This is a genomic window from Haliscomenobacter sp., assembly GCF_040403615.1.
In the GTDB taxonomy this organism is placed as follows: Bacteria; Bacteroidota; Bacteroidia; order Chitinophagales; family Saprospiraceae; genus Haliscomenobacter.
Window position 1 is genome coordinate 1 of sequence record NZ_JBBAKG010000016.1, and the last position, 45,267, is coordinate 45,267.

Annotated in this window: 41 protein-coding genes; 21 read left to right on the forward strand and 20 right to left on the reverse strand. The window is 45.1% G+C overall.

Annotated features, from left to right (window positions below; translation table 11 throughout):
* Nucleotides 1-356: 356 nt before the first annotated feature.
* The 4 genes from ABW391_RS07280 to ABW391_RS07295 form a co-directional block, all read right to left on the reverse strand.
* Complete coding sequence (locus ABW391_RS07280; protein WP_353481184.1) at nucleotides 357-911, reverse strand: hypothetical protein; 555 nt, start codon at nucleotides 909-911, stop codon at nucleotides 357-359.
* Nucleotides 912-7,691 (reverse strand): DUF6443 domain-containing protein, encoded by a 6,780-nt coding sequence (locus ABW391_RS07285; protein WP_353481185.1) that lies wholly within the window; start codon nucleotides 7,689-7,691, stop codon nucleotides 912-914.
* A 90-nt stretch (nucleotides 7,692-7,781) separates the two neighbouring features.
* Nucleotides 7,782-9,014, reverse strand: coding sequence for a T9SS type A sorting domain-containing protein (locus tag ABW391_RS07290; protein ID WP_353481186.1), 1,233 nt, complete (start codon nucleotides 9,012-9,014; stop codon nucleotides 7,782-7,784).
* Nucleotides 9,015-9,076: 62 nt separating this feature from the next.
* A complete protein-coding gene (locus tag ABW391_RS07295) occupies nucleotides 9,077-9,898 on the reverse strand; it encodes a tail fiber domain-containing protein (protein ID WP_353481187.1) in 822 nt (273 codons plus the stop codon).
* Between the two features lie 195 nt (nucleotides 9,899-10,093).
* Between ABW391_RS07295 and ABW391_RS07300 the strand changes: the two genes are divergently transcribed.
* The 3 genes from ABW391_RS07300 to ABW391_RS07310 all read left to right on the forward strand — a co-directional run bounded on the left by ABW391_RS07300 (nucleotide 10,094) and on the right by ABW391_RS07310 (nucleotide 12,118).
* Nucleotides 10,094-10,363: a helix-turn-helix transcriptional regulator gene (locus ABW391_RS07300; RefSeq protein WP_353481188.1), complete on the forward strand. Its 270-nt coding sequence runs from the start codon at nucleotides 10,094-10,096 to the stop codon at nucleotides 10,361-10,363.
* 317 nt (nucleotides 10,364-10,680) lie between these two features.
* Entirely contained in the window at nucleotides 10,681-10,839 is a 159-nt protein-coding gene (locus ABW391_RS07305; RefSeq protein WP_353481189.1) for a hypothetical protein, read from the forward strand.
* A gap of 136 nt (nucleotides 10,840-10,975) precedes the next feature.
* Nucleotides 10,976-12,118, forward strand: coding sequence for an ATP-binding protein (locus ABW391_RS07310; protein ID WP_353481190.1), 1,143 nt, complete (start codon nucleotides 10,976-10,978; stop codon nucleotides 12,116-12,118).
* A gap of 292 nt (nucleotides 12,119-12,410) precedes the next feature.
* Here the strand turns inward: ABW391_RS07310 and rbp are convergent, their stop codons facing one another.
* The gene (rbp, locus tag ABW391_RS07315) at nucleotides 12,411-12,833 is read right to left on the reverse strand and encodes an RNA-binding regulator (protein WP_353481191.1); all 423 of its coding nucleotides are present in this window, start codon (nucleotides 12,831-12,833) and stop codon (nucleotides 12,411-12,413) included.
* A 449-nt stretch (nucleotides 12,834-13,282) separates the two neighbouring features.
* On the opposite strand from rbp, the gene ABW391_RS07320 reads away from it, so the two are divergent.
* Both ABW391_RS07320 and ABW391_RS07325 read left to right on the forward strand, forming a co-directional pair.
* A complete protein-coding gene (locus ABW391_RS07320; RefSeq protein WP_353481192.1) occupies nucleotides 13,283-13,552 on the forward strand; it encodes a DUF4258 domain-containing protein in 270 nt (89 codons plus the stop codon).
* On the forward strand, nucleotides 13,542-13,742 hold the full coding sequence (locus tag ABW391_RS07325; RefSeq protein WP_353481193.1) for a DUF2283 domain-containing protein: 201 nt from the start codon (nucleotides 13,542-13,544) through the stop codon (nucleotides 13,740-13,742). The genes ABW391_RS07320 and ABW391_RS07325 overlap by 11 nt, the downstream gene beginning before the upstream one ends.
* 181 nt (nucleotides 13,743-13,923) lie before the next feature.
* Here the strand turns inward: ABW391_RS07325 and ABW391_RS07330 are convergent, their stop codons facing one another.
* From ABW391_RS07330 to ABW391_RS07340, 3 genes are read right to left on the reverse strand one after another with little or no spacing between them, the layout of a single operon-like run.
* Complete coding sequence (locus tag ABW391_RS07330; protein WP_353481194.1) at nucleotides 13,924-14,463, reverse strand: GDYXXLXY domain-containing protein; 540 nt, start codon at nucleotides 14,461-14,463, stop codon at nucleotides 13,924-13,926.
* Nucleotides 14,460-15,755, reverse strand: a complete 1,296-nt coding sequence (locus ABW391_RS07335; RefSeq protein WP_353481195.1) for a DUF2157 domain-containing protein — start codon at nucleotides 15,753-15,755, stop codon at nucleotides 14,460-14,462. Before ABW391_RS07335 ends, ABW391_RS07330 begins: the two co-directional genes overlap by 4 nt.
* A gap of 33 nt (nucleotides 15,756-15,788) precedes the next feature.
* On the reverse strand, nucleotides 15,789-17,132 hold the full coding sequence (locus ABW391_RS07340) for a type III secretion system chaperone family protein (protein WP_353481196.1): 1,344 nt from the start codon (nucleotides 17,130-17,132) through the stop codon (nucleotides 15,789-15,791).
* Between the two features lie 131 nt (nucleotides 17,133-17,263).
* On the opposite strand from ABW391_RS07340, the gene ABW391_RS07345 reads away from it, so the two are divergent.
* The 6 genes from ABW391_RS07345 to ABW391_RS07370 all read left to right on the forward strand — a co-directional run bounded on the left by ABW391_RS07345 (nucleotide 17,264) and on the right by ABW391_RS07370 (nucleotide 24,341).
* Entirely contained in the window at nucleotides 17,264-18,253 is a 990-nt protein-coding gene (locus ABW391_RS07345) for a GSCFA domain-containing protein (RefSeq protein WP_353481197.1), read from the forward strand.
* 5 nt (nucleotides 18,254-18,258) lie between these two features.
* The gene (locus ABW391_RS07350; protein ID WP_353481198.1) at nucleotides 18,259-19,695 is read left to right on the forward strand and encodes a T9SS type A sorting domain-containing protein; all 1,437 of its coding nucleotides are present in this window, start codon (nucleotides 18,259-18,261) and stop codon (nucleotides 19,693-19,695) included.
* Between the two features lie 168 nt (nucleotides 19,696-19,863).
* Nucleotides 19,864-20,337: a hypothetical protein gene (locus tag ABW391_RS07355; protein WP_353481199.1), complete on the forward strand. Its 474-nt coding sequence runs from the start codon at nucleotides 19,864-19,866 to the stop codon at nucleotides 20,335-20,337.
* 179 nt (nucleotides 20,338-20,516) lie between these two features.
* Nucleotides 20,517-21,761 (forward strand): NAD(P)/FAD-dependent oxidoreductase, encoded by a 1,245-nt coding sequence (locus ABW391_RS07360; protein ID WP_353481200.1) that lies wholly within the window; start codon nucleotides 20,517-20,519, stop codon nucleotides 21,759-21,761.
* Nucleotides 21,762-22,105: 344 nt separating this feature from the next.
* Complete coding sequence (locus ABW391_RS07365; RefSeq protein ID WP_353481201.1) at nucleotides 22,106-23,098, forward strand: succinylglutamate desuccinylase/aspartoacylase family protein; 993 nt, start codon at nucleotides 22,106-22,108, stop codon at nucleotides 23,096-23,098.
* Nucleotides 23,099-23,159: 61 nt separating this feature from the next.
* Nucleotides 23,160-24,341: a glycosyltransferase family 87 protein gene (locus ABW391_RS07370; RefSeq protein WP_353481202.1), complete on the forward strand. Its 1,182-nt coding sequence runs from the start codon at nucleotides 23,160-23,162 to the stop codon at nucleotides 24,339-24,341.
* A 6-nt stretch (nucleotides 24,342-24,347) separates the two neighbouring features.
* Here ABW391_RS07370 and ABW391_RS07375 read toward each other — a convergent pair whose 3' ends face one another.
* Complete coding sequence (locus ABW391_RS07375) at nucleotides 24,348-24,842, reverse strand: Lrp/AsnC family transcriptional regulator (RefSeq protein WP_353481203.1); 495 nt, start codon at nucleotides 24,840-24,842, stop codon at nucleotides 24,348-24,350.
* A gap of 241 nt (nucleotides 24,843-25,083) precedes the next feature.
* On the opposite strand from ABW391_RS07375, the gene ABW391_RS07380 reads away from it, so the two are divergent.
* Entirely contained in the window at nucleotides 25,084-25,428 is a 345-nt protein-coding gene (locus ABW391_RS07380) for a rhodanese-like domain-containing protein (RefSeq protein WP_353481204.1), read from the forward strand.
* A gap of 129 nt (nucleotides 25,429-25,557) precedes the next feature.
* On the forward strand, nucleotides 25,558-26,553 hold the full coding sequence (locus tag ABW391_RS07385; protein ID WP_353481205.1) for a S1C family serine protease: 996 nt from the start codon (nucleotides 25,558-25,560) through the stop codon (nucleotides 26,551-26,553).
* A gap of 139 nt (nucleotides 26,554-26,692) precedes the next feature.
* Here ABW391_RS07385 and ABW391_RS07390 read toward each other — a convergent pair whose 3' ends face one another.
* From ABW391_RS07390 to ABW391_RS07400, 3 genes are all read right to left on the reverse strand, one after another.
* On the reverse strand, nucleotides 26,693-27,277 hold the full coding sequence (locus ABW391_RS07390; protein WP_353481206.1) for a Crp/Fnr family transcriptional regulator: 585 nt from the start codon (nucleotides 27,275-27,277) through the stop codon (nucleotides 26,693-26,695).
* 130 nt (nucleotides 27,278-27,407) lie between these two features.
* Complete coding sequence (locus ABW391_RS07395) at nucleotides 27,408-27,923, reverse strand: YeeE/YedE family protein (RefSeq protein WP_353481207.1); 516 nt, start codon at nucleotides 27,921-27,923, stop codon at nucleotides 27,408-27,410.
* Between the two features lie 11 nt (nucleotides 27,924-27,934).
* Entirely contained in the window at nucleotides 27,935-28,564 is a 630-nt protein-coding gene (locus ABW391_RS07400; RefSeq protein ID WP_353481208.1) for a YeeE/YedE family protein, read from the reverse strand.
* A 393-nt stretch (nucleotides 28,565-28,957) separates the two neighbouring features.
* On the opposite strand from ABW391_RS07400, the gene ABW391_RS07405 reads away from it, so the two are divergent.
* The 4 genes from ABW391_RS07405 to ABW391_RS07420 all read left to right on the forward strand — a co-directional run bounded on the left by ABW391_RS07405 (nucleotide 28,958) and on the right by ABW391_RS07420 (nucleotide 31,352).
* Nucleotides 28,958-29,713 (forward strand): ParA family protein, encoded by a 756-nt coding sequence (locus tag ABW391_RS07405; RefSeq protein ID WP_353481209.1) that lies wholly within the window; start codon nucleotides 28,958-28,960, stop codon nucleotides 29,711-29,713.
* Nucleotides 29,710-30,213 (forward strand): hypothetical protein, encoded by a 504-nt coding sequence (locus ABW391_RS07410; RefSeq protein ID WP_353481210.1) that lies wholly within the window; start codon nucleotides 29,710-29,712, stop codon nucleotides 30,211-30,213. The genes ABW391_RS07405 and ABW391_RS07410 overlap by 4 nt, the downstream gene beginning before the upstream one ends.
* A gap of 81 nt (nucleotides 30,214-30,294) precedes the next feature.
* On the forward strand, nucleotides 30,295-30,729 hold the full coding sequence (locus ABW391_RS07415) for a hypothetical protein (RefSeq protein WP_353481211.1): 435 nt from the start codon (nucleotides 30,295-30,297) through the stop codon (nucleotides 30,727-30,729).
* Between the two features lie 5 nt (nucleotides 30,730-30,734).
* Nucleotides 30,735-31,352: an SCO family protein gene (locus ABW391_RS07420; protein ID WP_353481212.1), complete on the forward strand. Its 618-nt coding sequence runs from the start codon at nucleotides 30,735-30,737 to the stop codon at nucleotides 31,350-31,352.
* Nucleotides 31,353-31,422: 70 nt separating this feature from the next.
* Here ABW391_RS07420 and ABW391_RS07425 read toward each other — a convergent pair whose 3' ends face one another.
* A complete protein-coding gene (locus tag ABW391_RS07425; protein ID WP_353481213.1) occupies nucleotides 31,423-32,112 on the reverse strand; it encodes a porin family protein in 690 nt (229 codons plus the stop codon).
* A 315-nt stretch (nucleotides 32,113-32,427) separates the two neighbouring features.
* On the opposite strand from ABW391_RS07425, the gene ABW391_RS07430 reads away from it, so the two are divergent.
* Both ABW391_RS07430 and moaC read left to right on the forward strand, forming a co-directional pair.
* Nucleotides 32,428-33,135, forward strand: coding sequence for a DUF4197 domain-containing protein (locus ABW391_RS07430; RefSeq protein ID WP_353481214.1), 708 nt, complete (start codon nucleotides 32,428-32,430; stop codon nucleotides 33,133-33,135).
* 221 nt (nucleotides 33,136-33,356) lie between these two features.
* Nucleotides 33,357-33,836 (forward strand): cyclic pyranopterin monophosphate synthase MoaC, encoded by a 480-nt coding sequence (moaC, locus tag ABW391_RS07435; protein ID WP_353481215.1) that lies wholly within the window; start codon nucleotides 33,357-33,359, stop codon nucleotides 33,834-33,836.
* 2 nt (nucleotides 33,837-33,838) lie between these two features.
* On the opposite strand, the gene ABW391_RS07440 is transcribed toward moaC, so the two are convergent.
* Entirely contained in the window at nucleotides 33,839-34,972 is a 1,134-nt protein-coding gene (locus ABW391_RS07440) for a lactonase family protein (protein WP_353481216.1), read from the reverse strand.
* A gap of 62 nt (nucleotides 34,973-35,034) precedes the next feature.
* On the opposite strand from ABW391_RS07440, the gene ABW391_RS07445 reads away from it, so the two are divergent.
* Complete coding sequence (locus ABW391_RS07445; protein WP_353481217.1) at nucleotides 35,035-36,018, forward strand: Gfo/Idh/MocA family protein; 984 nt, start codon at nucleotides 35,035-35,037, stop codon at nucleotides 36,016-36,018.
* A gap of 330 nt (nucleotides 36,019-36,348) precedes the next feature.
* On the opposite strand, the gene ABW391_RS07450 is transcribed toward ABW391_RS07445, so the two are convergent.
* The 6 genes from ABW391_RS07450 to ABW391_RS07475 all read right to left on the reverse strand — a co-directional run bounded on the left by ABW391_RS07450 (nucleotide 36,349) and on the right by ABW391_RS07475 (nucleotide 43,806).
* Nucleotides 36,349-36,936: a c-type cytochrome gene (locus tag ABW391_RS07450; RefSeq protein ID WP_353481218.1), complete on the reverse strand. Its 588-nt coding sequence runs from the start codon at nucleotides 36,934-36,936 to the stop codon at nucleotides 36,349-36,351.
* Nucleotides 36,937-37,038: 102 nt separating this feature from the next.
* On the reverse strand, nucleotides 37,039-37,263 hold the full coding sequence (locus tag ABW391_RS07455) for a hypothetical protein (RefSeq protein ID WP_353481219.1): 225 nt from the start codon (nucleotides 37,261-37,263) through the stop codon (nucleotides 37,039-37,041).
* A 57-nt stretch (nucleotides 37,264-37,320) separates the two neighbouring features.
* A complete protein-coding gene (locus tag ABW391_RS07460) occupies nucleotides 37,321-37,527 on the reverse strand; it encodes a hypothetical protein (protein ID WP_353481220.1) in 207 nt (68 codons plus the stop codon).
* 176 nt (nucleotides 37,528-37,703) lie between these two features.
* A complete protein-coding gene (locus ABW391_RS07465; protein WP_353481221.1) occupies nucleotides 37,704-39,041 on the reverse strand; it encodes an MFS transporter in 1,338 nt (445 codons plus the stop codon).
* A 36-nt stretch (nucleotides 39,042-39,077) separates the two neighbouring features.
* Nucleotides 39,078-40,508, reverse strand: a complete 1,431-nt coding sequence (locus ABW391_RS07470; protein WP_353481222.1) for a SusD/RagB family nutrient-binding outer membrane lipoprotein — start codon at nucleotides 40,506-40,508, stop codon at nucleotides 39,078-39,080.
* A gap of 10 nt (nucleotides 40,509-40,518) precedes the next feature.
* Nucleotides 40,519-43,806, reverse strand: a complete 3,288-nt coding sequence (locus ABW391_RS07475) for a SusC/RagA family TonB-linked outer membrane protein (RefSeq protein ID WP_353481223.1) — start codon at nucleotides 43,804-43,806, stop codon at nucleotides 40,519-40,521.
* 840 nt (nucleotides 43,807-44,646) lie between these two features.
* Between ABW391_RS07475 and ABW391_RS07480 the strand changes: the two genes are divergently transcribed.
* Nucleotides 44,647-44,859, forward strand: coding sequence for a hypothetical protein (locus tag ABW391_RS07480; protein WP_353481224.1), 213 nt, complete (start codon nucleotides 44,647-44,649; stop codon nucleotides 44,857-44,859).
* The last annotated feature ends 408 nt before the right edge of the window (nucleotides 44,860-45,267 follow it).

A 45,267-nucleotide genomic window follows, 5' to 3' on the forward strand; every position in this document is an offset into this window, starting at 1 on the left:
CCCAAAACTAACCTATTTTTATAACTTACAATGTCTTAGCCTGACGGCTATGGTCAGAGACGCGGGAATAATGGGTTCAAGTCAGAGACATTGAACCAGCAAACCATGATGAAGAGGAAGACTTGAGCTAGCGGGTGATGGTTATTTTTTTGTGCTCGTCGCTTAAATTGCTCGTTGTCCATTTATTACGAACGTCAGAGACGTGCCGATAATGGTACGGGTCGTGAAGGCCCGTACCAGCGGTGATGCAATATTTTTGGTTGGTTTCGGAAGACTTGAACTAGCGGGGACTTGGACTAGCAGAGACATTGAACCAGCAGTGTCCGCTGGCGTGGAAGACTTACGCCAGCGGGTAATTATCTGAAAGAATCAAATATGCCTTCAATTAAAGTTATTGCATTGATACATAAAACCTTATCTAATGGCGAAACCTTGGAAAGCGCGTTCCTGCCAATGAACAACGAAAAAACCAATCTGCCACGATCAAAAATAAAATAAGCATTATTGCTAGGGTATGTGCCATCAATCGTACATGCTAGAGTATAATTTCCCGTTTCTATTTTTTTTATAAGCTTAAATATATTTATTGCTCTATATCCCTCAACTTTGATGGGGGGAATATTTACGAATATATCGTTTTCTATTTTTTCAATATTAATGCGACCTTGAATGATTTCTGATCTCATGAGTTTTGAATTATTCGATCCTTCCTGTATTTCAATCCACACTATACAAGTAGAAATAGAGGTATCTGCAACTATTTTTGAGAAAGTTTTTTGATACCTTGACCAAAATAGATCCACATACTTTGTATCTGATTCCACTAAATAGCAAGTGTTGCTTTTTAGAGATTGCGCACACATTGAAAGTGTAAAGAAAAGAAACACAACAACATTTAAGCAGTTATTCATTTAGTAACTATTTTTTAAATTTTGATAATGGCTTTTACCTTTAAGATAGTAATCATAGCCCTTTCTAATTGTCGGAGCGTCGTATTTTTCAACGACCCTTTCTGTTACAGTTTTACCATCAATAAACTTCATCGTTTCATTAATTCTCATTAAGTTACTGTATTGTGTTCTCAAAGGAATGCTTTTTCCAGTCGGATCTATCTCTGCTCTAACGATATTTTCAATATGAGATGCAGCGACTTCTTCACGATTATGTTTATCGTTAGCTATTTTGTTTAGCTTATCATTATACGCTATCATTGCTCCAGGCTTCGATAATTCTTCTAAAGAAGGAACTGCTGGCAGAGAGCGATCTGTTTTCCCTTGATCGAATCTCCATGAATGTCCTACCTCATGAGCAATGACTATTTCATTCCTGACCTCACCATCCATTTCAGTCTGATTTACATTAATATTTATATTGGTTCCTCTATTATCACCATTGAGGTAAGATTCAGCGTCCTTTAGTCCAGTATTACTATTATTTTCTCCTGTTCTAATAGCATTAATTGTATGAACGTGTTTTGATTTTTTTAGATCTTTCCAAATGGCGCTGAAAGTTTCCGAATTTTTCTTCAAAAATTGAATTTCTTTCTTTAAAATTCTTTTTTCCTCACCTGTAACGTCTCCAAATTCAATTTTCCTTCCATCGGGATCAACAAACAAAATGGGACTATCTGCACCATAATTGTAGGAAGATAAAGAATAATACTGTTCTGCGCTAGGATCCACCGCACTCCATCTTCCAATTGCGGCATCATACCACCGCGCCCCATAATCCATCCACCCCAGCCCAAAATCATCATTCAATTCCTTGCCATTGTACGTGTACTTGTTATCCTCTGCCGGATCATTCACCCAAGTCCCTTCCATGGCAAGGCCAAAAGGATAGTAGTGGTTCTCCTGAATAATCTCGGGAGTTCCATCCGCATTTTGATCCGTAAAACTGACTCTGGCATTGCCCAAATGATCCGTCATGGTGTATTCATAACGTGTAGTGGAGCCCGTAAAGTACAGGCGGCCTTCTGAATTGTAGATGGCTTGCATCACGGTATTTTGGTACTCGATGCCCATGACGTAGTCTTGGGTGTAGTTGGCGCTTTGGCCTGTTTCGGTTTTGCCGAGGAAGGCGGCGCCTTGTTTGGTTTCAAACCCGGGGTTGAGCAGTACCGCCGTGCCTGCTGTGAAGGTCACATTGCTGCCATTGTCCACGCGGCCAGTGGAAGTAATGGTGCCACTGGCGTTGTAGGTGCCGGAGGGGATGGGCAGGTTATTGATGGTTCTATCCCCATTGGGGTAGATGACCTGTTTTTTGAGTTTGTTGCCCGCAGCGTCATAGGTGATGTCGAGTTGGGAGCCATTGTCAAACAGGATGCGGCGCGGCAGGTTGAGGGGGTTGTAAGTGATGGTGATTTTTTTGTGTTCATCGCGGGTCAGGTTTCCGGCGTTGTCGTAAGTGTAGCCTTGGGCGGTGCCAGGCGTGGGCGTTGCGAAGCCTTTGCTTCCATCGGAGTTGTCGCGCAGTGTACTGAGTTGACCTTTATTGTTGTAGGTATAGTTCATGTTGTCGATCTGGTTGAAAGTACCATCGCCTTTGCGGCCAGTACGGGTTTGGGTCAGGATGTTGCCATCGCGATCGTAGCTGAGGGCATTGGCGTAGTTGCCGCTAGCGGTGTAGCTGCCGCCGCTGGTTTTTTCGGCATAAATGCCTTCTTTGAGGCGGTTGAGGTTGTCGTAGAGGAAACCATAGGTTTTGACGTTGCTGCTGCCTTGTACGTTCCATTTCATCATCGTGATGTTGCCCGCGTAGTTGGCGTTTTGGCCGCTGGCGTAGCGGCTATCCAGCGTGGCGTCGCCCTCTTTGTACACCAGTTCAAAGCCAAAAAGGTCAGTTCCCAGGCTGGCGGGGTCATTGAGTTTGTTCACCCAGCCTTGGATGTTGTAGGTATAGTCCAGGGTTTGGAGGTAGCCGCCGCCGCTGGCCTGATGCAGTTTTTTGCTTTTGAGCAGGTTGCGTTCGTCGTATTCCTGAAGGGAGAGTACTTTGGGTGCTACGCCGTTGACACTTTCGCTGGTTTTGGTCAGGCGGCCGGAGTGGTCGTATTCAAGGGTGGTTTCGATGGTGGTAGTAGTAGAACCTACGGTATGTTCACGTTTGGATTTGAGCGTCCAGCCGGGGAAGTTGATTTGTTGGTAGGTTTTGTCTTTGCCCCCCAGGTGATTGTCGCTGCGGGTTTGAACCACCCGCATTTTTTTGTCGTAGTAGGTGAAACTCAACAGGTATTGTGAGGGTGCTGCACCTGTAGCGGGCAATTGGCCTACTTTGACGGCGGTACTTTTGCCGCGCACCCGGTAGGTGGGCAGGTTGTAGCCCGAGGGCGGAGTACTGTAAGCTTCGTCGGTGCTGGAGAGCGTACCGTCGCGATTGAGGTCGTACTGGTCGTAGTAGTTTACGGTGTATACCTCAATTAAGCCGTCGGTAGGGAAGGCCGTGGTGGTGCTGTAGTAGTGTGGGCCACTGGTGCTGGGGCTCTCGTAGAGGCCATTGCCAGTGGCGGGCAGGCTACTGCCATTGTATTTGCCCGTGATCAGGGGGCGATTGAGGATGTCGTATTTGGTAAAGAGTTTAATGCCATTGCCATCTATACTGAGTACTGGGCGATCCAGGCGGTCGTAGTAGAGGTATTGCACATTGCTGCCGGGCACTTGTTTGGAAGTAAGCAGACTCGTATTGTTAGGGTCGTAGGTGTATTTGTACAGGCGTTCCCCTTCGGTGCTGCTGGCTACTGTCCAGCCAGTATTGCTCTCCAGGAGTGCGCTGGCATTGGGGGGCAGTACAGTCTGGACGCCGCCGTGGTCGTAATATACGGTATAGGTTTTTTCGCCGCCGTTGACGGTGAGCAAAGTACGACCAATTTTGTCGGTATAGGTAATGCTGGTTTTGCCATCGGGGTCGGTTGCGGTTGTTTTCATGAGGCTATTGGCCGTGTAGTAGCCGCTGGTTTTGAAGTTGCGTACTTCGTTGCTGGTGTTGGTGCCATAGGTCATACTGCCTGGCTTGCTGCGGAAGGAAGTACCCGCGAGGTATTGTTGTTTGGGGCGGCTGAGGGGCGAGTTTTCCAACACGGTCTCCGTGTAGGCAGACCCTTCGGCAATGGCGGTATAAAAACTTTGTTGTTCACTGATGGCATTTGGCCGAATCGCGCGAGCATTGGTCTCCGCGATGGTATAGGGCAGGTATTTTTTTACTTCGCGTCCAAATTGATCATACTCCATGAAGCTGACGATGTCCTTTTGGGTGGGTGACTGATTCAGATCAATTTGTTGGATGGGGCGACCCAGGCCGTCAAAAAACTTGTAAGAATCGATCAGGTTGGCACCCGATAAGCCGGAAATGCCTGCGGTGGTGGTGATCCCGGCGGTTTGGATCAAGCGGGTTTTGATTACATTATCGGGGATATAGATATTATTTGCTGGATCAATTAATCGATAAACATAATCCGTACTGCTTACATAGTCGCCATTGAAGTCTTTTACACGCAGCAGGCGCAGCAGGGCATCGTACTCAAAATTGGCCGTGAGGTTGCTTTCCTCACTGATGGCTTTGACGAGGCAGGAGTTGCGGTCATAGCTGGCAGTAGTCATGAGGGCATCCTGGGGGTAAAGGCGCAATTCATCGAATAAGGCACCAGAAGTATTGACCGTCACAGCGGCGTTGCTGGCTGTACAATCCAGCAGGCGTTCGACGTAGGCCCAGCCGTCGCCTTCGGTTTGGTCGGTAGTGGTCGTGAGCACAGTACCGCCGGAGAGTGTTACACTTACGCCTCCGGGTGATTTGCTGTAATAACTGAGGATGTATTTGCCGATGGGGAGTCCCGTTTTGGTAAAACTTCCAGACCCGGTGCCGAAACATCCCGCGCCAGCTTTTGCTGGGCTGGCACCATTGTATTGGATGTTGTTGGTACCCGTGATGCTCCAGTTGCCCTGGGTGGCTTCGGTGGTTTCAAAGCTGGTGTAGGCTACTTCGTTTTGAGCGGCATTGAGTACTTTGGCGGCCATGCGGGTATGGTAATTGCTCCAGAGGGCGCTTACTGGTTGGTCGTACTCGCGTTGTAGTTGGAGGAGGTTGCCATATTTGTCGTAAGACTGAACGGTGAGTTGCAGTTCATCCGCCTGGCTGGAGTTGTATTTGTCATAAAAACGGTAGGGCAAGACCAGTCCGCCGGGGAATTCATCCACGGAGTACTCCACCTTTACTTTTTTGGTGAGTACATTGTCTACTTGTTCTTCTACTTCCACGGGTACACCAAACATACCTTTGGTCACCAGGGCGGATTGCAAGGGTGTGGCATCTTCAGTGAAGCGCACAATGCTGGTGTATGTTTTGCCATCGCTGTTTTGTACGGTAGTGACTGTTGGCTGGGTCACTTTAAGGTTACCGTGAGTATAATTAGTCGTTGTGCTTACCTCACCATTGAGGATACCCGCTCCGTCGTAGAAAAATTGTTTGTCGGTTTTGGAAGCAAGAAATTTCCATTTTTGCTGGATGGTGTAATAGCTGCGGCAGAGTCTAGCGCCATAGCCCCTTTGAGCAACACAGTTGGTTCCTATTTGCAGAGTGGTTAGCCAAGAAAAGCCACCTCCTGCATTTTGACAAAGGGTAAATGCATTGTCTTGATCTAGCTTTTGTTCTACTTTGTAGCCATTGCAGCTGGTGAAATTGCGCGTTTCGCCGATATCATAGCTATAGGAAAAGCTCGTTTCGCTTAGCTTTTTACTCTGATCGTCGTAAGTAATACTTTTTGACAAACTGCCTTGACCATTGTTGCCATGTACAAAGTATGATACCGTTTTTCCCGCCATGATCTCTTCCACACGATCATAACCAACATGGCCAAGCTCTTCGCTTCCCAGCGAAGTATTATTTGCGGCAGTAACGGTTATGTATCGGCAAATATAGTCATGGTTCTCAGGATAGGAAATACAACTACCACCTATATATTCACATGGGATTAGAATTTCAGGAAGATGTCGATTAGAAGAAAAACTCAGGTAATCCAATCGCGTTAGAAGCTTACCACTGGAGTTGTTCGGATCATTGGGCAAGCTTCCTTCCTTGATGTAACGGTAATACTTTTGATTGATTAAAACACCATTGTAATTGTAATTTTTGATTTCTTTAATCCGTAAGCCCCCTACATATCGATCGATGCCGCTACCATCATCGCTGGCCACCAGATGAGTTTGATAGTAGTACTCTGTATAACCTTTGGTTGGGTAAGTAACTTTGGTTAAGATACCTGCCTTTACTTTGGTCGTATCAGTATTGCGGTTGGCGTTTTGGCCAGGATAGGTTACCGTGTTATACGTGAATGAAGGTATGAGCCCCTGGAGGTTTGGATTGCTGTTGTAATAACCCCAGAAGTCAATTTGACTGGAAGTAGGACTTGGTAGCTCTAAAGTATTGTATTCGAACAGGTAAGGTTGTTCACAGGTAGCAGTACCTGCTGCACACTGCTGAAGGCTTAACAACTTTAATCGATTATTTGAGGTTGCGGAACTCGTGGCAGGGTAAGTAAACTTCCACTCCATAATTCCGGTTGCCCCATTTTCGCCTTTTTTTATAATGAGTTTATCCAATCGCTTGCCACCATTTGCATAATGCGAAACATCAACTGAGGATTGAAAATCTACCGTTTCAATAGTGGTTGTGCCTGTGGTATTGGGATCTCGAAGTTTGTAAGAGATTCGACTCAAAAACTTGCGATTCAGAATATACGTTTGATTGGTGAACCCACCTTTTTGCACATTGGGGGTAGTGTTGTTTTCCCCACAAGGTGTTAAAGGGGGGCCGCAGCAGGTCCCAGGAGTACCATTTTGATTAATGTATTCAGTTGACAACCAATAGGTCATTGATTGATTTGAAGCCAAATTGATCGGTGGGCTGTATGCCGCAGTCATGGTTTCGTATTCGTATTCCATGACCTCCGTTCCATTAGCTGAAGTGACTTTGCTGAGGTACCAGCTACTATTAAAGATATACCTTGCTTTATTGCATTGACCTGTTTCAGAGCATTCAATGAAGGCATCTGTTACTTCTGTAGCGGTAAATTCATAAATATTCCCCAACATGTCTTTGATGGTGAAAGAGGTAATGTCTTCTGGGCCATAAACAGGCTGAATCACCACGTCTTTCTTTTCTACCTGATAGATGTTCTTGCGCGCATCGATATAAAACCGACCGGAATACCCGCCAAAATTGAAGTAGTACACGTCGGGTTCTGTTTCAATATTACGTCCAGCTACACTGTACAAATAATCATTCTCTACAAATTGATCAGTATACCCAGCTGTTGTTTCAGGTTTAATTTGGTCGGCTTTGGAGTAATAATTGGAGTTCAAATCGGGCATGCCGTTCATGGAGCGAGTGATTACTCCACCATTTGCCAGAGTCCATCCTAGACCCACCCAGGTTGGTAGATTGGCCACTTTGTTGCCAGAACCGTCATAAGAGAGCGTTATGGATTCTTTCAATTCTTTGCCTTGAATGCTGTACAAGGGGATCGATACATTCAGGGCACCAGTATAGGTGTTTACGTTCCCTTCCCCAAATTTGCCCAGACTGGAAGCTTCAGGGGTATTGGGCAAGGTGATGGAAGGAAGTACAATGGGCGGAGAAGTCTGGCTAAAAAGCCCGGTTGGAGTGGTCCAAAAGACCAACAACATCCCCTTAATGATCAATTTACAATATTTTGAGCATCTATTGCGAGCAAACATAAATCCTTGATTTTGATTTTTAAGTAAAAACCCTACACCCTTTTCGACGTCCAATTATTCTGAAAAAATGAGTTTTTCGATTAGTAGTTTATTGCCAATACGCAGGGCACATACATACATCCCCGCCTGATAATTTGAAGTTCCACCAAGGTTAATTCCATACTTACCTGGTGCCATAATGCCCAGATCGGCTTTGTGAACCAAGATGCCCAAGGCATTGAATACCTGCACCTCCACTTTTTCAGAAGTTGACAACCAATAGCTGATTCTTCGATCGTTGCTTTTTTGGGCGGGGTTCGGAAATACCTTCATCCCATAGTTTTGATGGTCCTCTTTGCCCAATTCAGCTAGTTCAATGGCATTGAGTTTCTTTGACTTCAAGGCATATTTCCACACGCCAAATTTGAGTGTACCTCCGAACAGCACCTTGTCATGTACGGCGATGGATTTCATTCCTTCAAATGGCAATTCCTGGTCAATTTTTTGAGTGTCTTTGACTACACCTTTAATGTTGCCCCCACTGTAAAGTGTTGAATCTGCTACTACCAAGGCTTGGATGTTGGATAGCCCGGTAGTCTGCTTGGTACTCTTCCCCCAAAAACTCAGGCGTTCGGTTTCAATGATCTGATCTCCGCTGGTGCCGAGGTATACAACCTTACCGTCGGTAGCCAGGCTAGCTACATCGTGAGGGGTACCTACATCGACCAGGAGCCAAGTTTTGCCGTCGTCGGCACTCAAGTATATACTTTTACTCGTTCCAGCAATGATGTTGCCATCCTTGACCAGCATAGCGTAGATGTTTCTGGATACCCCTATCGGACGGGGCAACGGGGCTTGTTCCCAACTTTCTCCGTCATCACTCGATATAAATATGCCTTTGTTTGTTCCAGCGTAAAGGTTTTTGCCTTTTTGGGCCAGCGACAAGATGATGTCCGTACTTAATCCTTTTGCTTGGCGTTCCCACTTGAGGTCATCTTGCAGTGAGCGATAGATACCATTTCCCGTTCCGATGAAAAAATATTGGCCGAAAGCCACCATGCATCTTGGCGTTAAACTAGCGATGCCCCTGTCGCTTCGTTCCCAAGAATCACCCAAATTATTGGTTCTATAGACTCCTTGTCCATGTATGCCTGAATACAAATGCTTTTTTTGGGAAGACAAAAAAAGCACAGTTCCTTGGGGAGATTCAGTGGGCTGCCAGACCAGTTCTTGGCCATGCGCTTGCAAAACAGAAACGATCAATAGAACCAAAAGCGATCCCTTTATGAAGTGGATTGGGAATTTCATATTTTGAATTTATACAGCAAAAATTCTGGTTGAACATTTGATCTCTGTCCGTGTATCCTTATTTACTTCTTTTTCAGAAGCTCAATTTCCTTTTGTAAGTCGTCGATTTGTTTTTGTTGGGTCTTAACTGCCTCAATTAAAATGGGAATCAATGCGGTGTAATTGACTGCCAAATATCCATCTTCGGAGGTGGACACAATCGAGGGCAATACTTTTTGTACGTCTTGCGCCGAAAGTCCGTATTGGTCTGTTACCGTTGTTGATGCTTTGTCGATGTTCTTTTTTGCATCGACTAAGGCTTTTTTCTCTTTTTCGTCAGTTGGGTTCAGTTTATCCAAATCCGTTCTGAGTTTTGAATTCACAATGGGGGTAAAGTCATAACGGATGCCATTCAGCTGATTCAGGATGCTTAAACTGTTGTCAATTTTAATGATGTTTTTTTTCAGTCTGATGTCCGAAAAAGTAGATACGTTTTGAGTTAAAGTTCCTCTTATCAATAGATTACCATTTACATCGAGTTTCATTCCAATGTTGGCTCCAGTAGAACTCGTTGAAAAATAGATGCCATTGCTGCCATGCAGGTGCAAAGCATCCGAATCATCACTAGCAGAGCCAGTAATGTTGGCACGTGCTTCGCCTAAAAAAGCATATTCGCCAGATCCTGAATTGCCAAAATCGCCAAAAGAAATTCTCGATTTGGTGCGATAAGCATCACTACTGTTAAGCCCTAAAGCTTCTGTGCTCACCAGCCCCGAGGGGTCATTTCCAACTCTTTCGAGGCCTAAAATGACCTTCCCTGTTGTGGTTACTTTAACCTGTGCAAATGCCTTTTGGCATACCCCAAAAGAAACAATGAAACCAATCAGGAACAGCATCTTTTTCATAGTAAATTATTTTGTTGATGTGTTTTTGAGCTGTGATTTGTTTTTATGACACTGCAATTTTCCGAAAACTTAACATTAAATTAGCGTCTGAAACTTCACATCGATGAGAAGTTTTAGCTACTTTCGTGTAAACTTTTAGGCGAGGTTTTTGAGTCGTTTAAAGAACCCACATTGTTAATTCCCAAAACCGAATCAATGATCACTGTAATTACCCCCAAAAGAGTAGCACTCAACATACGTGCGTGGCGTGAACATTTAGGATTCAAGCAGCATGTTGTTGCAGATGAGATTGGCGTTTCTCGAAAATGGTATGTTGATTTAGAAAATGTAAAAGTGAAATTTAGGGTGGATCAAGTTTTAGTCATTGCTCAATTTTTTGAAATACCACCCACTGAATTTTTTAAAGCCGAAACTGATTTCAACAAACAAAAAATTGCACCTCCTGAATTAGAATATAATTTATAATATATTGTTGAATTGAAGATTATCCAGGTTTTTGGCAAACTTCTTCAAAAAATGGATATGTAGGAACTGGTGTGCAAACCAATTTGTAATTTTCACCTTCTGAAACTTTCTGCTGGCGCAAGTTTTGCGCACAAGCGGGGTGTGAAGATACTTACGCCAGATGGGATTTTTCTCCCAGAATGACCTTGTTTGGGCGTATCGGTATAGCCGTTAAAATCCCAGGGGGTGCCGTACCAATGTGGAATGATCCTGGTCAATAAAGCTTCAGTAAATAAAGCTCCAGTCTGGTAGCCAATTCTCCTACCGGATTTGCTATCTTGAATGGGCTACAACCCGGTACCAACTGGCTCTGGAACCTGAGCCTGGATCGACAAATTTCGCGCAATTTGCAGTTGCGGTTCAGCTACGAGGGGCGCAAAACTGGCGACGCCAAGGCCGTACATGTTGGTAGGGTGCAGGTTGGAGCGGTATTTTGAACCAGCAAACCATGATGGCGAGGAAGACTTGCGCCAGCGGGGTAATTTGTTGATACTAAGTCTAATTTTTTCGATTCAAATCAGAAAAATCAGTCGTTTTTTTTGATTTGAATCGAAATTAGTTAATTTTAACCCTATGTTAATCGAACGTTTACAAGGCAAAAACATCGGCAATTGGATGGACAAAGGCAAAGCCCTAGTGGTTATTGGCCCTAGGCAGGTTGGCAAAACCACTCTTGTTCGCCAAATATCGCAGAGCTTGGGTCGGAAAACCCTTTGGCTGACCGGCGACGACCCCCAAACCCGGGCCATGTTGGACAATGTTTCGCTGGGGCGAATGCAAACCATTATTGGGCAAAACGAAGTTTTGGTGGTAGACGAGGCGCAGCGTTTTACCAATGCCGGATTGATGCTCAAATTGATTACCGACCATATTCCCAATATTCAATTGTTTGTCACAGGTTCTTCGTCGCTCGACATTGCTTCTCAGACCAAAGAAAACCTGACCGGACGAAAAATCGAGTTTCACCTTTACCCGATTTCCTTTGCTGAAATGTGCGCTCACCATGGCTATCTGCGCGAACGCTCTTTGCTAGAACATCGCCTGTTGTATGGCTATTATCCGGAGGTGGTAGCGCAGGACCCACCACAAGCACAAAAAATACTCGCTGATTTAAGCGACGGTCTGATGTATAAAGACCTGCTCACGCTCGATCAAATCAAAAAGCCCTCTTTGTTGGTCAAATTACTACAAGCACTTGCACTACAGCTTGGCAGTGAAGTGAGGTACTATGAATTAGCACAAACCATTGGTGCCGACCCAGTTACAGTGGAGCGCTATATTGACCTGCTGGAACAGTCCTTTGTTGTGTTTCGCCTACCTTCTTTTAGCCGGAATGCCAGAAATGAACTAAAAAAAGGAAAAAAAATTTATTTCTACGACAACGGTATTCGAAATGCCATTTTGAAAAATTTTGCTCCGCTCGAACTCCGAAATGACATAGGCGCACTCTGGGAAAATTTTCTGATTGCAGAGCGCACCAAACGTAATGCCTATTCTGACCACGCTTGTAACTCCTTTTTTTGGCGGACAACTACCCAACAGGAAGTTGATTATGTAGAAGAAGCCAACGGTATGCTGTATGCTTTTGAATTCAAATGGAATCCGAACAAAAGTGGCTCTTTCCCCAAATCTTTCTCTGAACTGTACCCAAACAGCCAGATAGCTTTTGTCGATCGCGACAATTTTGAGCAATTTGTAAATCCTATGGGGCGATAAAAAAACCGCCCGACCAAGTCTTCCCATTAATACCCCAAGCGCAACGCTGGAACAACGTCTTCCAGACATTGAACCAGCAAACCATGATGGAGAAGAAGACTTGAGCCAGCGGGGTCTATTTCCTCAATCCGTGTATTTGACTTAAGCCAGCGGGATCTGTAAACGCAGAGATAATAGGTACAGGCCGTGAGACCCGTACCAGCGGTAAGCGCAATGTTTTTCGTTGATTTTGAAAGACTTAGCCTAGTGGGGGAAGAAGACTTGAGCCCGCGGGGCGGAATAGAGTTCCTTTTTAATAGCCGCCACCGCCGCCACGATTACCGCCGCCACCGTAGCCGCCACCGCCACCACGATTACCACCGCCGCCACCGTAGCCGCCACCGCCACCACGATTACCACCGCCACCACCGTAGCCGCCACCGCCACCACGATTACCACCGCCACCACCGTAGCCGCCGCCGCCACCACGATTTTCGCGGTCTTCAGCTTTTTTAGCTACAATTGTACGACCATCTAGATCACTATTGTCTAGACCCTCAATGGCATTGAGCGCTTCGTCGTCATTTGGCATTTCTACAAAGCCAAATCCTTTTGAACGCCCTGTTGATTGGTCCATAATGATTTTTGCAGAATCAACAGTTCCGTATTGCTCGAACGCTTCCCGTAAATCGTCGTCTTGCGTGTCGAAGCTTAATTTTGCAACAAAAATATTCATAATTAAAGATTTAAAAGTTAACACCTCAAATAAGAGTTGTGAAGAAAATTTGTACCAAGTGCACTATAGTCGTGCGCTAAATAGGGGTTAAAGCCATGCATCTTTCTGAATTCAGCTTCAACTTGATGTCTATTTCGCACGAAGGTAACGCTATTTTTATATTGCAATTGCTGGCGGCCAGGAAACGACAAGAGCGGCACCCAACAATAGTTGAATGCTGCTCTTGTACACTGTATCCATATCGGCTTACACCATCTCGCGAGAATACTTCTTTCCCCACTAGTCCAACCCTTCCCAATATCTTCGCTAAGTCGAATTTCGACACTTAAAATCTAATGAAGCGACAAAAAATGTTTTTTTATTTTTTAAATAAAACTAATTCACTATTTTGGGGGAGATTGTAAATAAATTTCGTAGGGAATTATGTAAAATTTGTAAATTACAAGGGTATGCCGAAAGTAGTTATTTCAGGTCATGCAAGAGAGCAAATGGAAGAACGGGGAATAACAGAAGAAATTGTTTTCTCGATTATTGAAAAACCCCAACAAACAATTGCTCAAGGAGAAAATAAACTCATTTATCAATCGATTTGGTATTTTGAGAATGAAGGTAAAGAATTTCTAGTGAGGGTATTCGTTAATATTGTAAAAATACCTAATCTGGTTATTACGGTTTACCTAACCAGCAAGGTGGAAAAATATTGGCGAAATGAAAATTAAATTTGATCAAGAGGTCGACATCCTTGTTCTTCGCTTTTCAGAAGAAAAAATCTTGGAAAGCGATGAAGTAAAGCCCGGGGTTATTCTGGATTTTGACAGTGAAGGTAATATTGTCAAAATCGAGATTTTGGATGCATCCAAACGAATGGCAGCACCTTTTAAATTGGAATATGAAGTGGCTAGCGCTTAAATGAATGATTTTGTGTAATGCAAATATCCTTCCTTTCACAGCATTGCAGTTGTTAAACGCTGAATTCACCCGCTAGCCCAAGTCTCTCCAAACCCACCAAAAACATTGCACTACCGCTGGAACAAGTCTGAAGACGTTGAACCAGCAGTCCGCTGCCGTGCAAGACTTGCGCCAGCGGAGTTTACTTTGCCAATTCCCGCAGGGACTTCCCTTTCACAAACACATCACTCAATACCGCATTGCCTTGGTATACATGCACGAGGGCATAACCAGCATTTGCCCTCCGGTAGATTCTTTCCGCTTTGGGTGCTTTGTTTTCTTCCATGAAGAATTTGCTGAAAGGGTAATAAATGGTGAGCTCATTTTCCCAGACATAGCTCACTTTGGCTTTGATAAAAGGAGTATCCTCGGCGGGTGCAGTATGGCTCAATCCCTTTATTTCTGCGTAGCCATTTCCGTCTTGGCCAATCAAAACGAATACGGGGTCATTTTTTTTCCAGGAATGCTGTGCATTGGTATCTAGGTTGAACTGGCTGGCGGTAAAATTGAGCGCTACATACCGCCCCCGGAAAGGATCGGCAGGATCTACCGGACGGGTTTCAAATTTAAAGGCCGTTCCCAACCACAGGGCTTTATTGCTGTCGAAAACCATTTTGCCTGGAAAATACAGCTGAATCAAGGCTACCACTACAAAAAGGCCAAACCGATAAGTCGTTTTCATGCTTTTTTCTTTTTGATCAACCAATAATTGCTCAGGAAAAACCCAACGCCCACTACGATGAACAAGATCCCACGCACCACAAAGTCGATTTTGAGGTCAAAAAACCGACAAATCAATAGTGCGGTTAAAGTCAGTAACCCCACGTTGAGGGTGGCAACGGAATTGGTACGACTGCCTTCCACTACGGTAGCAATCCCTAAGCCCAATACCAGCAGATTGTCCAAAACGGCACTCCAAAATGGATTAATGAAGGAAAGGAAAAAAAGGAATGCAAACACAAAGGGCAGAACATTAAACAGCTTGAAAATGTTAACGCCCCTCGTTTCTTTAAGCCAGAACATCAATCCCACCGATAAAAGTGTCAGCCCCAAAAACCAGAAAAATTCAACACTGGTCAGAAGCGACCAAGATTCCTTGTCTAAATTTAACACCCCCCAGGCCCAGAGAAAACTGAACCACATCAAGATCCCGATAGGGCCAAGTTTGCCAGCCAGTTGATACCCGGAAATATTGCTTTCACTCCGCCAGGTCTTGATCCAGGTGCCGACCAAATGCAGCAATCCAAATAAGCTCATGTAAGCCAGGTACAGGATAGAGCCGTGTTGATGCGATTCGGTACCCAACATGATTACCAGGGAGATTGGTACGATAAAGTGATGAAAATTGGTAAAATTGCCTACTGGTGCTCGGCGCACCAGTAGGTAGTAATATGGAATACCTCCAAGAACAAACAGCCAATAATAAGAAGCTGAGGCCGAAGACATATGACTCCACTCAAAATAACCTGCCTGGCAACCGTAATAAGTCGCGCCGCACCAAAACAACAAAGAAGCCATAGAGGAATTGAGCAAATAAACTAGCGGAAGGCTGAGCAGTGTCCACCAAAACAAAAAAGAACTCAAATCTCCCAGCAAATTGTAAATCTGACTGACCAGAGAGATGCTTGCTCCAATCGACAGGGTCAGGAATACCGCGCTGGCCTCCTGCCAAACCACGTTGCCTGGCTTGCGCAAAATGGTGAACCCGGCAAACAATTGTCCGATGATCAGCGGGAGGAAGGCAAAAGCAGTTTTGGTAAGTTGATTGTATTTGTCCCAATTGTGGGCAATAATCAAGATGATTCCCAATCCGGTGAGCAATGCGCCTAAAATGGCAAAAACCAGCAGCAAACGATTGGGGGTTTGGTCCCGTTTCTGCTCAAAATAAACCTCAATGGCGCTGGCCGTTTCGGTGGTGATGAGCCCTGCTTCAACCAGTTCGGGAAGGGCATTGATAACGGATTTTGCTGACATGCTTAATAGGGTTTATGTGTTTTTCCTTCACTACTAGTTTATATCCAAACCTTTCATCATGGCTAAATAAGTACGGGCAAAGTTTGGCAAAGAGCTAAAGTCTACTTCGCTTAGCCGCGGAGCAAATCGAGGGAATTTCTCTTGATTGTCCTCCACAATGTTTTCAATTGCGCGTTTGATGGCCCTGCGATTGGGGATGCCGGTAGCAAGATCGAGAAAATCATTTTTGAAGCCCAATGCCCGAAAATACCCAGATTCTGTGACCTGCATGTACAAGTGCAACAGATCCCGATCGGGTTTTGGGAGTGCGTAATTGAACAAACCCGAACTAACAATAAACCCAGGGATGGACAGCGCCACTTTAGGATAACCATTTTCGCAGTACCAGTCCATTTGCGGCAATTCCGTATCGATCAGAGATACCAATTTGTCGTGGGTTACCGGAGTCGTAATGCCAAACGTGCAGCGCACTCGATACAGCTCTTTGAAAAACTCTTCTTTGGGGCGTTCCAGCAATTTTTGTAGGTCTTTGGCCAGCGCAAGGTTTTTATCAATATTGGTCTTGTTCTCTTTGGTAAAATACTGCCGTTGGATGCGTTCCAACTCTTCCATCATGTAACCCTCTGGTTTGATCAGGTAATCAAGTTTGAACACCAGGTGCAACAAAAGATAAGCGATGGCGCCAGGGTATTGTTCCCGATTCAGTGGGCCCTGATTGACTTCAAAGATGGTATTGGTGATTTCTTCCTGGATAAATTTGTACTTTGCTTCTTTTTCTGCTAGCGGAATTTCTTGCAAATGATCGGCCTCTACTGCATGCAACATTTTGAATTCATCCAGCAAGAGATCATCTTGTTTGTCGGCATTGATGGCCAGTTCGCGCAACGCCTTGTACAACTTATGCGGCGATGCGTCCACTTTTGGTGTATCAAAAAGAATGGTAAGGTGATTGTCAGGGTCAAGCGCAAAGCGGCTAAATTGCAGGATAAAGTTGCGTTCAATCAATCGACGCATGAAACCAACATTCAGGGCTTGAGAGTAGGCGATTCTGGATTCTACCTGGAACTTGTCCTCATTGGCGAATCCAGTAATTTTTTTTGAGCCCTGGTGAAATTCAAAACGCAGCACGCCATTGTCTGTCCACCAGCGTATATTGTCTTCGTTTTCGTCACGCAAATATTGAAAAAATGCTCGGTAAGCATCAAAAAATTTACCTTCCTCAAACAATGCAAGGGACTGTTCCCAGGCTTGATAGTTGAGCGGGGGTTTGTACGAATCGGTGTATCGGCCGAATTTAATGCTCAATAACTCGGGAGAAACATCCGTATTGGAAACTCTAAACAGTCGATCAAATAGACCCATGACCAGTATGTCCAAAATTTTGAATTGGTTTTGGCGATGAAAATTACAACAAATTGAATAAAATTGTTGATCTAAGCGAAAAAAACACTTGATTTCCTGCGCATGCATTTTTAAATGAGTGTGTAAGAAGTATCAAACCGATGAAAATGGAGCACTTTCGCAGTATTCTGCCGCCAATGGCTTACCCGTTTCAACTGAGTTACGCTGACCATTTTATGGGTGTAGGTTCCTGTTTTGTGGAAGAAATGGGTCAAAGATTGCAGGACCTGAAATTTTCAACCCAGTTCAATCCCCAAGGCATTGTTTTTAATCCTGCATCGGTAGCACTGAGTCTGGAAAGGCTGCTCGTTCCCAAAATATACCAAGCAGAAGAATTATTTCAGCACCAAGGACTTTGGCACAGTTTCGACCACCACGGTCGTTTTTCTTCCCCATCACCAGAAGACACCCTGCAGCAGATTCACCAAGCTCAGTCCGAGGGACAACTCCAACTCCAAAAAGCCACTATTTTGCTGCTTACCCTGGGGAGCGCCAATGTGTGGCAACACCTTGCACAAGGCCGCATTGTCAGCAATTGCCACAAGCTGCCTGGGAATACGTTTCAACGCAAGCGTATGTCGGTAGCCGAAATCGTTGATACGCTGAGCAAAAGTTTACACGCAATCCTGGCCTTGCGGCCGGCCATCAAGATCATCCTCACCGTAAGTCCGGTACGCTATCTCCGGGAAGGCTTAATGGAGAACACCCGCAGCAAAGCCACCTTATTGCTTGCCGTGGAGCAGTTGTGCCAACAATTTGAGCAAGCACACTACTTTCCTGCCTATGAATTGTTGATTGATGACTTGCGCGATTATCGGTTTTATGCCGAAGACTTGGCGCATCCGAGTCATTTGGCAACCCATTACATTTGGGATTACTTCAAGCAATCTTTTTTTGCCCGTGTAGTACTTAACCAATTGCAAGACCTGGAAAAACTGAAACAGGCAACGCTGCATCGCGCCTTGCACCCTGAAAGTGCCAGCCACCAACAATTTATCGCTCAACAACTTGAGTACATTCAACGTTTGGAACATAAGTATCCTGAAATGGATTTTTCAGTCGAAAAAAATATTTTTAATCATCAATTAAAAGCCTGAAGTCAATGAAAAAAAAATTACCTGTACACGGTATGCTGATCATCAGCATGTTGCTATGCACCGCTTTGGGCAATGCCCAAAACCGCCTGATCAAATCCCGGCCAATGGGTACGATCACCAAGGAAGAACTGGCCAAAACCTATGGTCCCCTGGTGCAGTACAGCATTGAAATGTACAAAGTATGGTACCAAACCAAAGGCAGCAACGGACTTACCGATACCGCCTCCGGACTGGTGGTATTCCCGATTGTTCAAAACCAATCCTTTCCGCTGCTTTGCTACCAGCACGGTACCGTTGATGGGCCATTGGATGTTCCCTCTAACCGGGCTGGAGGCTGGGAATTGGCGGGTGTAGCTGCTGCTTTAGGCTATGTTGCTACGGCGCAAGATTATCTGGGTTTGGGCGAATCCAGAGGTTTTCATCCCTATGTGCATGCTGCCACTGAAGCCAGCTCAGGGGTTGATTTGTTGTACGCTACCCGTGAACTCGCCGCCATTCGGAAAGTTTCCTTGAACGGGCAACTCTTTCTCACCGGATATTCTCAGGGTGGACACGCCTCCATGGCGCTACACCGCGAACTGGAACTCAATTACACCAAAGATCTTCCGGTAACTGCCGCTGCGCACCTGTCCGGGCCCTACAGCATTTCTGGCGAAACCTTCAAACGCTTGCTCAGCGATGAACCCTATTATTATGTTGGGTATACCGCTTGGGTGATTTTGTCCTACAATCAGATGTATAAGATTTACGACAAGATTGACAAAATTCTCAAGCAGCCTTACGCAGATATGGCACTGCGTTTTTACCGCAATGAAATTGGCCAATTTGACCTCAACAAACAATTGGTTGATACCTTGACCAGGAAGTATGGAAAACCCATTTCAAGATTGATGATTCAGGATAGCGTGCTTGAAAACCTCAAAAAAAGCCCTAATCATCCATTGCTGAAGGCCATGCGCGACAACGATGTATACAATTGGACACCCAAAGCACCAACCCGCATCTTTTATTGCAAAGCAGATGATCAAGTGACTTACCGAAACAGCATTTTGGCAGATTCTGTAATGCACGTGCTAGGAGCAAAAGACCTGCTTTCTGCCGATGTTAGGAGCGATGCCAACCACGGGCAGTGTGTAGAACCAGCGGTGCTGCAAACGATTTTCTTCTTTGCATCGGTGCGAAGCCGGATTACCAGCGTCAGGGATTTGCCGCAATTGCCCATAAAGATGTACCCCAATCCAGCCCATGAACAAACCCGTTTGGAAGGTTTGCCCAGCCAGGGAGAGGTGATTTTGAGCAACATCCAGGGGCAAATCATTTATCGGAGCAAAGTGAACAATTCTTGGATGGATATTTCTTTGCAAGGCTTAAGTACGGGCTTATATACGCTGCAAGTACTTTCAGGGAAAGGAGCCTGGCAGGGTAAATTGCTGGTGCAATAATCCCAATTTCATCCGCAATTGTCTTTTTCATCAATGCGATTTTGCGAATTAAGCTATAGTCCAATGTTAAGTTTTTCGCAGGGTATTTACTAATTGGGAATAAAAAACTACCTTTGTGTTAAATTAATGTAAACTATTGTTTAACTCCGTGTAAAAAATGTATTTTTGATGGGAAAGAAAAAGGTAATGGAACCTGTGCAGCAAAGCCAGGAAGAGGTAGCGAAACCAACAAGAAAAAAAGGTACCTCCACCAAACCCAAAGAGGCAAAGAAGCCAGTTGTTAAAATCAGTAGCCCCAAAGCGACGGCGTCGACAAAGGCCAAAACAACTGCATCTACGCCTGATGATGTTCAGGTAAAAAGCGCCGAAAAGGCCAAAGTGAAGACCAAGAAAGATGCTCAGCCAAATGTTGCTCCGGTAGCGAAAGGAGAATCACCCAAGCAAAAGGTGAAAGAACTGAAAAAGCAATGGCAGGGTGCTGACGAAAAAGTGAATGAACTGAAGAAAGCCTATAAAAAGCTGAAGAAAAAAGAGGGTAAAGCAAAAGCCAAAGAAAGCATGAGCCCAACCCTCAAAACAGCCAAGGCCGAACGGAAGACACTCAAGCAAGCTGTGAAATCGGCTAAAAAAATACAGGCTTAGTAATTTTTTGCGTCATATTTAGGGTCGCTCCAAGTATGAGAAAGAATTTATAGTAGCTATTGATTCATAATGGTTGGTAAGTTATCGGCGCTGGAGGCTTTGTTCTTCAAGCGCCGTAACTGTTTTTTAAACTCAAAACGTTATTTTTTTTCAAGATATTTGGAAAAAAATAACCAACCGTGAAACTCGAAACCGAAGTATGTATTGTAGGGGCAGGCCCAGGAGGCGTAGCCACTGCACTTAAACTAAGCAACCTTAGCATCCCTTGTATATTGGTGGACAAGTCCAGCTTTCCCCGCGATAAGATCTGTGGCGATGCCATCAGTGGTAAGGTGACCACCCTGCTCAATCGCCTGGATCCAGGCATTATGCAGCGCTTTCATGCCCAACCCATTCAAACCGATGTTTGGGGCGTACGTTTTGTCCCCCCCAATCGCAAAGCCCTCGATATCCCCTTTAAGGCTGGTTATGTGCGCAACGAAAAAATGGCGCCAGGATATGTTTGTAAACGCCTGGAATTCGATAATTTCCTGGTAGAAGAGGTCCGCAAACTCGAAAACGTTCAACTTTTGTTGGAGACTTCCATTGATGAATACGAGCGAAGCGAGACAGGTTTCACCTTGCGAAGCAAAAACCAGAACCTGGAAATAAGCTGCCGTTTGCTTATTGACGCTTCGGGTGCGTACTCCAATTTTAGCAGGCACCATGCTGGATTGGAAAAAGACCCCAAACACTATGCAGCAGCCATTCGGGCTTATTACCGCAACGTGAGTGGAATGGCCCAAGACAACTTCATTGAATTGCATTTCATCAAGAGCGTCACACCAGGTTATTTTTGGATTTTTTCTTTGCCCAATGGAGAGGCAAACGTGGGCATCGGAATGCGCAGCGATATTGTCAAGCGTCGGGGTGTCAACCTACGCAAAGAATTGGAGCGCATCATTGCCGAAGACCCCAGCATCAGTCCTCGGTTCAAAGATGCCGAATTGATCGGAAAATTGGAAGGGTATGGCTTGCCTTTGGGATCCAAAAGTCGGCATATTTCTGGCGATCATTTTATGTTGGTTGGCGATGCTGGGCATTTAATTGACCCTTTGACTGGCGAGGGCATCGGCAATGCCTTCTACAGCGGCATCATCGCGGCAGAGCAAGCAGAGGTTTGTTTGCGGGAGCAAAATTTTTCTAAAGAATTTTTAATTTCGTATGATGTTCGTATTCAACGAGTTTTGGGGTCTGAGATGAAGTTGAGCTACAAAATGCAGCAAATAGGAGGTAACCATTTGCTATTAAATTTCGTAACTAATATTATCCATGGAAATCGAAAACTCCTGGAATATTTTTCGGCGATGTACACCGACTTTGATTTACGCGAGCAATTGGTCAAACCCTGGTTTTGGATTAAGATGTGGTTAAGAAAAAGCTAAATTTAAAGTGCCACACAACCAATTTTGATCAAAGTGAGTCTATATCGGTGTAGCTTTTTTAAATTTGCGAGAGAAATAATATCGATTTTACAATTTCTTTGCAGAAATGGTAGAATTTTAGGAAAAATTTAAGTATTATAGAGGCAATTTTTCCTACTTTCGGATGTTATTCTTTCATACAATATGATTTTAGTCGGCTTAAGTTTCATAAACTAGTGAGTGTAATTCGTGACCTTCCCTTTGGAAGGTCATTTTTTTTGTTTAAACTTACTGCTGTACACAAAGTATGACGCAAAAAATTACTTCCCGATAAGTTAATTTTTCTGCGTTACAAAGACTACATTATGCTTCAGCTTAAGGGGATACCTGGCCAGGGAATAACTCAACTGGATTTGAGTAATACTGCTCCCGGCACCATCGGTGAATACTGGCTTCATCTCATTGACAATGGCATCGGCGAACCTGTTTTTTTGCCCATTATGGTTGCCCGAGGCAAACACGACGGCCCAGTGTTGGGACTTACCGCGGCCATCCACGGCAATGAACTCAATGGCATTCCGGTGATCCAGCGCTTGTTTCGCAACATTGATGTCAAGAAACTGCATGGCACTATTGTGGGTGTTTTGGTGATGAATGTTCCTGGTTTGCTGAGTGAGAAACGGCGCTTCAACGATGGTACCGACCTCAATCGGATTGCGCCGGGCAAACCCGATGGCAATGTGAGCGAAGTGTACATTTACCGTATTGTGGAGCGCATTCTCAAAAAAATGGATTACCTCATCGACCTGCATACCGCCAGCTTTGGCCGGGTCAACTCTTGGTACATCCGGGCAGACATGAATTCCGAAATCACGGCCTGTATGGCCAGACTCCAAAATCCCGACATCATTCTGCACAACAAGCCCAATGATGGTACTTTCAGGGGCGCGGCGAGTTCGTTGGGCATTCCGGCAATTACCCTGGAGTTGCGCGACCCGCATGTGTTTCAGCTTGATGTGATTGAAGGGGCATTGCAAGGCATCAACAATGTGATTTACCACCTCAATATGCTGAAGGGAGACATCATTGTCAATAGTGCCCCGATTGTCCTTTGCCAAAGGTCGTACTGGATGCATACCGACGAAGGGGGCATTTTGCAAGTAATTCCCCGGGTATGTGAAGAAGTAAAAAAAGGCCAACTCATCGCCGAAGTAAGAGGTATTTTTGGAAAACTTGTGCGGGAATACCACGCTCCCGAAGATGGAATCGTGATTGGTAAAAGCGTAGACCCCATCAACCCGACGGGTACCAGAATCATCCATTTGGGCATCAAAACCTCTACCATCGACAATCAGTGATTCAAGTAAACTAAGCCCTGGCAAAAGCCGATTTTTCAAAAATCCATTAGCGTTACTTGTTATGCAGCAAATCATCAGGCTGTTTTTCCAGCCTAGAACCCTCCTGATTTTGTTCTTGTTTCTGGGGGTACTCGCTTCGGTTCAGGCTGTTTTATTGGGCTTGAAAACCTTTGTACCCGATGGTGAACTTTACACCAATTACAACAACTACGTTATTTTTCGGCAATCGTTTTTTCATTTGCTGGAGCAAAAAGACCTTTACATTCTTTATCCCAAAGAGCATTGGGATTTGTACAAGTACAGTCCAACTTTTGCCCTCTTCTTTGGTTTTTTCGCCTACTTACCCGATGTGTTGGGGCTGAGTTTGTGGAACGTACTCAACGCATTCCTCTTGTTTTCAGGCGTAATGGCTTTGCCCAAATTCAGCGATAAGCAAAAAGCCCTGATTTTGTTGGTAGTGGTACTGGAATTGATGACCAGCTTGCAAAATACCCAAAGCAATGCCATGATGGCGGGGCTGTTGATTTGGGCCTTTGCTGCGCTCGAACGGCGGCATTACCTGGCCGCTACGTTTTTCATCATGGCTACGGTGTACATCAAAATCTTTGGCCTGGTGGCTATGGCGATGTTCTTGTTTTACCCGCGCAAAGAACGTTTGGCTTTGTACAGCATCATATGGGCAGTGGTAATGTTGGTTTTACCCCTGGTAGTGGTAGATTGGAATCAACTGAGCTTCTTGTACCAAAGCTGGTTGCGCATGCTACAGGACGACCACAGTGCCTCCTACGGGTTTTCCGTGATGGGCTGGTTGTATACCTGGTTTGGCATTTCTGCCAATAAACTTGTGGTATTGGGTACGGGAGTGCTTTTGTTTTGTTTGCCTTTGCTGCGGATTAGGTTGTATGCCGATTTCAAATTTCGCATCCTCACGCTTTGTTCCACACTCATCTGGGTCATCATTTTTAACCACAAGGCGGAGTCGGCCACTTTTGTGATTGCGATGAGTGGCATTGCCATTTGGTTTTTTGCGCAAGAAAAACTGAGCCTTGAAAACCAGGTTTTATTGGTGCTGGCGGTGGTGTTTACTTCTCTTTCTCCCACGGATTTATTTCCCAGATTTATCCGCAAAGGGATCCTTGAACCTTATGTGGTCAAAGCGGTTCCTTGCATTTTGATCTGGGCAAAAATAATTTGGGAAATGCTGTTCAGTAAACCAACGCTTAAAGAAGTCAATCTGGATTAAAAGAGCTTACTTATGCGCCCCATTTCCATTGGCAGGACTCTCCAACTTCAAACCGGTGGAGTGCTTAATTTCCGACATCACAAAAGAACTTTGGATTTGCCCCAATTCTTCCAGATTGGCCAGGCTATTGACCATAAATTCCTGGTATTCGGCCATGTTGTGTACAATGACCTTGAGTAGGTAATCGAAGGTGCCGGCAATGTGGTAACACTCTACAATTTCTGGAAAGGAGCAAATCTGCTGCTCAAATAATTTGAGTACCTCGCGGTTGTGTTCTTTTAAGGATACATTGCAAAAGACCACTACGTGAAAATCTAATTTGTCTTTGTCAACCAATGCCACATAGCGTTGAATGTACCCTTCTTCTTCCATGCGGCGAATGCGCTCATACACAGGGGTGGCAGTCATGCCCAATTCGGCGGCAATTTCTTTAATGGTATACTTGGCATCCACCTGCAAAAGGTCTAAAATGCGGTAATCAATGTGATCCAGCGTTTTCATACTAATCTCGTATTGGGGGCCTAGTGCAGAGTGGCAGGAAATAAGTCGCTATAGATCCGTACTGAACTGAAGAATTGCTGAAAATTAGGTAAACTATTCCATGTTTTCAGGTCTAGGCGTAAAAATAAATCTAATAACAGCGCTTTTCTTGGAAAAATAAAAGAAACGTCATGATTTGGTCATTATGCGTATCTTGTGGCCAATATAAAAATGCGCATTAAACTGCGAAAATCGAGGAAAAATGAACTTGGATGCTTGTGAAATCAACCGTTGGGAACTCCTGCGTCGGCAGTTGAACAATCTGGATCAACAGCATTTTCAAAATTTGATCCAGGAAAACCCAGATGTAGTTGTTCTGGATGTCAGAACCCAATCTGAATACGAAATTGAGCATTTGCCTGGTGCTATCCATATGAATTATTTCGACTATGACCTTATAGAGCGATTTGAGGCGCTGGACAAATCCAAAACCTACCTCATTTATTGCCGCAGTGGCCGCCGTTCGGTGCGGGTCTGTGTTTTGATGCGCAACAGCGGGTTTACCAATGTATACAACATGGATGGTGGAATGAAAGCCTGGGTGTAATTCGACCCCATCCTGATGTCTAATTGCTAATTTTCTGTCAAAAAGTGTAAGTCTACATTTTTCTGACTAAGAATTTGTGCCACTCTGTCATCTTTTTTTACTTGGTCGGTGTTTTGTTTAGAAAAGGGCATGAACAATCTATCCCATTTCACCCATACCACAACTGCCAACGATGGTCTACTGCTGGATGCATATTCCCAGACCATCACCAGCATCGTTTCTTCCGTTGCTGATTCGGTAGTACACATCGAAGTTCGCAAAAAAAGTACCGACAAAAGGACCAAAGGCGAAAGCCTGGCTGCAGGAACTGGCTCAGGTTTCATCATATCTTCCGATGGATTCATCATCACGAACAACCACGTCGTAGAGGCTGCCGATCAAATTATGGTTTCCTTTACCGATGGTCGGCGGGTCAATGCCGAGGTCAAAGGCCGCGACGCTTCCACCGATATTGCTGTATTGAAGATTGACGAAACAGGCTTAAAAGCTTTGCAACTCGCCAATTCTTCCACCCTGCAAGTAGGCCAAATTGCCGTAGCCATTGGCAATCCGATGGGACTCCAATACACCGTTACAACAGGGGTGGTCAGTGCACTAGGCCGAACCCTGCGCGCCAACAATGGCCGCTTGATTGATGATGTAATCCAAACCGATGCAGCCCTCAATCCGGGCAATAGCGGAGGCCCATTGCTCAATTCACACGCACAGGTCATTGGCGTCAATACCGCCATTGTGGCTTCCGCCCAGGGATTGTGTTTTGCAATAGCTTCCAATTTGGCCGAATACATTGCTGGACAATTGATCCTCAACGGCAATGTAAAACGCGCACAAATTGGCATAGGCGCACAAGGAATCAACCTCAGCAACCGCATGATTGCGGCCAATCGTCTGAATACTTCAACCGGAGTTTACGTCTACGAAATCATTCCCGATGGCCATTTTTACAATCAGCAATTGCGCAAGGGAGACATCATCGTTGAGTTTGAAGGACAACCTGTAGCCTCGGTGGATGATCTGCACCGCATGTTGAATTTTAGTCGAATTGGCAAAAAATCCCAATTGGGGGTTTTGCGCGATGGGCACCGCGTCAATGTGGACGTTATTCCCGGCCAGGTCATGCTGTAGCGGCGACCCTATGTGGTCGCCCGCCCGCAAGGGCAAAAAGACGCCCGCAAGGGTGAAAAGCGCACGCAAGGGTGAAAAGCGCCCGTAAGGGCAAAAAAAATTGATCCCCGTCAGTAGGGGCGACTCTTCGTGGTCGCCCCTACTGATGTCTTTCCGCATCCTTCTTCCGAATCCGACTAAACGTTTCCGGCGTCATCCCCAACATCGACGCCAGGTATTGAAGGGGTACCAGATTAAACAACTCAGGACTTTGGGCAAAAAACTGATGGTAACGCTCCTCGCTGGATAAGGAAAGATGAGTGACAATGCGCTGCTCCAAGATGGTAAAACAACGGGCAAAAAAGAGTTTTTCCAATTCAGGCCATTTGGGCACGACCTGACCAATTTGGGCATAATCCGCTTTAGAAATAACTAATAATTCTGTATCAGTAAGTGCTTGAAGGCTCCAACGTGCAGGCTGTTGAAACAAGAAACTGGCTATATCCACCACAAAATACCCTGGACTGGAGATCCATTTGGTCACTTCTCTTCCTTTGTCGTCGAGCAGGTATTCGCGGATGATGCCGGTTTGAACAAAACCGAGTTGATCAGCGTATTGGCCTTCTTTGAGAAAATACGCCCCTTTGGCCAAGGTTTTGGGTTTAAAGAAAGCCCCAATTTGCTGTAATGTATCAGATGGTACACCAAAGTATGATTGGATGTATTTCTCGAATTCGTTTTGCATGGTGTTTAATATGACGCAAAAAATTACATCCCGATTTTTTGGGAGGCTTTTGAATAGAAAGCTCACTTGAAATGAACCGTTCGACTTCCTATTCAAAACCCAAAATCGGGAAATAATTTTTCTGAGTTGCTTAATGAGGCAAACGATCTCTTAAATACCCGTACACCCAGGTTCCTGCCAGGGCACTGAAAATGGTCACCAGGATGGTCAAGGCTCCAGCCCCAAATTGGGCATACAATGGCCCTGGGCAAGCACCAGTGATGGCCCAACCCAGTCCAAACATTAAGCCGCCATAAATCTGACCTTTATTGAAAGCCCGGTTGTGAAACTCAATGGTTTCACCGTTGATGGTTTTGACTTTGAATCTTTTGAGCAAGAATACCGAAATTGCACCTACAACTACCGCCGTGCCAATCACGCCGTACATGTGGAAGGACTGCAAACGGAACATCTCCTGAATGCGAAACCAGGAAACCACCTCGGCTTTGATCAGGATGACTCCAAAAAGCATGCCCATCAATGCGTATTTCAACTTGCCACCAACGCCTTCTACGCGCTCACTTTCATTGACGCACATGCTGTCCAGGGAGCGTACTTCGTAGTCTGGATTTTGCTCCAATATTGAATTATTTGATTCTTTTACCATTGTCTTACGATTTACAAACCCAATAAAAAGGGTACAATTAAGTTAGCAGAAATGAAACCACCGACCATAAAACAGATCGTAGCGACCAACGATGGCCATTGCAAGTTGCTCAGTCCACTGATGGCATGGCCGCTGGTACAGCCTCCTGCGTAACGGGTGCCAAAACCCACCAAAAATCCACCAACCCCAAAAAAGAAAAACCCTTTGAGGGTAAGCACATTGCTCCAACTAAAGAGCTGATTGGGAACCATATTGCTGAAATCGGTGATGCCGTATTGTGCCAATGAAGCTGCCAATTTCGGGTTAACTACTACATCATTGGGATCGCTCAAAAAATGAGCCGCAACAAAGCCTCCAATGACCACTCCACCCACAAAAAAAAGATTCCAGGCTTCTTTTTTCCAATCGTATTTAAAAAAAGGAAGGTTGGCTGGCACACAAATTGCGCAGATGTGGCGTAGACTGGCCGAGATGCCAAAGCCCTTATTGCCCAAAACGAGCAAGGCCGGTACGGTAAGGCCAATGAGCAGCCCGGATACCGACCAATGCCAGGGTTGCCGAATGAATTCAATTAGTGCTGTCATGTTTGCAGATTTTGTTTCGTGCTTAAAATCTGCTTTGCCAGCAGCCGTAAGCTCCATTAAAAATACACTTTCTTGATAGAATATGTTAATAAATGGCCTGCGAAAGGCCATTTATACAGACAATAAAGACAAATATTCAAGCATTTATAGTGCGAAACCCCATGCTGGAATGTAATGTTGGTCAGTTCGGGCTTTTCAATTGATGGTTTGTGATTCCCATTTCAAAGTAATACAAGTATTACGCTTTGCAAAACAATGTTTAACATAAAGCAATATGTTCGCAGAATGAATTGCCAACAATACGATTTTTTATTTAGATTGCGTTCAGTTATAAAAATCAGCAGCAAATCGCGAAATTTGGCGTTGATTTGAATTTTTGTGCCTAATTTCGTTCGATTGAGGTTGTCCTTTGCAACTTCAAAAGCAGGCACACAGCCATAAGAGATTTATATGGGTATCGTTATTTCACTGCTGAATCATAAAGGTGGTGTAGGCAAAACAACCAGTTCCATCAATATCGGTGCAGGTTTGGTTGAGTTGGGAAAAAAAGTATTGTTGATTGACCTCGATCCGCAGGCCAATCTCACCTTGTCGTTGGGCATGCCTCGACATGCACAATCTATTTACGAAGCCATTCGCGGCGAATCTCCGCTCGTACCTTATCCCGCCAAAGAAAACATGGACATCGTCATTTCTACCCTCGATCTTTCTGGGGCAGAAATGGAATTGATCAACGAGGCGGGGCGGGAATACTTATTGCGGGAACTACTGGAACCGATTCGGGATATTTACGATTACATCATCATCGATTGCCCGCCTTCGCTGGCTTTGTTGACGCTCAATGCACTGGCGGCGAGCGATACGGTATACATTCCCCTGCAAACAGAATTTTTGGCCATGCAAGGTTTGGCCAAAATCAAGCAGGTAATCGACAAGGTGAAATTTCGCCTCAACAAGAACCTGTACATCGGAGGAGTTATTGCCACGATGTACGATGCCCGTAAGGTTTTGAACCGGGATGTTGTGGAAACCATTAAAAAATACTTCGGCGAAATCGTGTTCAAAACCATGATTCGCGACAACGTAGCTCTGGCCGAAGCGCCTTCGCAACGCAAAGACATTTTTTCTTACAGCCCCGGTAGCCCCGGTGCCGAAGATTACCTGAATTTGTGCAAAGAAATCATCGAAAGAACGACTAAATCATGAGTAAAAAAAGATTCACCGATGGATTAGAAAGCCTGCTTAGCATGCCAGCCGAAGATGCTGCGCTGCAACGCAATGCATTGCTATCCTCTGAATCTTCCAGCGGACAGGGCAGTTCCCCCACTGTTGATATCCCGCCTGCAGAAAGCAAAAAAGTTCAAGGCAAGCGTTTTACGGATGATTTGCAGGCTTTTTTGATGGAGGCTTTTGAAGAATCTTTCGATCGGCAGATGCAACACGATCGCTCCCAAGCGGCCGAACCTGAAATAAAAAAGCGCAGTTCCAAGCCCATGGATGGCCTGGATGCCCTCATTCGCTCTACCGTTGAACCCAAAATGCAACTCGATCACCTGGCTACTCGTCGGTTGACTTTGCAATTTGATGAGCGCAAACTGGAAAAGCTAAAGGACATTGCCCGCATGGAAAAAACCCTACTGCGCGACATCATCGACAACATTGTCGAAGATTACATTTCTCGCTGGGAAAAACAGAAGAAAAGCTGAAGGTAGATCCTTTGGATTCTACTTCCCAACTCCTCAACTTTTACTTACCTTTGCAACTCTGATTACCAAAACTTTTACACGATGAAAATACGTCTAATGTTCGCGTCAATGCTGCTGATTGCATTGGCATTCGCTTGTGGTGGCACTGGATCAGGTAGCCCGGAACAACAACTGGAAACGGCAATGATGGCTGAGCACGACAAGGTGATGCCAAAAATGGGAGAAGCCAATAACCTATACAAGGAAATGCGCCAGTACCTCTTTTTGGATACAACCATGACCATGGAAACGCGGGAAAGACTGAGCATGGTGACCGCCAACCTGGGTCAAGCTTCTGAAGGCATGATGAACTGGATGAACGGCATCAGCGACCTGGAAATGAAAAAAAATACCATGAAACCGGAAGAGCTCACTCAATACCTGACCCAGCAAAAAGAAAGCATCACCAAAATCGGTGAATTGATGGACAAAAGTATTGCAGAAGCAAAAACTGCGCTGGCTGAGCGCAAAAAATAAAACCAATGATGCGCAAATGGTTGTTTTGGCTTATCCTACCCATTTTGGCAGGATGCCAATTGGGTGCACCCGATCAAAATGCACCGCTGCCGATTTTAGGAGAAATTGACGTGGTAAATGGTGATACCATTTTCCATTCCATCCGAGATTTTTCCTTTGTCAATCAAGACAGCCAAATCGTCAACAATCAAACTTTTGCTGGAAAGGCTTATGTGGTGGACTTTTTCTTTATTTCTTGTCCTACCATTTGCCCTAAGGTGAAAAAGCAGATGTTGCGCGTGTACGATCGATTCAAAAATGAAGAGAAGCTGGTGTTGCTTTCGCATACCATCGATACCAAGCACGACACCATTCCTCGCCTGAAAAAGTTTGCAAAAGACTTGGGTGTAGGGCTGCCGCAATGGCAATTTGTAACTGGTGTGCAAGACTCCATCTACAGCATTGCCAATGATTATTTCAGCATCGCTCAGGAAGATCCCAATGCTCCAGGTGGCTTTGACCACAGTGGAAGATTGATCCTGGTTGATCCCAAGCGCCACGTTCGCGCCTTTTGTGATGGCACCGACCCCAAATCGGTGGATCAGTTTATGAAGGATGTAGAGCGCTTGTTGAAAGAATTTTAGAAAAAAAAGTAGAGACGCGATGCATCGCGTCCCTACTTTTTTTGCTTGCCGCGATTCGCCGCGCTCTATCCTAGTTCAAAGGCAACGCAAATCCTGCCTGAATCGCAATTCCCCGGCTGCGGAAACTCTCCTTTACTACTGGAATATCCGCATTGGCTGTAAAGCCATATTGATAACGGCCATCCAGGAAGAATCGACCAATTCCTGTGTTGATTTCCATACCCGCACCTGCCAGCGCACCCACTTCCATGCGGTTGTAATTGATGGCATCCAGGTCGATATTGGTTTCAAACAACTTGACGTTGATGATGCCCGTTGTTCTGGCGGTCAGAGTGCTGCTCAGGTTGTAGGCGGCATAAGGTCCAGCTTGTGCATAAAAACGCACCGCATCCTGACCAGATTTTACTTTGAACAACACTGGAAGTTCCAGGGTATTGAAGCGGAAATCGGCACGTCCCCCGAGTGGAATCTTGAAATCACCGATTTTTACATCTTCTTGCAACGCGTATCGGAAACCACGGGCAGCATAACCCAATTCGGCCTGTACCGAAAAGTTGCCGCCAAAATCCAATTCCGCAGATGCTGCAGTGGAATTGCCGAAATTGTACTCTGCTTTGGGCGTCAATTCGCTCAACAATTTAGATTGCTGGATGGTACTCATTTGGAAACCGGAGCGTACCCCTACATGCAAAGTGCTTTGTGCGTAAATACCTGAAGTGAAAGCGAGAAACAAAACGGCCAACAACAATGCATTTTTCATATTCATTTGGTTTTTTTCGTTTGTGATGTTTGATGAAGCAAAGTTGCAGGCATCATTTGTTAAATGGCGTTATGCGCTCGTTAGGATAGATTTAATTTTTTCACATGCTCGTCGTTTTTTGGTTAAGGAATGTTACCGTTTGGCATTCTTGCTTAACGAAATCATAATCTCTCTCGACTCCACAATTTTCAATCAAAACAACCATTTTTACCCCGAAACACTCGTTATCCTGACTTGGAGTGTTACTTCCTCGATTTCAAAGAGTCAAACCATCGAATTTATTTAAATTCCGTCCCTCATTCAAACCAAATGAAAATGATCCAAAGAATCTTTTTTACAGTGGCCTTGGCCTTTTTAGCGTTTTCTTGCGATACCTTATCTAAATTGGTCACTTCCGTTTATTCCGAACCTACCGAAGCCGAAATCGGTTCAGGTTTGAAAGAAGCCCTGGAAGTTGGCATTGGCAAAGGCTCTGATGTCTTGTCTCAGGTAGATGGGTATTTTAAAAGCCCCTACAAGATCTTGCTGCCCGAAGAAGCCCGCAAAATCACCAACAAACTCAAAAACATACCTGGATTTTCGGATTTGGAGAATGTGATTTTGGAAAAAATCAACCGGGGTGCGGAAGATGCTGCCAAGCAAGCCAAGCCCATTTTCGTAAATGCAATTCGCGCCATTACTTTTAGCGATGTGCTCAACATCCTCATGGGCAGCCAGGATGCAGCTACTCAATTCCTCCAGCGCGGTACCAACGATCAATTGTACACCACATTCAGTCCGGTCATCAATACCTCTTTGGATAAATTTGAAGCCCGCAAAATCTGGTCGGACGCCGTCAAGGTGTACAACAAAATCCCTTTGATCGACAAAGCCAATCCAGACCTCGGCGATTACGTAACTCGCGAAGCCCTCAAAGGCATGTTTGCCATGGTGGCCAAAGAAGAACAGAACATCCGCACCAATGTATCGGCGCGGGGAAGTGAATTGCTGCGCAAGGTTTTTGCGAAGCAGGACAAGAAATAGATTGCTTTTTCTTCAGCATCATTCTGATAAGGGGCGATAAAAAAATAAGTGATCATTTTGCCAGAGGATTAGATGAGTAAACGTTTCATTTCAAGTGTCTTATCTAATTCTCTGGCTCAAGAAAAATGATCACTTATTTTTGCCCCACTACTAAGCACGATGATGCTGGAGAAAAAAACGAACTTTGACGCTGGATTAACCACAACTCAAGCATTGTTTTCATGTCAACCTTTACTCACCTCGACGCATCCGGCAATCCATCCATGGTAGATGTCGGCGAAAAAACAGCCACCAAACGCCTGGCAAGTGCCCGCGCAATCATCATCCTGGGCGACGAAATCATGGATCGCCTGGAAAAAGAAGAAATCCACACCAAGAAAGGCCCGGTTTTTCAAACTGCCATCATCGCTGGAGTCATGGCCGCCAAAAAAACGGGGGAGCTCATCCCATTGTGCCACCCGGTAGGCATGGAAAATTGCCAGATTCACATTCACGTGAACGAAAACCGCGAGGTGGTCATCGATTGCACTGCCTCCGTTACCGCCAAAACCGGCATCGAAATGGAAGCCCTCACCGGAGCAAGTGTAGCTGCGCTGACGGTGTACGATATGTGCAAAGCTTTTTCGCACGACATCGTGATCAAAGAAATCAAGCTGATTGAAAAAACCGGAGGTAAACGCGATTTCAAACGCGCAGATTAGGATTAATTTTGGTACTTCCGAATTTTCAAACAAGACGGACTGGGAATCCCTTCGGTGACACTCAACGTTGTCAGCAACCCCGTTTGTACATCCCGCTTGAATACGACAATGCTGTTGCTCAACATATTGGCCACCAATAAGAATTTTCCGGTAGGATCCAGCGTGAAATTACGCGGGTGATTGCCCAAAGTGGATTGAAACCCAACATTGGTCAGTGTCCCTTTTTGGGGATGAATTGCATAAATGGCCAGGTTGTTTTCATTGCCCCGGTTGGAGGCGTACAAAAATAGTCCATCGGGAGAAGTGTGGATATCCGCGCCGCTGAAGCCTTCGACGATTGTTGAGGGATGAGCTGGAATGTTTTGCAGCGCAATCAACTTGCCTTTTTTGTAGCGATAGGCACTTACCGTGCCGCTCAATTCTTCGATGCAATACACAAATTTTTGATTGGGATGAAAACACAGGTGCCTTGGGCCACTGCCAGCCAGAGTGGCCTGTCCATCAGGATTGCCAGGACTGAGCGGTTCTTTCGCTGCGGGGGTAAAATTGAAGCTGCGGATTTTGTCTGCACCCAAATCTGGTACCAACACGCGATCAAATTTTGGGGAGAAAAAGACGGAGTGGGTATGGGCAATGGCTTGCCGTTCTTGGTTGACCTTGCTGCCCTCGGTGTATCGAAACACCTGCATGGCCGGATTGAGGCTGCCATCGGTATTGACACTGTATACAGATACGCTGGCTTCTGTATAGGTGGCATCAACTACCCATTTTCCACTGTTGTGCACACTGGCGTAAACGGGATTTTCGCCACCACTTTTTTGCTTGTTGAGAAAGGTAAGTTTGCCACTCAGGCTATCAAACGCAAAACTGCTCAGATTGCCATCCTTGGGGATACGCGCTTCAGTACTCGCGTACAGGTATTTTCCGTTGGGACTCAAGTTTAAGTAGGAAGGATTAACCAGATTGGGGCAAAGGCTTTTGTGTTGCAATTGCCCGCTGAGCGTGTCCAACACATACACATTGATGCCTTGCTTGGGATCATTGGGTACGTAAGCGCCCACAAAGAGGTAGTAAGTTTGGGCGCTCAATAGGGAGCAGGCCAAAAAGGCAAGGCTGAATAAGCTATACTTGCGCATGGCGGAATGTTTTTTGTTTGCTTTGCAATTTAACTAAATTTGTACACACCTTAACTCTTGCTATGATTCTGGATAAAATAAACTGGGGAATGATCGGCTGCGGCAATGTGACCGAGAAAAAAAGCGGTCCAGCCTTCAATAAGGTGCCTCACTCAAGCCTGGTGGCGGTGATGGCGCGCGACATCAACAAGGCCGCCGATTATGCCCAACGGCACGGCGTACCCCGTTGGTACGACAGTGTAGATGCCCTGCTGGCTGATCCCGAGGTCAATGCCATTTACATTGCCACCCCACCCGATGTGCATGCCGATTATGCCATCCGGGCCATGCGCGCAGGCAAGGCCGTTTATGTGGAAAAACCCATGGCGCTCAATGCTGCCGAATGCGCAACCATGAATCAGGTGAGTGCCGAAACCGGGATGCCACTTTTTGTAGCCTATTACCGCAGGGCTTTGCCCAATTTTGTCAAAATCAAAGCTTTGATAGATGAAAAAGTAATCGGAGACATTCGACTGGTGCAGGTGCGCATCCACAATCCACCACAAGCGGAAGAGGTAGGCGAAAATCCGCAGCCCCGCTGGAGGGTTATGCCAGAAATCTCTGGTGGTGGCCATTTTCACGACCTTGCTTCGCATCAATTGGATTACCTGGAATATCTGCTTGGTGAAATCAAATCGGTACAAGGCATGTCCAGAAACCAGGCCGGTTGGTATGCTGCCGATGATATTGTGGTTGCCAACCTGGAGTTTGTCTCCGGGATGTTGGGGTCTGGTAGCTGGTGCTTCAGCGTAAACCCCGAACAACGTACGGATGAAACCCAGATCATCGGCTCCAAGGGAAAAATCAGTTTTGCTTTTTTTAATGATGCACCGATTCGAGTGGAAACGGCGGACGGGGTAGTGGAATACCCGATTCCTTATCCCGAAAATGTGCAACAGCCTTTTATTGAAAGTATGGTACAGGAACTGCGCGGCGAGGGGAAGTGCCCCAGTATTGGTACAACGGGAGCAAGAGCAAATGCGCTGATGGATCAGATTACGGGATAGAGTAGGGGCAGGGTCGATTGGTTTTAATTTAGAACTGTTTTGGATTGGGCTGCGCCCAATCGTTTTTAATAACCGCGACGAAGCGACGGCGCGACGAAATGTGTGCTTCGCACACTTTTTCGTCGTTTTACGTCGCGCATTTGGCGCAGCCAAATGGAATCGTCGCGCCGTCGCGCCGTCGCGGTTATTAAAAAACAAGCAGCGAAGCTGCTTAAACAAATAAAAATCAGAACCAATAGACCCTGAGAGTAGGGGAGATGGGGTATTTGACACAGATTTGATGCAGATTGCTTACTCATCTGCATCAAACCTGTGCGAAATACATCTTCGCTACTGCATCGGAGCAGCTACTGGCGCAGGTACCAGGTTGCTTACCGGAGGCAGTGACTTCAGGTAAGCAAAAATAGCCTTCATGTCCTCTTCCTTCATGTTGACATAGTTTACCCAGGGCATCGGAGGCAACATCATGCGCCCTCCATCCAGTCCTTTGGCTTTTCCTTCGGTCAAGGCTTTTTTGAATTGCGCAAACGACCACTCTCCAATGCCCGTTGGATCAGGAGTAAGGTTGGCCGAATAGGTGATTCCCCAGGGGCCAACTGCCACCGTAGTCATGGAGTTGAAGAGTACCCAATTTCCCGGAGCGGTCATGCTTTTGTCGGTAATGGCCGGAATGGGCAGCTTGGCCGGGTGGCCAGAAAGCCGCAATTCAGGATCTGGAATGGGGCCTCGGTCGGTCATTTTTTTGGGCGAATGGCAATCTTCGCAACCACTGATGGTGACGAGGTATTCTCCGCGTTCAACGAGTTTGGAGGCGGTTGCTTCTTCGGGTTTTCCATCAGATTTTGGCGCTTCTTGGGCGCATTGAAAGGTCAGAAAGGCCAATGCCAGGGCTGGCAGCCAGATGAGTGATTTTTTCATGCGGTTTGGATTTTAGGGGATTTTATTGTGTTGTTCCCTCATGCATCTAAAATAGTGAATTTGTGTTGAATGGTAGTGAGGATGAAGGAAAATTTATGCTGCCTATTGCTCATAAAAATCATACTTTGAATACGGAAGATCGGGAAGTATTCCTTTAAGGTGCGCAACCATCTCTAAACGATTAGAAGAAGGGGGCACAACTTCTGTGTCCTGAATAGGATGTGCTGGTAAAATAATGATTTCCAGATCAATGTCATGGAAATGCTCAGGAAGCTGAATCATCAGTAGTCCATTTTCTGATTTTTGTATGGTACGTACTGCTTGCATTTTTTTGAGTTAACTTGGTGCAAGATGGGGATATTTTTGGGGCTTGTCAAGGTGGGTTCAGAAAGTGTTGATTTTGATATCATTTGCTGAGCAGGCTAGAAGGTCTTCTAAGGGCTCTTGGATGTCTGGTTCTTTGATGAGTTGGTCAAACTCGGCTTTGTTGATTGGCTGATAGCCTTGCTCGCGCTTCATTTCTTCCAAGTCAAAACCAGCCCGAATCGGCTTTGCCAATTGTTCAAGGATATTCTTTTCATCAGCTTGCATGGGCTTGAAAGTTTTGACTGCTCAAAATACAAAGAGGTGACATTTTCATTCAAGGCGTTGGTTGGTTGCAAACTTTTTTCATGCTGTTTGCCATTCCCATGATTTTGGTGGCGTTGCTGCCACAAGTGCGTAGTTTTTACAAAAAATCGTAGATTTATGATTACGTTTTTTTTATCCTAAAAAGTATCAACTAAACTTTTGGTGCTTTCGTGTTCTAATTCAGCTATTTTAGCCACGTGCTTTTCTATGTTTATAAATTGAAGGATTAACCAAGCCAAGCCAATAAATAGCTCGAAAAAAATAAAGGAAATGTTCCAATTAAAATTTTCCTTTATTGGTCCCACCAAAGATGCCCCCGCAATCGAACCTACGGCTCCCATGGTCATGAAAATAGTGAATTGACTGGCCGAAATGTTTTTTGAGCAACACTGCATAGCAATTGCAAAAACGCCAATTTTTGCAATTGCATTTAACAACCGATAAACAATGATGAAGCCGTATAACATATTGGTATTTTGCCAATAAACGCCCGCAAAATTCAGGGCAAGCACCAGCAGCACGATCAATAGAAAATAAATATTAATCATGCGTTTTTTGCCAAATCTTTCTATCAAATATCCACCCGCCAACATTCCGATAATGCCCCCAATGAGGTCTGCGGTGGCAAAGGCTTGTGAGTAAACTACATTAGTCCACCCCGTGATTTTTACCGCAAAAATGGGCAGTAAGTGTTCAAAAAAATTGTAAGCCCCTTGGGTAATAAACAAAAGTATGACTACTAGCAGGGAGTTACGCAACCGAAAAACGTTGAATAATGCCTTTAAAATAACCGACCAATTCGATATTTGCAGCTTCTGGGAGGTTTCCGAAGCCTTGCCTGTGGTAAAAGGTAGTATCTTCTCGCCTTTGTGTTCTCGGATTACAATTGGTACAATGGTAATAAGAGCCACCAGAAAAAACAGGGTAAGCATAGAAGCCTTAAAGCCATACTCGTTTAAGATCCAACTGCACAACACCAACGATAGCGAACTGCCCACCATTCGAGAGCCTTGCATATAGCCGTTAGCGCGGGCTTGTTGGTCGGCAGGAACTACATCTACCGCCATGGCGTCGCCAGCGGCATCTTGCATGGCTCCGAAAGAGGACACCAAAAAAGCGGCTGCCAGAAATTTATTGAGGTTGTTTAAGGGGTCGTCCACAAAGGCAAAGGCAATGATACTGAGCATTAATCCGAGATGCCCAAAAAGTACCCAGGGTCTTTTTCTTCCCATCGGCAGGTAGGTGTACCTGTCCATAAGGGGCGCAATAATAAATTTGAAAGTCCACGGAACAGAACAAGCTACGGCAAACTGACCGATTTCGCTTGGCGATTTGCCTTGCATGGCCATCCAGGCAGGTATGCCCACAAACAACATTCCTTGTGCGAGTCCTTCTGCAAAATAAAGGGCTGCAAAATTGAAATACCGCAGAAACGCACTTTCGGATAGCGTGGGGAAATTTATTTTTGCCTGCATATATTTGTCTACTTCTTAACTCAAAGGTAATTCCAATTATTGAAAAATGGCTACTTTGGTAAATTGGTCAGGGAATGGCTTTGGCACATTTGGATTCGCATTGATTTCTTGTTGCGGATAAATAAACCGTTGTGGTTTTTTGGTGCCAACAATCAGCATTATTGGCAACTGGACCACTGGCAAGGCGGCAGCCAAACGACGGTAATCGTTGAAGGCTTCGTATTGCATCAGCAAAATAATAAATCGTTGGCTGATGATTTCGTACAACATTGCCCTTTGTACCGTGGGTAAATTTGTAGGATTTGCCAACCCCAAAATACCAAAATCGTTGATAAGATAGGCATCATACCGCCTGTTGGTAGCCGAAAAAATTTTCCCGTTCAAATAGCCCGTGGCTAAGGTTGCTCTTGTTTTATTTAGTGCCACTAAAGCAGCGTTGGTATTGTCAAGTCGTGCTTCGGCTTCGGCAATAATTAACTGGTTTTCGTAATAACTAATAATTGGATGCGGAGCATCGGCCACAAAAGCACCGTCGGTTGTGTTGGGGTCTTGGCTGTTTGGGGCCGTAATTCCTACTTTTACGTAATGATTGTACAAGGCCGTTTCATTCGTTTTTAAATTAACACCATTGATACGACTCTGCATCAAAGCCCTCAAAAAAGTACCCTCAAAACCCGTATCTCCCGCACGGCTGACCCTAAAAAAATCGTAGTTTTGGTTAGTATTCTGCCCCTGACTGGTGCCGTGCGGAATGAGCGCATCGCCGTTGGTATTTTGAATACCTAGATTGGCACTGGCAATGGCTTGCTCATAGTTGTTGGTGTGCAAGTACAGCCGTGCTTTTAGGGTATTGGCCAAGGCTTTCCATTTATTCACATTTCCTTGGAAGATAAAGTCATTTGCCCCAAAAGCCAAACCAGTTGTGGCAGAGAGATTAATGATGGCTTTGTCTAAGTTAATTTGCAGGGCGGCATACACATCGGCTTGCTTATCGAAAACAGGCGTGGGAAAATCTTGGCTATTAAATGCCTGACTGTAAGGCACATCACCGTACAATGCCGTTGCTTTCGCAATCACGAGGGCTTCTAATATTTGCCCCACTCCCTTCGTCCATTTATCGCTCAGCACATCGGCTTTTGTTTGTATGAGCCGAGCTTGATTGGCTACTGGATATAGATTATTCCAACTAAAAGTTTGAGAAGACACAATGTATTGGGCAAACCCAAGGTGAGCCCGAGATAAGCCGTTCAACTCCCCCGCCCACATCGAAGCAATGCGAACATCGGTGTCTTCGTGCAGAAACGCTACACCGAGCATAGTGCCCGAAAGTAAAGTTTTCACATCTACGTCGGTTACTGCATTGGGGTTGATTTGAATGTCGTTTTCATCGAACAAGTTTTTACAGCCACTCAATAGATTGGCAGTAAACAAAATGACGATTGCGGTATAAATACGAAAGTTTTTCATTTTTTTGAACTTAGTATTTAATGAGTACAGAAAATAAAATTGATTTTGTACTCGGATTTACAAACCAATCTTGCCCTCGTGCAAGCCCCGACCCCGTTACGTTCGATTCGGGATCTACGCCCGTGTACTTGGTCCAAAGTATTAGGTTTCTACCTGTAAGAGAAAAGTCAATATTGGACAACTGGGTGTTTTTGAGAACTTTAATGTTCTTCAAAGAGTAAGAAAACGTAACTTCCCTGAGGCGAGAAGCACTGCCGTCTTCCACAAATTGCTTGTAAGATGCAGTGTTAGATGCCGACCCTCGACCCTGAAACCAAGCCTGATTTAAGGCCACTGGCCCCGCCCCAAAATCTTTTATTTGCCCTTGAAAAGACGTACCTGCCGCAATCGTACGTCCGTTTACGTCTTTCAAACCGCCTTCGGGTGCCGTTGCCGTGCTACCAACATCGGCGTGAGTGCCGAAAGAATAGAGCGAACCCCTTGTGCCGTTAAAAAAATCGTTGCCTTGCACCCTGTCAAATAGCACAAATAAAGAAAGTGCTTTGTAAGAAAACGTACTGCCCAAACTACCCCGCCAATCGGGGTTTGGGTCGCCGATAACCTCAACGCCCGTGCCAGCTTGTGGGAAACCGTTGGCATCTAAAACGTATTTACCCGTTTCGTTTTTCAAGAAATCGGTTGAAAGAAAAACCCCAAAAGGCTGACCAGCAATGAGCGAAGAATTTTGAATAAAACTGTCGAATATTGTATATGAATTTACCCCCGCCAGGGACGTTACCCTATTTCTGTTTTTGGAAAAGTTGGCCGAGATGTTCCACTTAAAATTGCGTTTTCTTAATACATCGGCGTTCAGTTCTAATTCAATCCCGTTGTTTTTTAACTCTGCCGCATTGCTATTGAAAGTGGTAAAGCCCGTGGAAGCGGGTAAACTGATGGGCAAAATAACATCTTTGGTGCGGTTGCTGTATACCGTGGCCGAAAAACTAACTCGGTTTTTCAGGAAACGTAAATCAACGCCTAACTCGGTTTCGGTTTTTATTTCAGGACGCAAAAATGCGTTGCCCGAGGTGGTACTCCGCACGTAGCCGCCGTTATAAATTGGGCTAATGCCCGATAAACCACTCGAAAACGCATCGCCGTAAGCGGCGGCATTGAAGTTATTGAAATTTTGGTAAGGCTGCGGCTGTATGCCCACTTGCCCCCAAGCCAAGCGGAGTTTGCCGAAGCTAAAAACTGAATTATCATCGAAGTATTTTAACTGGCTAAATTGCCAAGCCACCGCCGCCGATGGAAAGAAAAAGCTGTTTTTTGTATTGGTTCCGAAAGTAGATGCCGCCTCGTTTCGGCCTGTAAAAGTAAAAAACAGCATGTTGTAGGCTTCCAAATCGGCCTGTGCATAAAATCCGTAGGTGCGGTTTAAAGAACTAAAATTGTTGGCAGACAGATTACTGTTCACCGCGTTAGTTAAAATGTTGGGGGCATCGGCAATGATAAAATTGGTAATACTGCTCGACAAACTGGCTCGCCTGCGGCTGTTGTAATTGAAACCCACCAACAAAGAGCCGTCAATATTATTGCCAAGTGATTTTTTGGCGACTGCAAACAAATCGGTGTTAAACTGCTTTTCCGACACCCAATTTTTAGAAAGAGCCCCCTTTGGAAAATTGGCAGAATTACGGGCAAAGCGCTCTAATCGGTTGTCGTTGAAATTATCAATTCCAAACCGAGCGGTGGCAGTCAGCCAATTTACGGGAGCAGCGTCAAATTGCACGTTACCAATTAATCTATCTACATCGCTGGTGTTGTTGTTGTAAATAATATTCCAATTTGGGTTGGCGTAAATCGTACTCAGTTCTCTTCCCAACGGGTTCCGGTACGACACGTGAGCATTGGGAAACACTTGGCCAGTGGGGTCGGTATAAACACCATCGTAAAAATCGTTGTTAAAATCGGCGGGGGTGCGTAGGCTACTCAGCAAAATTCCGTCGGCATTGTCGCCTTCTTGCGCCCTGCTGGAATTTATTTTGGTGTAGGCTACATTTGCACTGGCCGTAAACCAGTCGGTAAATTGGCTCGTTACGTTTACCCTCGCTGTTTTGCGTTTGTAGTCACTAAAATTTTTAACAACGCCTTGTTGGTTCAAATCGCCGTAACTGATAAGAAAGGTAGATTTTTCGTTTCCCCCACTCACGTTCAAGGTATTATCAGAGAAATAGCCCGTTTGAAAAGCATCTTTTGTGTGGTCGAAAACATCTCGGGAATTCTTACCACCATGCGGATTGGCCGCCGTGCCAGGGGCAATGGCATATCTGTTGGTACCATCCGCCAGCGTTACAAACCCTTGATAGCCTGGGGCAGTTAGATTGGTAATAAATTGGTCTGCACCGCCGGCCCTGTCAGCAATTAAATCGCCAAAATTAGAGCGATTACCCTGTGCATAAAGCCCATTAGAACCCTGTCCATACTGCGTCTGCAAAGCGTGTATTTTATTTACACGGTCAAAGGATACGGTAGATTTAAGTGATACATTTAATTTGCCGTCGGTACGTTTGCCCTTTTTTGTGGTAATAACAATAACGCCATTGGCCGCCCTCGAACCCCAAAGCGCCGCCGCTGATGCGCCTTTGAGGACTTCCACCCGCTCAATATCTTCGGGGTTAATATCGTTGATACGAGATTGTTGAATAATACCATTGCTACGGGCGGCCCCAATATTATCGGTAGAATTACTCACTGGCATTCCATCAACAATAAAAAGTGGTTGGGCATTTCCGTTGATGGTATTCTGCCCTCTTATTTGAATGTACGAACCCGCGCCTGGGTCTCCACCGCTTCGGGTTATCAACACGCCAGCGACCTTTCCACTCAACCCGTTCAACACGCCCGTTTCGCCCGATTGGGCGATGCTGTTGCCTTTAAGGGTAGTTATTGACGAAGCAAATTTATCCCGCTCGCCTTTTAAACCCAATGCGGTAACGATGACAGATTCAAACTGCACAACATCATCTATAAGAATTACGTTGATTATTGATCTTCCTTCGATTTTTTCCTCTACTGTTTTCATACCAACAAAAGAAAACATCAATGTTGAAGCAGTTGCAGGAATGTTCAAAGTGTATTTTCCAGTTTTGTCTGTTGAAGTACCTACATTAGTTCCTTTTACATTTACTGTGGCACCAAGTAAGGCTTTAGAGCTATCGGTAAAAGTAACTATTCCACTAATTTGCTTATTTTGGGCTAAAACAAATTGACTCCAAAAAAACAGCGTGAGTATTGGTAGAAGTAATCTTATATTCATTAGGAGGAAACTTTGCCTTTTACAAGGCTTGATCGTTTGAAGTATCTTATTCTACACAAACCTCAAAAACAAAAATTTGTTCATTTTAAAAAATCGGTACTGAACGGCTATTGTACGCTAACTGGCTTTGGTCTAATGGATAATAATTCTTTAATATTCAGTTGTTTATTGATTAATCACTGCGCCATTGCGGGGGCTCGATGCTGATATTTTCGTTCAAAAAGTGGGACACCGGGATTGATTAAGATTTTTAATGCATGGTTTGGCCGGGTATAATTCATGACCTGAGCAACAAAATCGATGTGGGCATCATGGTACATCGCTTTTTTAGAATGGCATAAAGTCTTTCGAATCAGTCGGGCGTCATCCTTTCGAAATTTACCATTTCGGCTCTCTACATATACCGTGTTGATTGTTTTACAGCGTTGAGCATCTTGTAATAACTCAAGTATTTTCAATTCATCCCCCAACACTATGCGCGTACTGACTTCTTCAAGCCGTCCTTTCTTGTCTCACTTTTTATGCACTTGGGCGTGGCGCAAATCTGGATTAACTACCTGTATGGGATTCGGTTTTCGGCCTCTTCCTTTGTATGGAACCTGCTCATAGCTGCAATAATTATCCACCAAGGCTTGCTCACAAAACCAACAATCAGAGCAAAAATAAGGTGCCGATCCATCGCTCTGCCTTTTCAAATCACAGATAAATTCCGTTACTTCTTCCAACGTTCTCTTGCTTTGATGCGTACTGTGAATGTAGGAACTATCCGGCAAAACTCCCACAAAAGACCATCTATCGCCCTTATTGTTATACACTTGGTCACAAAGTAACTCCTCAGTTATGTCCGTCTCCGTCAAGTTTTCGTTTTTTTCTAATGAAAGACCAGAATTCATCTATTTGGACCTGTTCCAGATGCATATCCTGTTTCATGTAAGCGCTCAGCCCTTTCACCTGCCTGGACGCAAAGATGATCCAGGAACGAATACTGTCGCCCGTCACTCCTCTTTCCCGGCATACCGCATTAACCCCCATCCCACTGGCGAGCATGCCTAAAACCCGAACAATTTTATCCATCGGCGTATGGAGACCAAAAAATAGTGTACCCTTCCGTGCCGAAAAAATCTGCTTGCACTTATTACAGTGCAAGCAGATTTTTTTTCCGGTTTTTTGTCTTGATATTGCCCCCACCAACTTCACCATAGTGCCTGCAAATTGGGTTATCGCAGTACTGGTGCTCTCGGAAATATGAAAATTCTGTGTCTGTCATAGTGCCTCAAAAATAGCCTACTTTTGACGTTCAGTATCAAAAATGTTACCTCTGCTTATTTTATCAGAGTGAAATGCCTACGCCAACTCCACCCTCACCTTCACATTCACCTCATCCGGCAAATCCAGCACCTCTCCATCCGTCACCCCAGCTACCAAATCCAGCCTCACCGCCAGTACCTCATCGCTGATGTA

Excerpts from the sequence above, each read along its gene's own strand:
- ABW391_RS07280 (WP_353481184.1), bottom strand. The coding sequence starts at position 911 with ATGAATAACTGCTTAAATGTTGTTGTGTTTCTTTTCTTTACACTTTCA.
- ABW391_RS07290 (WP_353481186.1), bottom strand. The coding sequence starts at position 9,014 with ATGAAATTCCCAATCCACTTCATAAAGGGATCGCTTTTGGTTCTATTG.
- ABW391_RS07295 (WP_353481187.1), bottom strand. The coding sequence starts at position 9,898 with ATGAAAAAGATGCTGTTCCTGATTGGTTTCATTGTTTCTTTTGGGGTA.
- ABW391_RS07300 (WP_353481188.1), top strand. The coding sequence starts at position 10,094 with ATGATCACTGTAATTACCCCCAAAAGAGTAGCACTCAACATACGTGCG.
- ABW391_RS07310 (WP_353481190.1), top strand. The coding sequence starts at position 10,976 with ATGTTAATCGAACGTTTACAAGGCAAAAACATCGGCAATTGGATGGAC.
- rbp (WP_353481191.1), bottom strand. The coding sequence starts at position 12,833 with ATGAATATTTTTGTTGCAAAATTAAGCTTCGACACGCAAGACGACGAT.
- ABW391_RS07320 (WP_353481192.1), top strand. The coding sequence starts at position 13,283 with ATGCCGAAAGTAGTTATTTCAGGTCATGCAAGAGAGCAAATGGAAGAA.
- ABW391_RS07325 (WP_353481193.1), top strand. The coding sequence starts at position 13,542 with ATGAAAATTAAATTTGATCAAGAGGTCGACATCCTTGTTCTTCGCTTT.
- ABW391_RS07330 (WP_353481194.1), bottom strand. The coding sequence starts at position 14,463 with ATGAAAACGACTTATCGGTTTGGCCTTTTTGTAGTGGTAGCCTTGATT.
- ABW391_RS07335 (WP_353481195.1), bottom strand. The coding sequence starts at position 15,755 with ATGTCAGCAAAATCCGTTATCAATGCCCTTCCCGAACTGGTTGAAGCA.
- ABW391_RS07345 (WP_353481197.1), top strand. The coding sequence starts at position 17,264 with ATGGAGCACTTTCGCAGTATTCTGCCGCCAATGGCTTACCCGTTTCAA.
- ABW391_RS07350 (WP_353481198.1), top strand. The coding sequence starts at position 18,259 with ATGAAAAAAAAATTACCTGTACACGGTATGCTGATCATCAGCATGTTG.
- ABW391_RS07355 (WP_353481199.1), top strand. The coding sequence starts at position 19,864 with ATGGGAAAGAAAAAGGTAATGGAACCTGTGCAGCAAAGCCAGGAAGAG.
- ABW391_RS07365 (WP_353481201.1), top strand. The coding sequence starts at position 22,106 with ATGCTTCAGCTTAAGGGGATACCTGGCCAGGGAATAACTCAACTGGAT.
- ABW391_RS07370 (WP_353481202.1), top strand. The coding sequence starts at position 23,160 with ATGCAGCAAATCATCAGGCTGTTTTTCCAGCCTAGAACCCTCCTGATT.
- ABW391_RS07375 (WP_353481203.1), bottom strand. The coding sequence starts at position 24,842 with ATGAAAACGCTGGATCACATTGATTACCGCATTTTAGACCTTTTGCAG.
- ABW391_RS07380 (WP_353481204.1), top strand. The coding sequence starts at position 25,084 with ATGAACTTGGATGCTTGTGAAATCAACCGTTGGGAACTCCTGCGTCGG.
- ABW391_RS07385 (WP_353481205.1), top strand. The coding sequence starts at position 25,558 with ATGAACAATCTATCCCATTTCACCCATACCACAACTGCCAACGATGGT.
- ABW391_RS07390 (WP_353481206.1), bottom strand. The coding sequence starts at position 27,277 with ATGCAAAACGAATTCGAGAAATACATCCAATCATACTTTGGTGTACCA.
- ABW391_RS07395 (WP_353481207.1), bottom strand. The coding sequence starts at position 27,923 with ATGGTAAAAGAATCAAATAATTCAATATTGGAGCAAAATCCAGACTAC.
- ABW391_RS07400 (WP_353481208.1), bottom strand. The coding sequence starts at position 28,564 with ATGGAGCTTACGGCTGCTGGCAAAGCAGATTTTAAGCACGAAACAAAA.
- ABW391_RS07405 (WP_353481209.1), top strand. The coding sequence starts at position 28,958 with ATGGGTATCGTTATTTCACTGCTGAATCATAAAGGTGGTGTAGGCAAA.
- ABW391_RS07410 (WP_353481210.1), top strand. The coding sequence starts at position 29,710 with ATGAGTAAAAAAAGATTCACCGATGGATTAGAAAGCCTGCTTAGCATG.
- ABW391_RS07415 (WP_353481211.1), top strand. The coding sequence starts at position 30,295 with ATGAAAATACGTCTAATGTTCGCGTCAATGCTGCTGATTGCATTGGCA.
- ABW391_RS07420 (WP_353481212.1), top strand. The coding sequence starts at position 30,735 with ATGATGCGCAAATGGTTGTTTTGGCTTATCCTACCCATTTTGGCAGGA.
- ABW391_RS07425 (WP_353481213.1), bottom strand. The coding sequence starts at position 32,112 with ATGAAAAATGCATTGTTGTTGGCCGTTTTGTTTCTCGCTTTCACTTCA.
- ABW391_RS07430 (WP_353481214.1), top strand. The coding sequence starts at position 32,428 with ATGATCCAAAGAATCTTTTTTACAGTGGCCTTGGCCTTTTTAGCGTTT.
- moaC (WP_353481215.1), top strand. The coding sequence starts at position 33,357 with ATGTCAACCTTTACTCACCTCGACGCATCCGGCAATCCATCCATGGTA.
- ABW391_RS07440 (WP_353481216.1), bottom strand. The coding sequence starts at position 34,972 with ATGCGCAAGTATAGCTTATTCAGCCTTGCCTTTTTGGCCTGCTCCCTA.
- ABW391_RS07445 (WP_353481217.1), top strand. The coding sequence starts at position 35,035 with ATGATTCTGGATAAAATAAACTGGGGAATGATCGGCTGCGGCAATGTG.
- ABW391_RS07450 (WP_353481218.1), bottom strand. The coding sequence starts at position 36,936 with ATGAAAAAATCACTCATCTGGCTGCCAGCCCTGGCATTGGCCTTTCTG.
- ABW391_RS07455 (WP_353481219.1), bottom strand. The coding sequence starts at position 37,263 with ATGCAAGCAGTACGTACCATACAAAAATCAGAAAATGGACTACTGATG.
- ABW391_RS07460 (WP_353481220.1), bottom strand. The coding sequence starts at position 37,527 with ATGCAAGCTGATGAAAAGAATATCCTTGAACAATTGGCAAAGCCGATT.
- ABW391_RS07465 (WP_353481221.1), bottom strand. The coding sequence starts at position 39,041 with ATGCAGGCAAAAATAAATTTCCCCACGCTATCCGAAAGTGCGTTTCTG.
- ABW391_RS07470 (WP_353481222.1), bottom strand. The coding sequence starts at position 40,508 with ATGAAAAACTTTCGTATTTATACCGCAATCGTCATTTTGTTTACTGCC.
- ABW391_RS07475 (WP_353481223.1), bottom strand. The coding sequence starts at position 43,806 with ATGAATATAAGATTACTTCTACCAATACTCACGCTGTTTTTTTGGAGT.
- ABW391_RS07480 (WP_353481224.1), top strand. The coding sequence starts at position 44,647 with ATGTCCGTCTCCGTCAAGTTTTCGTTTTTTTCTAATGAAAGACCAGAA.